Source organism: Streptomyces sp. NPDC051172 (assembly GCF_040682555.1).
In the GTDB taxonomy this organism is placed as follows: domain Bacteria; phylum Actinomycetota; class Actinomycetes; order Streptomycetales; family Streptomycetaceae; genus Streptomyces.
In genome coordinates this window covers 1-51,060 of record NZ_JBFBBE010000070.1, presented here as the reverse complement: position 1 = coordinate 51,060, position 51,060 = coordinate 1, and the positions used below count along the sequence as shown (strand labels likewise).

The following is a 51,060-nucleotide window of genomic DNA, read 5'->3' as shown; positions in this document are numbered from 1 at the left end:
GCGTACCGCCTCGGCATGCCCGAGCTTCCGGTCGAGACGTTCATCGAGGCCTGTGACGTCCTCGTCCAGCAGGACAAGGCATGGGTGCCCGCGCATCCGCCCTCCCAGCAGCGCGGGTTGGTGATCTGCTCGGCCACCGCCGGATCCGTCACAGACTCGCCGGCGAGCAGCACCACGGGGATGCGCTCGACCGGATCGAGAACATGGACGCTCGCGGCGAGCACGCCGAGCGACTTCACGGCGGCGCTCACAGGACGGTCGCGGTGATGTGGCAGTCCGGCGAGTACAGGACCGGCATCGCCGCGGCGGCACCCTTGGTCCAAATCTGCACCGGATCATCCTCGACATCACGGGTGATGACGATGCCCGGGGCGTCCTCCCGCTCGATCTGCGGGTTCGTCCCGCGGGACAGAGCCAGGGACTCGGTGGTCGTGCCGTACTGGGTCTGGCCCCACTTCGCCCGGTCCGGCGGCAGCATGATCCACCGGTCCTCCGGCAGCACCCGCTTGGACACGTCGTCCTGCCACACCTGAGCCTTGTAGAACGTGACCGGCGGCAGACCGTAGTTGCCGCGCACCGAGTTGATCTGCTGCGGGTTCAGCGTCGCAGTTGGTGTCTGCCCGCCTGCCGGGGTGCCGTAGTAGGCCGCCCTGTAAGCGCCGTTCGACGCCAGGTGCGACCACGCCTTGCGGGACGTGAGCACCATCTCCGGTGCCGGTGCGCCGATGGAGTCGAGATAGTCGATCCACCGCAGCTCGTCCGCGATTGGGTCCGCCGCAGGGTCAGACCACGGCTTCGGTGCCGTCGGCATGTTGGCCTGCGGGACGCCGTAGTCGGCCTCGACCGTCAGGCCGTTCTCCCCGGTGAGGGTGAACTTGCCGTCCAACAGAACGTCGCCAGCAGCGAGTTCGAGCCGGGAGCGGATCGCTTCGACGTGCCGCTCCACGTCGTCGTACAGCAGCTCCACCAGGCGGTCCTCGTCCGCGCCACGCGAGGCGTCCAGGAGGAGCTGCTCCATCTCGCCGACGAGGAGCTTCTGGCCGAGCGCCGGCAGGGTGCCTTCGGTCTGCGTGGACTCGGCCTGACGCTTCGCGAACGGCACGCTCGTGTCGTACGCCCGGTACGAGGCGGCGTTCACGCGGCGCTTGCTCTGCCGGATGCGCCACTTCACGTCCTGCACCTTGGTCTCGGCGAACACCGTCTGGGTGAGCAGGAAGTCGCTCGGGTTCGGGATGGTGCGTGCGTAGACCGTGAGGTCGGCGACGGACACGTTCTTCAGGAGATCGGCGACGCTCACGCGCTCACCGCCCCGAGGAAGCGGATCAGCGCCCCAGCCGGGCTCGGAGCGATCTTGGCCGGGTCAAGCCCGCCCGGGATCTTCGCTGTGTTCACGGTGCCGTGCCAGAACAGTGCGGCCGGGACCTTGGTGACGCCGGGAGTGAACGGCGCCTCGGCGTACACGAGGCCGGCGAACACTTCGCGGCCGTCCTTCGCCGCGGGATCGTAAGCGGCGAAGAGCCCGGAGGCGGTGATGCGTCCGACGGGGACGCCTGAGCGGATGAAGCCGTGCGGCTGGGTGGCGGTCGGCTCGACGTAGTGGGTGTTCTTGGTGAGCTTCGTCAGGTCGAGGGTGATGGTTTCCGTGGAGTCGGTGCCGTGCCGGGACGCGAGCCAGTCCCGATTGGCGGTGACGGTCACGGAGGTGGTGTACGGCTGGATACTCAAGCCGCTATCTCCTGGTGATGCGGTGCGGTCGCGCACTCACCGGATGGTGGAGCCGTCCACGAGGAGGAAGCGGGGCGTGGTCCCCGAGCAGGGTGGTGCAGACCCTGCGAGTTAGTCGGAGGTGGAGATCAGGCCGCGTCGTCGGGCCATCTCCAGGCCTGCCGCACCCGGGGTACGGTCGACACCTCCGGGGCGGGGCGGCGGCACGGACGCCGGAGCACCGCCGGGAGCGGCTGGGCCCGAACCCGTAGAGACGAGGAACAGCTCAGGCCGGCGCTCCTTCAGCTCCTGGACGGCGTCCTCGAGCGCAGAATCGTCCGCATCGCCTGGGACGCGAAGGAGTGCCACGGCATCGTTGAGATCGCGGCCAGTCGCTCCCGCGCTCACGAGTACGGAGCGCCGGGAGGCTTCCCGCTCCTTCGCGGCCGCCGCGGTTTCACGGGCGATGGCAGCCTGCTCCCGTTCGGCGAGGGCCTGCTCACGGCGCTGTGCCTCGGTCAGCTGCTCCTGCTCAGCGTGGCGAGCGTGGGTGATGAACTCTTCGAGTGCTGACGTGCTCGAGAACCCGAGCTTGTCGACGAGAGTGCGGATCGCGGCACGGCCACCCTGGTCCTTTTCCCGCGCCATCAGGGTGTTGAGCTGCTTCTGGCTGAGGCTGAGGGTCGCCTCGTCATTCGAGGGGTCCTCAGAGGACGCACCCAGGATGGGGAAGATCGGGCGGCCGTCGCGGCGGAAGCCAACCGCGATGTTCGGGTCAGGCAGGGTGCGGGTCATCAAGAAGTGCTGCTCCCAGACGGCCCCGCGCCAAGTGCGAGTCTACTGAGGGGAACAGCAGACTCGAGGCTGCACGTGGGTGCGCACAGCAGGAACGGATTCCGACCCCTGTGTCTTTGGCTGACCAAGGACACAGGGGTCGAGATCTGCCGATCCCGCGCTGCTACAAGTCCCGCACAATGACCGACGACCCGAGTTGTTGGACGCGCTCTGTGAGCCTGTCGACGGCGTGAGCGTTGACAACCACTTGGATTTGGCCCTGAAGGAACGAGACGTCATTGCCGTCGACCAGTTGGTACAGCTCCCTGAACAGCTGACTCAGAGCGTCGGCGTTACCCGTGTTGTTCAGCATGCTCTGCGTGATGGAGAAACCAAGTTGCTTCTCCTGGGGCGGAGCAGGTGTATCTGCGTTGGAATCATCCTGGTCTGGTTCCGCTTCGCCGCTGGGGCCAGGGGCGAGTTCTGGCTGCTGCTCGCTGTCTGGCTCGTGGGGCGGTGCGTCATCGACAGCGGGGGGCAGAGGTTTTCCGAGCCTAAGTCGTTGACTCGAGAGGTTGATTTCCGCGACTCCGGTGACAGCAACTTCCTGGTCTTCGCTGTCGACGATGCGGAGGAGACCATGCCGGACAGCATCGAAGAGCGCCTGCCGCAGGTCGTCCTGCCCGCCATGAAGGAGCGGAAGCCTTGGGGTGTTCCAGAATGAGTCCCGAAGCTCATCGAGCGGACGCCCATAGTCACTCTCGCGAAGGTTGTGAATTAGAGCCCTCGCCGTGAACGTTCCTTGGTCGAAGGCTTTCCCTTTCTCAACGAGAGCTTTCCAAACGGTAGTACCAAGAAGCGCGGTTTCAGTCTTGGCGTCAAACGTCACTTCGTCGACTGAGCGGGTGGCCTCGTCGTCGGGTTGCGCCAGGAACAAGACGTGTTGGAAGGCCCGCTTGACGTGAGCTTCAAGGCTGCGTTTTGCATCATTGCGTTCGGCTGTCGCCTTGGACTTCATGTCCGGGTCGGTCTGCGTCTCCGGGTAGCTGAGGACTCTCTCCGCTGCCAGGTAATGAGTCGCGACTCGACGCGCTGCATGGCGCTGTTGCGTGTTGGCGATGACAAAGACTACGGATGACGCCCACCTCGTCGGGAGTTTGTCATCGCCAAGGCCGACCGCTGCCTGTACAGCGTCGCGGGTCGCGCGATCGGCACCGTTGCGTAGCGTGAACTGGGCAGGGTCGAGCACCACAAGACGTGAGACTCGCGCGTCATCAATTCCGGCGCCGGCGAGTACGTCTCGGGGCGACTGACCGTCTGTGGATGCCCGCACGAACTGCTTGCGATCGAACGGACCCGTGTCGGCAAGGTCTTCGGCGAAGTCGGCGATCGCTGCGTCGCGCTCGGCATCCGTGATCGTGTCCCGCATCGCACGCTGCAGCATGAGCAGGGTTTGCTCAGTCGACAGGAAGTAGCGGGTTGCCTGGCCCTTTTGGCCGGGAGTTACTTCGATACTGACCAGGCCTGTCTCGGGGTCGGTCAGTTCCTTGATGACCGTGTCAGCGTCCGCGAAAATGTAGGCAGGGTCACCAACTGCCGTTGCTGCCTTGACTTCAGCGTCAGTGGCGCCGCGGCGGCCCTGGCTGCGCCCGGAGACGATGGATGCCATGAAGATGGCGGTGGCCGCACGCTCAGCGGCGCGCGGGTTGGAGTGATGCCACAGGGCGCGGTCGTCGGAGCCACGCGCTATGTCCATCAGCCGGGCTGTACCGCTCGTGTCCTGAAGGCCGACGATGTCATTCTGTGCCAGGGAGCGGTAGTTGTTCTGGGATTTCGGGTCGCTGATAAGGCCGGACCCGATGATGGCTTCACGCACCTGATTACTTGAGAGCGGGAGGTCGCCCGGAGCGATAAGGTGCGGCGCCCACCCGCCGGACTTCCCACGCTGCTGGAGTTCGTAGACGGTGGCAGCGAACACCTTTATGGTCGAGCGCACCTTCTGAAATCCTGCACGATTCGCCCACTCATGCTCCGCCATGTGCATTAGCTGCGGGTGGAAGGGGTAGGTGCGCGTTACTTCATCGGCGAACTTGCTTGTCCACGGTTCTCGGATCGCGTCGAAGACCTTGGTCTTCCACTGTCCGTTCTCCATGGCTTCCTTGAAGTCGCGGATGGTGGCGTCAACTACTTCTTGTTTTGGAGGCTTGAGGAAGATTCGACGCCGCAGAATCGCTGCGAAGTCCTCATTCTCGTGCACGCCAAGGGGCTTCCCGTTGCGGTCGAGGAGCCGTTCGAGGTCGACGCGCCGGCGCGTGCCTTCGGCGCTCAGTGAGATCGAGTCCTTTTCGGAAGCGATCATGACGGCCAGCATCGCGGTGTGTGGTGTCTTCGTTACGGCGTCCAGAAGAGCCCGCATGAACGCTTGGTCCTGGGCGATCAGCGTCTCGTCACCGACTCCGTCGAGCCCGTTGCCGAAGTAGTTCATGATCTCGTCGACAATGATCAGGACTGGCCTGCCGAGCGACGTGATGGCTTCGGAGATTTTGGACAGATTGCTGAAATGTTCGCGATATGCGTCGTAGCGTGAATAGTCGCCTTCGAAGAGGCGCCACAGGAATCGCTCGTAGAGACTCTTCGCGGGGCCGTCGTGTTCTTGGACGGTCACACCAGGAGTCATGTTGTCGCAGGGAAGTACGACAACGTGCGGGTTGTCCAGGTCCTTGGGGAGTGCCCGGCCGAGGATGGTCTCAGCCTGCTTGAAGATGGCCTTGCCAATGTCAGTCTTGGCCAGACTGCTTGGAGCCGAGCCGAGGTGGTAGGCGCCGATACACGCATGGGACTTACCGCCACCCATGCCTTGGTCGAGCCTGAGGAGAGCGTAGGGGACCTTGGCGTAGTCGCTTCCGCCACCAAGCCGAATCGCGATCTGAGCCAAGAGATCGGTCAACGATCCTGTGGGGTGCGTGATCTCGCCGTAGTACGACGCGTCGGCGTACAGCGGACGCTGATCCCCTGTCCCGTAAACCGCGTGGTACAGAGACATCTGTACGTCAGCGATGGAGCCCGAGGCGTTCAGGATCTCAGGGCGGATCCGAAGCGCCTTCCACCACGGCGTCACACCGCTCTTGGTCACTCCAACTCCTTGCGTTCTGATCGATATTGGTCGGGTTGCCGCTTCACACGACGGTTACCACAGGGTGGGGTTGAGATCGCTCTTGGCGGTCTCACGTGCGGTGCGGATCTGCGCGCTCGCGATGTTCCGTGCAGCTACATCTACACCGCGGCGAGCACGTTGGAGACCGTTCCAGGCTGCAACGTCGGCATCTCCCTCCGGCAGCCGGTTCGCCAGGTAGCTGATAGCTGACCACAGGTATTGGTCATCGTTGTCCCGTGCGGCGTCGACGAGGACTTCTGCGACTGCATCAACCCCGTCTGGCCACGCCTTGGCCATGGCCAAGGCCACGTCGATGACCGATGAGTCCGACGTGATAGTGCTCTTGAACTCCTTGGCCGCGAGGAACCGGCACCCCTTCTCACCTTGGTGCAAAAGATTCTTTACATCGCTCATGTCCAGGTCGCCAGCGAGAACCTGCCACCGTAGTTCGGACTTCGGAGCCAACTGCCTGCCGTAGAGACGTACCCACCACAATGCGAAGCGTGTGCGGACATCGAAGGAGTCGAGCGGAAGGGAGACGACCTTGATGTCCGCGGCTTCCTGTACCGCCTTTCGCGCAACGATCAAGAACCGTTCCAGTCCTACGACGTTGCCTGTGACATCAAGGATCTGGGAGTAGAGCCCGGTGACCTCCATGGCAGGACCTGCCGAGGCCATGAGCATGTCGGTATGTGCAAGTCCGGAGCGATCCCAGAGCTCCACACGGTTTTTCACCTCCGCCTTGACTTGCGCCTCAACCGCAGCAAGACGGCCTTCGCTGCGGCCTGGAGGCGCCGGCCGACAAGCCATGGTCAAGGTTGTGACGATGTTCGCGGCCGTAGCCGAAGCTCCTCCGGACTCCGTCTTGGCCGGCCACGATCCAGTCAGGATCAGACCAGCTGCGGAGATCGCGCTGAGCAGACGGTGCCAGACCTCAAGATCACCGTGCCCGAAGACGATCGTGACAACGCCGTCTTCAGCCACGACCCTGCGCGCTTCGGCGAAGGCGCGGGCAATGCTGCTGTCGTAGTGCTCTCGCGTGCGGTGGTCGCCTGCGGGCCCACCGCCCCTCTTGACGATGATCTCTTCAGTCTTGTCCTGGACCCCGCCTGGGTGCGTGGTCATGGACAGCATGGGATCGGCTGTCTGCATGGCGCGTTTGGCCCAAACGAAGAAGACATCGCTGGAGTCGCTGTAGTCGATCATGTCGTCGTATGGGGGGTCTGTGACGACTGCATCCATCCAATTAGGCCGGAATGGAAGCGTAGTTGCACTTCCGCGCTGAATAGATGCGGGGAGCGCCGTAGCCCGCTGCCGGACGTTGCGGAGAGTGGTGACGGTTTGCTTCGAAAGGGACTCCCACGAGCCCGGCCCTGAAGAGAGTCCGCTCTCGAACCAGTCGTAGGAGAAGGACACAGCCGACTGATTGACGAAGATGTCGCCGACCTGGGCTCCGCCAGCCTTCTGGAGACGCGCCCCTCGGGTGGATCGGCGGATCTTCCGCATCATCGCAGCCGTGGCATAGCCAGCCAGGGCCCGCGCATAATCGGTGGAGACGCCGACTGTCAGGCATTCCTCGGTCGCTTCGTTGATGGCTCGGGCCAGCCGCACAAGGCCAAGCGTCTGGCGTGCCTCGAAAAGGTCACCGTAGGCACGGTCTCCGTAATTCACGGACTGGATAGTCCGAGTGTTTCCAGGGGCGATGAGTTCGTCAGGGCGTGCCGGCATCAAGCCGAACGGAGGTTCCTGGTTGAGAGCTTCTGCGGCCTGCTGGGCTGCAGCAACTTCCTTGTCGCTCGGCTGTCGGAAGACCTTGGTGCCGTCTTCCACGTCAATGTCCGCAGCGACGAGAAGCATGTCTTCGCGGTGACCTTCTGCACTCAGCCTGGTGTGTACCGCCTTGGAGTGCACGTGCTCGCAGAAGGGACAAACGGCGACACGTCCATCAGCCGAGTACTTGCTCTTCCCCGCTTGAACACGCGTGGGAGTGCCTGTCGGGGGTCCATCGTGAACGATGGCTTCACAGACGCCGGTCTTCGGATCCGCGTGGATACGAAAGCTCTGGCCCGGGTCGTCCTTCTTGGGGCGCGGTCTCCGCAGTTCGAGCTCGCCGACCAGAGGGAATCGCCGCCCGCACTCCTGGCAAGGAAGGGTTGATGCCCACAGGTATCCCCAGGGGTATCGCCCGCCACGAGTTGGATAGAACTCATCCATGTATGCGCGGAATCGGCGCCCTACCTCGTGAAGGAACTTCTCCACGTCGGCGACGATTCGGTCTGCGTCCTCCTCGAAAGGGAGAGGGTCGCGGAGAGGCTCGCCCTTGCGCCTGACACGGGGTACGGGCTTGAAGGGGAGCGCAGGCTCCTTGCTCCAGTCACGGAACGGCAGATCGGCTAGGAGCGAGCCACCGAGGGCGGCGAAGGGCGAGTAGTCGATGCCGAATGCCTTGGCCTGCAGGCGTCCAGCCTCCAGAGGGATCATGGCACGTCCGGAGAACGGGTCCAGGACACGAGGGCTCCTGCCGTACTCCTTCTCCAGGATCTCGTGGATCTCCTTGGCCTTTTCGGCGTTGCCTTTCAGCGCGTCGCGGACGAGGCCTTGCAGATGGCGCTGCTCTGCTTCACTCTCCGGCCAGGGGAGCAAACTCGTCAGTACAGCGGCCTTGGCCTGAGCGACTGGGCGCTTCGCGAACCACACCCACAGACTCGACTCCGTGTTTCCGCTGCCCCAGCTCTCGGAGCACGCGTCGCTTACCTCCGCGCAGGGAAACCAGCGTTCGATCATGCGGGTCATGCGGGACTCTCCTGTGTGCGGTCACGGGCAGTTCGCAGCGAGGAGCCGGGAATACGGAAGACTGCATCTCCGCGAATGTCACCGGCGAACACGTCAATGGGGTCCCGGAAGCTCCCGAAGAGGGTCCCCCGGCCGTCGTTGCACTGATCCACGACGTACAGCCAGAAGTCTCGTCGGTGCTGCATCGCCATGAGCACCTCGTTTCCGGTCAGCCGGATACCCCGCGATGCAGCGGAGTCCCAGACCCCCTTGACCTCGACGAGCCGCTGTTCCCGGCCCCTCCTTGCCTGGAGATCGTAGCCCCGGTTCTCCGTGTGGATGTCTGCTACGACCCAGCCGTCTTCTTGGAGGAGGCGTTGGACATGGCGCATCGCGATGCGCTCGGAGTCCTTCTCCTCAGTGGAACTGTCGACCGCTCCCGCGTAGACCCGCATTCGTGCCACGCAAGCGGGATCAGTGATCTCAACCTTGCTGAGGCGTTCGAGCTCCGTTAGCCGACCTTGGGTCTGGTCACGCAGACGGTTCCGCAGAGCCAGACGTTCATCCCGGTTTGGGACCTGGTGGGTGAGATCGACAGGAAGGTTCTCCAGGTCACGACGAGCGGCGGCGAACCATTCGTTACGGACCTCTTGGTACTTAGTGCGGGTGCTTGTGGCGAGCTCATTGGCCCGTTCCTCGGCAAGCTGTTCGCGGGCCGGGTGCGGAACCCCGCCGGACTTTGCTGTGGGGACCAGATTGGCGAGCGTTTCCCAGCGGACAGGATATGCGTCGCCTGTTTCGTCGACGCGGATGAGCCCAGCCCACGCTGTGCGACGCCTTCCACCGACCTCAGTGAGTGTGGCTTCGTAGGCGTACAACTCGTAGCCCGTGATACTCGTGGGGTCTTCCGCCGCACCCCCGCGGTACAGATCAGGGGCGAGAGCTTCAGAGACATGCTCGATGAGGTCACCGAAGGCGATGCTGCCCGGGCCGAGCGCCAAGACGCGAGAGATGTCGGCGGTCCCAGCGTTGTCCTTAAGGGCCTGGCTGCTCGTGGCGACCAGGGCCCGCTTCTCCCCGCCGAGCCCAGCCGGAAGGGTGGCGTTTGACGAGACCAGGAGGATGCCATCGCCGGCAGCTGTGTTCTGGACGCGAAGGAGTTCAGCCGAGTCGAGCCGCTTGAGGAAGGCCTCGACGATCGCAGGGTTGATGCGCTCGAGGAGGTCGTTCTGCAGGAGCGTGAGCGCGGCCATTGCCTCGACCTTGCTGGCGAGCTCTGCCTCTTGCGCTCGGGCTTGCCGTGCACGCCGCCGCAGGTCCGCGATATTGATACGCCGAGCCGCCTCCTCCGCTGCGTACCGGCGTTCCACGTCGTCGCCGTACATAGCCTGGAGCCATTCCTCGTAGCGGATGCCGGACAGCTCGGCTACGAGGGAGAGGCTGTCGAACATCTGGCCGTCGAGTTCGTTGGCGGCCGTCACGAACAGGTCAAGGAGTCGGTGGAGGGTGGCGCCTTCCCGGGTATCGACGGCGATCAGGTTGAACAGCTCGACGTCTCGGGTCTGGCCCACCCGGTGGATGCGGCCCATACGCTGTTCGAGCCGCACGAGAGACCAGGGGATGTCGTAGTTGATCAGGACGTGCGCTACCTGCAGGTCGATGCCCTCGTTGCCTGCGTCGGTGGAGACGATGATCTGGAACTCGCCGCGCATGAAGGCTGCCCGTACGGCGTCGCGCTCAGAGTTCGGCTGACGGCCGGAGTACATGCGAGCGGTGTAGCCCTCGTCGGCTAGCCGTTCGGCGATCCACTCAGCCGTGTCAGCGAACTCTGTAAAGATCACTGCCTGTTCGCCATTTCCCGGGCGGATTCCCTCTGGCGCCAGGCACTTGTCGACGAGGATGCGCCACTTCGAAGGGGTGGCCATCCGGTCCTGGAGGATCTGGTCTACCTGCTCGACGAGATCCGAAATTGCCTTGCGCTCGGCGCGGACCGCCGTGGAGTCCGCGTTGACGACTTGGGCTTCCTCACGTCCGGCCTCATCTTCCCCGTACGGGTCTGCCTGCACGGAGGCTTCCGCAGCGGCCAGGCGACCCATGTGCTCATGCCGTCGCTTCAAGGTCTCGCGCAGGGCGAAGAGGGAAGAGGCTGTGCGCTTGCCGTAGACCATGCGGGCCAGAGGCTGGGCATTCTGGAGCATGTAGCGGTCAACCAGATCAAGTGCCTGGTTGTAGATGGAGTGCTCCTGCCGGCTCAACGGAACTCTGTGGTTCGTGGCTCGACGGCGCTTGAACAGATGGCTTTGCCCGTCGTAGTCGACGAGGTCTTCCTTCATGCGGCGCAGGAAATGGATCGGGCCAGGAGTGAGCTTCGGCAGGTCCTGCGTCTGGTCGGCGCCCGGGTCGGGGTAGATGTCGGGGTCCACGATGTGCAGGAGGTGCCGGAATAGCCACTCGGACCCGCGGTGGGGCGTGGCAGTCATGAGCAGGGTGCGGGGTGCTCGGGACAGAAGCCGACCGACACGGTGGTAGGTCTGGGCCGTGGGGGTCAGCCGATGAGCCTCGTCGAAGACGACGATGTCCCAGCCCGCACGGTCTGGGCGGATGGCCTCCTGGACGGCTCCGTTGACTGCCGCCAGCTCCAGGGACACGATCCACATGTCGTGGGTGACATCGAGGGCGTGCTCGCGCACTGTTTCGGCAGTGATCCGGCGTAGACCGCCGTCGAAGAATCGGTCGAAGTCGGCCTGCCACTTCGATACCAGGTTGGCAGGCGCAACAATCAGCGCCTTCCGAACCAGTCCGTACCGCTGCATCTCGCGTAGGTACAGCCCAGCCATGATCGTCTTACCGGTACCCGGCTCATCAGCGAGCATGAACCGTAGCCACGGCTGGGGGAGCATGGCGCCGTACACGGCGTTGGCTTGGTGCGCATATGGATTCAGCGGCGACGAGGCGAGGAGTGTGCTCTTCGCGTTGGTTGCGGCCGCGGACATCCACTGTGTCCACATGCCGGCCAGGACTCGGGATGAGGGGGCGCTGCCGTCTTGGGTGAGGAGCTGGACCTGGGAGGCTTCGTCCGCGGTGAGGTCGACGCGGTGGAGTTCTTGATCGTCGGTCTCTACGTAGAGGCGCCATCCACCTCCGGATGTCTCCTGGGCGCCGTCGATGGTCACCCAGCCCTCGACGGTCTTCGGCAGGCTTACGCGCTGCCCCTGCTCGAACACCATCACCCCGAACTCGCTACTCTCTGTTCCGCGTCATATCCATCCAGTACAGCCGCCATGGCTAGCAGCCCCCTACCTTACCGGGGAGGCCGCAGAACAGGGCAGAACAGGGTGAGGCGGGGGTGCGTGGGGGCGAAGCGGTCTGCATTCGCCAAGAGCGAGGGTTCGGTCCATTCGCATACGTCATCTCGTATGTCCGGCAAGATGGAGTCCGACGGTCCCTTGAGCTGGTCGATTAGGAGAGAACTCGTGGACGACGTTCTGCGGCGCAACCCGCTCTTCGCGGCGCTCGATGGCGACCAGGCGGCGGAGCTGCGCGCCTCTATGAGTGAGGTGATCCTCGCGCGCGGCGACGCGCTGTTCCACGAGGGTGACCCGGGTGACCGCCTGTACGTGGTCACCGAGGGCAAGGTGAAGCTGCACCGCACCTCCCCGGACGGCCGCGAGAACATGCTGGCCGTGCTCGGCCCCGGCGAGCTGATCGGTGAGCTCTCGCTCTTCGACCCGGGGCCGCGTACGGCCACCGCCACCGCGCTGACCGAGGTCAAGCTGCTCGGCCTCAGCCACGGCGACCTCCAGCCCTGGCTGAAGGTCCGCCCCGAGGTCGCCACCGCGCTGCTGCGCGCCGTCGCCCGCCGTCTGCGCAAGACCAACGACCAGATGTCCGACCTGGTCTTCTCCGACGTGCCGGGCCGTGTAGCCCGTGCCCTCCTCGACCTGTCGCGCCGCTTCGGTGTGCAGTCGGAGGAGGGCATCCACGTGGTGCACGACCTCACGCAGGAGGAGCTGGCCCAGCTGGTCGGCGCCTCGCGCGAGACGGTCAACAAGGCCTTGGCCGACTTCGCCGGCCGCGGCTGGCTGCGCCTGGAGGCCCGCGCGGTGATCCTGCTGGACGTGGAGCGGCTCGCCAAGCGGTCGCGCTGAGGTCTTGCGCCCACACGTCAAGACCGAACGAGGCGAGGTGCTGGCGCGTAAGGTCGACGCGATTCCACCTACAAGATCAACAGTCCAGTTCGCCCCCTTATCCTGATCTTCAGGAGCTATAGGGGGGACATGCGTAAGTATCCGCACCGCACGAAGCTGATCACCGCCCTCACTGGAGGGTTTGTGCTGACCGCCGCCACGGTCTTCCTCGTCACCGCGAAGAGCGACGGAGATGGCTGGGATCACACGCTCACATACTCGGAGCGGGCGGTGATCCCCGTTGACGGCGGCCGAATCGAGATCGCCTACGAGTCGGTAGATAAAGCGTCATCGAATATCCCCAACTACGGCGAACGGACCTACACGCCGCACATTTCGGTGACGGCATACAACGATTCCACCGAAGAGAAGACGTACACGATCAGATTCGACGTGTCGCGGGCGGGCGCCCCTGTGAGCACCAGCAGTAATGCCGTAACCCTGTCCGGGGTACGGCCCGGCAGCAGGAGTCGCGGCCAGTACGAAATCACCCAGAGGGAACGCAGCGGGGAGCCCGGGGCGTCGGAGCAGGAGACATACGTCGACAGTCCGACGGGCAAGGACTTCGCTCTGGAGATACGAGAAGTGAAGTCAGAGAAGCACTACGCGGAATCCGGATCTACTCGCTGACATCGTCCGCCTCCGCCTCGGCTGCAGTCGAGGCGCTGCGCTTCGCATTCGCGTCGGGCTGTCGCCCGGCTCTGATCTGCTGGACTTCCTGACGGGCGTCCTCGATGGGGTACCCGGCGTCTTGCAGCATGCGGATGCCCGTCTCGAGCGAGAGCACGCCCGCGGTGACGCCGCGCACCACCTCTTCCAAGATGGCCGTCCGGTCGGTGGGGGTGTGCGGGCCGAACACGATCTGGGCAGACAGCGGGGCCCCGGCAGCCCAGCCCTCGGCGCGGCCGGCCTGGTGAATCCGCTGCACCATCTTCAACAGCAACGTGTACTTGTGGGCCCGCGCGAGCCGCATGGAGTCGACCAGAGAGTCGAGAGGGCCGAGAGACAGCTGGAGGGCGTATCCGCTCGGTACGTCGGAAGGGTCGACGGTTCCCAAGCTGACGGCCGGGAGTCGGGCGTTGACGGCGGCCCTGTCGCGGACTTCCTCAACACGAGCACGAAGTTCGGCGAGTTGGTGAGAGGTGTCGAGGACATCCATGCGGCCGCCGTCGGCGAGCGCGAAGATCGTCCCAGGTTGGACCGCAAGCGGCTTGGGCCTGCCGGTTACACGGTCGACCTCGGGGCGCGCACCGGCCAGGCCGATGATGGGTGCGCCCGTGGTGGCGGAAGCACGAGCGGAGTCGGTGTCTGACTCCGCGAGTTCGTCGAGGGCTTGCATGACCTTCGCGAGCGTCGGCTGCCCGAAATGCTCACCGTCGGACACCGTGTTGCTGATGTGGACGATCGGGATGAAGTCCAGCCGTAGATCCAGCCGGTGTAGAACCTCCCCGTCCCCACGGGTGCGGAAGCGGGCCTTGTCCAGCGGCAATTCGTCCAGGGATTGGCCGTGCCGCAGATCGTCCAAGGACCATTCAGCGTCGGTCAGATAGCAGGTAACGGCCGACGTCCGGCCGGGTGCCCAGGGGTAGGTCCGCTCGATCCTGCCGGAGTCAGGGTTGTAGCGATCGCCGCGCTCTACGACGAGCCCGCCCGCCCCATCGCCGACCGGCTGCCGTATGCCCTGCCCGTCCGCTGCTTCGTGACTGCGTGTGGATGGCGTGATGGGGCCGAGCTCGTACGTGATCCGCCGCAGCCGCGCCTTCATTCCCCTCTTGGAGTCTTCAGCGAGCTCCCAAGCCAGGTGCACACGCTGCGGATAGTCGCCAGGGTCAGCATCGTCCTCGATCACGGGAAAGTAGAAGCCAGGGTCGTACGTCTTGAGGCGTACTCGCTGCTTGTCCGGATCCCAGGCCAACAGATACAGACCGTCTCCGAGGAGCACGGCCTTGCGCTCGGCGGCCTGCATACGCAGCGGGAGCAGCTCGGCCTCCGCCCACGCTCGCAGGCGCTGCTGTACCTCCGCGGCCGCCACAGCCTCGGGCGCCGGGGTGTCATCGGTGGCGTGCTCGGCGCCGGGCACGATGATCTGCTGCGACTTGCCCAGCAAGTGTGCGAGCGCGGTGTCGACGAACGTCGACGCGTCACCGAACTCTCGCCGCTCGGAGGCTGCTTCGTTGCCCGTGAGAGTGGCAAGCTCACCGGCCTGGTTGTTGTCGTAGGCCGCCATGAGCTTGTACGCGGCGAGACGCCGAACTGCCTCGCCGGGCAGCCACGTCGCGTGAAGCTCAGGAGCCAGATATCGGTGAGGCCGTCCGTCGTGCGTGGCGGACATGATCGGCTTGTAGTTGAGCCACGACCAGGCGTCGGTCAGGAAGGTGCGCAAGCCCACGGGTTGAGGTCCGTAACGTCGGCCCCGCGCCTTCTTCACCCTAGGTGATCGAGAATGGGCATGCTCCTCGTGTCAGCGCGGCTGGCGTCAAGGCGAGCTGGTTGCGCGTAGGGTGCGGGATCTATGGAACTTCTCCAGGCTCACGGCGGGTGCCGGGTCTGTGGCCGGGAGCCCGCGGATCATCACCTTGACGGCGAAGGCCCGTTGTGCGACGGCTGTGTGGATGAGCGCATCGCGGCGGCGACGGGCATGCCGAGGCTGCCGGACGCACCACCATCAGTGGTGATTTTTGGTGCGGACGGGCGGCGGCATGTCCTGCGGTATCGGATCTGGCGCGCGCCGACCGGGATCTCCGTGCGGCTGCGCGAGGACGGCGTGCCCGTCGGCGAGGGGTTCGAGTTCGCGGTGCTCGGCGAACACGATGCCGACGTGGTGCGCTTGGCTGCCCGGGTCCGCGCCGACGCGGAGGCGGAGATCGGCCGCTGCTATCTGGAGTCGGATCCGGGCACGGCAGGCTGGCGATTGGCCGGCGATGAGGCCGCGGGTCGGCTGGAGGGGGATCCTGCGGGTGGCCCGGTGCAGGTGGTGGTCGACGGCAGAGTGCTGACTTGGGACGAGCTGGGCGAGGCACTGGCCTCGTTCGAGGGCTGGCGGTTCCGGTTGACCATCGAGTCGTCCATGGTCGATGTGCGCTCGGAAGTGACCAAGGCCAGGTTCGGCATTACGGACCCGTCCGTCTGACCGTCACCGGGGCAGTGCTTGCCGCGGGGCGTCTGGTCGGACTCGAGTAACTGGAACATCTGCCGGGCGACGGCCTGCTTGAGGCAGCGTGTGATTTCGCGGTTGGTCTTGCCTTCACTGGTGCGCCGGTCCGCGTGTGCCTTGGTCGGGGCGTGGTGTTGCAGCCGGGAGAGCACGATGGTGTGCAGTAAGCGGTTGCGCTGGCGGTCGCCGCAGCGGGGTGCTCGCGTGAACTCCCCGATGCGACCTTCCTGTGCTCACCGCCGTCCGGACAGGCGATTGTCGCCGTACGGCGTCAGAGTGCTACCGGACTGGCTGGGGGCGGCGAGTTGCGTGAGGGCGTGGACGGCGGCGTCCATGCGGTCCGGCGAGTCCATGCCGGCGACCCACGTCACCATCTGCTGCTCCAGCGCAGGCCACTCGCCGACATGGTGCACGCGGCCTTGCTCGTAGAGCTGGGCGATCGGCTCTGCTCGAAGTCGCTTGCCCTGCTTTGCAGTCACCGGCAGTACCGCGGGCATGAGCATGCCCTCCGTACGCTGTTCACGCTGCAGTCCCTGCCATGCCTGGTGGAGGATCTGCGTACTCATGTCGCCGCCGAAGTTGGACTCGACCACGATGGCGTCGGCCCGCAACTCGATGGCCAGCAAGCATGCTTCGCGGCCCCATGCATCCGCGCCGCGATTGCCCGAGCGGTCGTCCAGGACGTAAAGGTGTCCGTCGCGATCAGACGCTGCTGCGACGATGCCCGTCTCGTCACCGACAGCGGACTCTCCGCCAGCCGGGTCGACAGCGATGACGATGCGGGCCAGGTCGATGCCGCGCAGCTTTGCTGCGCTGGTCCGGTTCTCGGTGATCCACGGCCACTGCCACACGCCGCCGTCCTGCGGGCGCGGTTGCTGCATGTACAGCGACCACCACACCCGCTCGCCGACCGAGCGGCGGATCTCGGCGAGTGCGTCGGTGTCATACCGCTCAGGCCACAGCGGTGCACCGATCGCACGGCTGAGGGCGTCGTCCTTGGAGAGGGCGAGAGCCGGGAGGTCAATGACCGTCCACCGGTCGCCCTCATCGGCCAGGACACGGCCGGCGAGGTCGTCTTCGTCCCAGCGCGTTTGAATCAGGATCACCGAGCCGCCCGGCTCGATGCGGGTCAGGAGGACGGCCTGCCACCACTCCCACAGGCGCTTGCGCATCGTGGGCGAGGACGCCTCCTGAGCGTCCTTGATCGGGTCGTCCACCACGGCCAGGTGGGCGCCCTTGCCGGTGAGGCCGCCGCCGACACCGGCCATGACCGCGCCGCCCTCGGTGCCGGCCAGGTCGAAACGGTTCGCTGCGCTGGAGCCGGGGCGCAGGCTGACGCCGAGCTGCGGGCCGTACGTGAGGATCGCGTCGCGGATCCACCGACCGTGGTCGTCAGCGAGGTCGGAGGAGTAGGAGGCGATCATCACCCGGTGCTCCGGGCGCCGCCGCAGATACCAGAGCGGCGCCCACCTCGCGGCCCTGCGGCTCTTGCCGTGCCGGGGCGGCATGGTCAGCAACAGCCGAGTCGGCTTCCCAGCCGCGACCTGCTCAAAGGCAGCGTCGATCAGCCCCAGGTGGGGGGCCTGCATCTCCCGGCCGTCGGTGAGCACCGAGGCCATCGCGCCCGGCGAACGGTCCATCGCCAGCTCGCGCTCGATCCGCACAAGCCGAGCCCGCAGTTCAGGGGTTGAGGCTGCGGCTATCTCACGGCGTCGCTGTGCGGGAAGCGACCGGTAGAGCTGGAGGACCGCGGCCTCGTCAGCCCTTGCCATCCTCGCCCGTGTCGCCCCCGGCAAGGGCGATCAGCCGCTCCAGCTCGTCCAGGCCTGCGGTCTCCACCTGGACCGCGGCTCCGTCCGGGCCGGACAGTTCGGTGCGGGCAGGTCGGTCCAGGCCGAGGAGGCGGCTGCTGCGTTCGATGATCCGTACCGCACGGTCCACGGCCTGGTAGTCGCCGTTGCGGATCGCGGCGCGGTAGACGCCGAAGAAGAGTCGCTCGAGTCGCTCCACCATGAGCTGACGCAGCTCATCGGTGTTGGTGTCCAGGGCGGTGGTGCGCTCGACGAGGGCCTTGGAGACGTCCTTGCAGGCGAGCTCGATCAGCCGTTTGTCCGTGGGAGGTTCCAGCCCGCGTTTGTACTTGTCGATGCCGTACCCCTGCGGGTACGCGACACCGTCAGAGTTGATGGCTGGGTCGGCGGCCAGCTTGCGGCCGATGGTCAGCCAGTCGACGCCAGCGAGCTTGAGGTCGATCGCGTCGGCGCGGCGCTGGGTGATGGCAGCCCGGGTGGCGCGGTTGGGGCGGCCCATGACACAACTCCCTGGGCCCCGCGCCTACTGTCCATGATCCCTGACTCAACCGCGAACCGTGCTGACCTGCAGGGTTCCCACCGAGGCCGATAGACCCTTGGGTGGGCATACGCCCAGCGAATCGTCGGGTGCGCCGCAGGCTGATGGGGTCAACGGGCGAGACTGAGGACGGGGCGCCGCATGCGGATCGGGTGTACTTCCGGAACGGCGAACAGAACCGTTGGGGCGCATGTGCCGACATGCGGCAATGGCGGGAGTAGACGCCGCTGTCAGTGGCCGCTGATAGACGTAGTGGATGCCTCATGCCGCACCGATATCCCCCGAACCGGCATGCCACGGATGGAAGTTGCCGACTGGGTTGGACCCGAAATTGCCGTCGCTGGGGAAGCTGATCGCATGGCAGCGCGGCCGGTGCGCGTTATGCGGGCGATGTCCCACCGCGTGCGTAGTGGACCATGACCACGTTACGGGGCTCGTGCGCGGCCTGCTGTGCTCCACCTGCAACACGCTGGAGGGCATGAAGGGCCCCGTGGAGGAGCCGTTCGCCTCCTACCGAAGTCGGCCACCCATGGCGATCATGTGTTTGACGCTTCCCTACCGCTCAGGCGATCGTGAGTATTCCTATCGATGCGATCGACACCTCGGCTACGTGAGCATTCCTTCCGCGTGGTGCCCCGGGATCAGTGACCTCATCCTGCTCGACGATCCATCGGATCCAGCATCCATGGCGCACGCAATGGAAGAATACGAGCGCCGGAGTCCAGGAATGGGTGACATCGGCCGAAGTGAACTCGTCGCGTTCGAATGCGTGGGTCGTCTCCGTCAGGATGGCACCTGTCACGACCAGGTGATGCATTTGGTAGGTGATCCTCCGACGGGGACCGCAGTGTTTGCACCTACTCGCGCTGCGCGGGCGCAGAGTATGACCGGCACTCTGGCTGCCGGTCGGGTATTGGATATGCGCAACGGGCCGCGTGGAATTCCGCCCCGCGGGTCAGCTCCTTTGTGGAGGCGGGTCGATCGTTGAAATGGTTCGATACCTGCTCTGGTACTCGATCGCTCGCGGGTGCTCACCAGTTCGCCGGTGAGCACCCATGAACGCGGCTGGCCTCGCGCAACCGATCAGGCGAACATCAGTTGCTCCGGGCCGCCGTTCTCGTCTCCATCACCTTCAGGCAGGGGTGGTGCGTCGGGGATGTCCCGGTTGCGGCGCAGCCACCACGCGAACTGCCAGTTCCTGCAGGTCCGGTACAGCCGGGAGGTCCTCCCGCTGGCATCGAGAGGAATGGAGTGCTCGCCCCATCCGAGGATGGGGCGAGCGTTGGCCAATCGGACTCCGAGGCCTGGCACGAGGGCGTTCCCCTCCCAGGTCTCGCCGGGGGCGTGCTCGAACGCCAAGTGCGCGTTGCGGGACCAGTCCCAGGGGATCGGTAGCGCGCACAGGTACCAGGCGATTGGCGGGTTCGCTGCGGGTAGGTGAAGTGTCTGCCGACGTTGATGGGTGTTTATGTGTGGTCGGTCGGCTTCCCCGAACGTCTTTAGGCAGTGCTGTGTCAGGTCGAGTTCACGGATGCCGGCCAGCCACATGATGCGGTAGCTGGCTCTGGCTTCGATATCTATGCGAACTCTGCCTGAGTCCGCCTTCGAATGCATTTCTCTACCCCTCCAACTTGGAATTTCTCTCCTCGGTCAATTCTATCAAAATATCCAGAATTCCGCCGTGCTTGCTGTGTCGAAATTCGTTGGGGTAGGGCATATTGAATTCTTCCAAAAATGCCTGACGGTATTCCTCGATCGGTAGGACTCGGGGACGCTTGCAGACAGCCTTGACCGTGGCCCTGGTGGCGTCACTGATCTGTACGTCCTCGAAGTACCGCGACAGCAGGCCGAGGAGGGACTCGGGCGTGTGGTAGCGGATCCGCTGCCACTTGCCGCGTACGAACCGCATGTCGACGTTCTCGCTGTCGAGGAAGGACAGCCGGGTGGAGTCGCGGCTGATGGAGTGCTCGGAGTTCTCGTATGCCAGCTCCCGCTCCAAGTTGCGTGTGCCGATGCACACTTGCCCGTCCGCTGTGCAGAGCGCGTTGACGGTGGTGAGCACCCAGTGCTGGTAGTCGAGGGATGTGGTGGCGTTGATGACCGAGTCGAGGACCACTACCTCGTACAGGCCGTTCTGCCTCAACTCGCGTTCGATGGTGCGGATCTGGCCGACGATCGTGCGGATATCGACGGCGTACTTGCCCTTCAGCGTGCGATAGGGCTCGTAGTCGTGGATCTTGTAGCCCTTGCCGCGCAGGTGCCGGGCGTAGTCGCCGTGCCCGGCACCGAAGTCCACCACCCGGTGGGAGGTGGTCAGCCACGGCAGGACGAGGCGCTCCCACACTTCGGACTTGTAGCGGACCTTGTCTGCCTTGGCCTTCGAGGAGTGCTCTCGCAGCCGGTTGGGCTGCACGATGTGCTGGTTCCACACCGGAGCCTGTTCATCGAGGCCGGTCCAGTCGTAGACGCCGTACGCGCCGGTGAGGTCCTCAACGAGCTGGCCGGCATCGAAGGAGGCGCAGGTCCAGGCGAGGATGTCGAAGCGTTGGGCCTTGGCGACGGCCGCGTACTCGGCGTTCAGCACGATGCGGCCCTGGTCGTCGATGACTACCGACCCCCATGGGCCGTGGGCGGCGGTCATGAACCCGATCGCCTGCTGGAAGGGCAGGTTCTTCGACTGCTCAACGTCGATGGTCTGCCACGGAATCCAGCACCACTGGCCGATCGGCCCCGGCTCCGCGTACACCACGGACGATTCGGTCTCGACCCGGTTGTGCAGGAGGTTGAACTTGATCTCGTCCTGGAGCCGCACTTTCTGCGGCAGGATCATCGCCGGCGTCGTCGTCTCGCCGATCGCCTTCAAGCCCTTGGTCCTCTGGTGGCCCGCGACCAGCGTTCCGTCGGCATTCAGGATCACGGGCTTCACGACGCCGTGGCGGCGTAGCGAGCCTTGAAGGCGGACGAACGAATCCTCGGACAGGCGCCTCGGGTTGTAGTCCGCGGGCCGCAGCTTGGACAGCGGGTAGGCGGGGTCGAAGCGAACGTCGAGCGGGTTCATGCGACCGCTCCCTCTTCGGCACGGTGCTCCTCGTTGAGGACGTGCCAGCCGAACCCGAGGTCTGAGTCGTGGTCGCCGACGAACTGCTTGTACAGCGCGTCGAGCAACTCGACTTCGGCCTGTGTGATCCGTACACGGGTGGACGACCACTGCATGTACCCCCACTGCAGGTAGTCCACCGTCGCCGCGGCCCCGGTGTCGGCCCCATCCGTGGGCAGCTCGATGGGGGCCGGGAGTGCCGTCTCGTCCAGGAGCTGGTCGAGCTGCTCTTGGTCGTAGCCGGTGCCCTGGAGGTCGGGGAGCTCGGTGAGGATGTCCGCGAGGAGCACCGTGTCGTACCCGGCGAGATCGCTGGTGCGGTTGTCGACGATGACGATCTTCGCTGCGGCGGCGTCGTCTACATCGAGCCAGGTCACCGCGATGGTGTCCCAGCCGAGCTGCTTGGCTGCCTTGAAGGTGTGGTTGCCGGCGAGGATCTCGTTCGTGCGTCCCGTGTGGGTGCCGCGGTTGACGACGATAGCCCGGTACTGGCCGTTGGCGGACAGCGACTCGGCGATGGAGTCGATATCGCCAGTACGCGGGTTGCGGTGGTACGGGGCCAGTTCATCGACCGGGACGGCCAATTCCGCGAGCGAGGCCGGAATGCGAGACGCGGTGGACATGAGGCTCCAGCCCCACGCCCAACGTCGAGCCTAGGTGAGTGAAGCGAGACCCTTGACGCCACTGCCTCATCCAGTGGAAGGCGCAGACGGGCTCTCCTGCTGTGGGGCTGCCGACACGGGTATGCGGATACTTCTTCGCGCGGGGAACGAATGGCCCATTTTTCAGAGTGCCTCTGTCAGTGGCGGCTGCTACACCTCCGGCATGACCACGCGTGGTGGTCTCACGCCCCTGATCAGCTTCGCAACCACCCGGAGGCATACAGGCCTGTCCGATCGAGCAGTCTCAAGGCGCCACGAGAGCATTCCGATTCCGCCAATTCCACAGATGCAAGTAGCGAATCCGCTGATCGTCCAGCAACTCCCTGCACGCCATGCCACCGTGCGCATGCGTACAGCCCCACACGATTAAGGAGCACGATGCCCGCCCCCACGCCTGAGCAAAGCGTTGCGGTCGACACCTTCCGACGCGGCGACCACTTGGTCCTTCAAGCCGGTGCCGGGACAGGAAAGACGACAACACTCTCCATGCTCGGGGAAAGCACCAAGAGGCGCGGGAAGTACATCGCCTTCAACAAAGCCATCGCAACGGAAGCGGCCACCAAGTTCCCGAGCAACGTGCAGTGCAGGACCGCGCATTCCCTGGCCTACGCCGCCGTGGGCCGCAAGTACTCTGCGCGTCTCGGCGCGCCCCGAGTCCCCGGCTGGAAGACCGGGGCATCTCTGGGGATCGGCCTCAACATGCGCATCAGGATCGGCGAGCGCAACGTGACTAACAAGGCGCTCTCCTACACGGTGCTGCGAACCGTCACACGGTTCTGCCAGTCAGCAGACTCGACTATCCAGCGGTACCACGTCCCGCGCCTGCGCGGCATCGAGGTCGAAGACCTGCATGCCCAACTCGTCGACGTAGTACTGCCGTACGCCAACAAGGCCTGGCAGGACCTCCAAAACCCCGACCACGGCAGCGTCCGCTTTGATCACGACCACTACCTGAAGATCTGGGCGCTCACCAAACCTCGCATCGAAGCGGACTTCCTGCTCCTCGACGAGGCGCAGGACACCAACCCAGTCGTGGAGAAGGTCTTCAACGCTCAGCGCCGCCACAGCCAGCTGGTCATGGTCGGCGACTCCGCACAGGCCATCTACGGGTGGCGCGGTGCCCGTGACGTGATGAGCCATTTCGACGGTACGCAGCTGGTGCTGTCGCAGTCCTTCCGCTTCGGCCCGGCTCTGGCCGATGAGGCCAACCGCTGGCTCAGCATCGTCGACTCCCCGATCCGCCTGGCCGGAAGCAATTCAATTCCCACAAAACTGGAGCGAGTTGAACATCCGAACGCCATCCTCTGCCGCTCCAATGTCGGCGCGATGCTCGAGGTCATGCACCAGCTCGACCTAGGCCGGCGCGTCGCTCTAGTCGGCGGAGGGGAATCCCTGCGCGCCCTGGCCAAGGCTGCACGGGACCTCAAAGCTGGCAAGCGAAGCACTCACCCCGAACTGATCTTGTTCGACACCTGGGGTGAACTCCAGGAGTACGCGGAGTACGACCCATCGGGCCGAGACTTGCTCCCGCTGGTCGACCTTGTCGATGAGCACGGCGTTGACGTCATCCTCGCCGCGGTTGACCGTCTCGCATTCGAGCAGGGCGCCGACATCGTCGTCTCCACCGCCCACAAGGCCAAAGGCCGCGAATGGGCCTCTGTACGGATCGGCGACGACTTCAGCGAGCCGGTCGATCCGGAAGAGACCGACGCGGACGGTAACCCGTTGCCCGGCGACATCGACGATGGTGAGGCCCGTCTCGCGTATGTTGCTGTCACGCGCGCTCGCCACCAGCTGGATCTCGGTGGCCTGTCGTGGATCAACGAGCACCCAGATGGAACCCCCAACGGGGAAATCCCCTCCCAGCCGCTCTCGGCGGACAACCCGTGGGACCGGCTCGGTCCCTTGTAGCCGAGCGAAGTTGTCAGTGGCCGCTGCCACAGTGGGTGGGAGATAAGGGAAAGGGGGAATCGCTCGGTGCCCATGACGGCGATCCATCCCGAGCTCGGACGAATCGACGCGACGGTCGCGGACTTGGGCTGCGATTCGGCATGGGCCGCAATCCACCGCGTGCGTCCTCGTGTCCCGCTGGCCTGCCCCGAGTGTCGCCACGGTGTGCGCGCCAAGGTGTCACACCTGGGGCTTCGGTTCTTCGCCCACGATCCAGGTGCTCCTACCTGCGGTCTTGCCGGTGAGTCGATGGAGCATCGTCTGCTCAAGCTGGAGCTGGCGACGGCCGCACGGGGCGCGGGCTGGCACGCGGCCCTGGAAGTGCCAGCCGCCGATGGCAGATGGCGGGCCGACGTCATGGCAACCTCGCCTGATGGCACGCTGCGCCTGGCCTGGGAGGCGCAGCTTTCATCGATCACCGAGGACGAGGTTCGGCAGCGCACGGACCGTTATGCCCGGGATGGCGTGCGAGTGTGCTGGGTGGTGACTCAGCCTCGGCGCTGGCGGGGCCGCGTACCGTCGGTCTTGGCGAAGCCGCCAATCGAGGGCCAGCGCACCGCCTGGGAGGTGGTCGAAGGCCTGGTTCGCTTCGCTACAGAGCCGTGCCACCATCGCGTCCCGTGCTTCGGAGGGCACAGCCATTGGCAGAACGTAAAAGCGCCGTTACGCGACCTCGTGGCCTGGGTTCTGGACCGCCAAGTCGTCCCGCATCACTTCGTCTCCCCGGAGCTCTTGTCCGAGCACCAGTGGGAGCAGGTCTGGACGGCGCCACAGTACGTTTCCCTTGCCGCGGACTTCGCCAAGGCCAAGCGGCGGGCACGAAGGAAGAGAGCAGCCGCCGGCACGGTCCGCGTCACGAGCCTGGATGGCCTGGGCCCAGATGCCATCGCCCGCGAGGTCGCCCTACGGATGACCGGCGTCCTGCCTCCTCAGCGTGGCCGACGTGTACGCACGGGAGCTCAGCTGCGTACATCAGCAGAACCACAGTCCCCGGGGGCTGGTGACTCCGCCGGCCTCCCGCGAGTCCACGCCGAGGCGGAGAGCTGGGTGTTGGAGGAGACCGGTGAGCAAGCGACCGTACGGGCCGACCAGCATCTGGCTGGTGGAACGCCCGTCTACCTTGGCGATTCCGTATACGGGGTGATCCGGCCGGACCCTGATCAAATGGACTGGCACCGGTGGCCAGGCCGCAAGAACTGGGTGCTGTTCGTTACGAGCCGGGATGAGCTCAAGTGCATCGCTGCTGCCGCCCCGAACGGTGTCCGCATCATCGAGTTGGAGTAGCGGCTCGACAAGACCATCGAGCTGAGGCGTGCGCCCGACCAATGGCCCCTCGCAGAGCCCGCCGCTGCTGCTCAGTTCCCACAATTCCCCCAACCCACACAGCCACCCATACGTACCCTGATCGGCGCTACTTCTTCAGGGATCTACTCGGATTCGATTGCCGCAGGTGTCGAAATCTCCTGGGCCAACCGCAGGCCGGGGCCGTGCCGCGACTGCTGGTGAGGCCCTGCAGACGGGGGATGCTGCAGGGCCTCACATACAAGAACGTAGAAGGCGGGCGAAGCGTTCCGTCTGCCCATGGAATCTCGTGCCTGTTGCGCTTTGCGGCATTTGTGACAGTTGCTGTGACCGAGTGCGTGGGGTTGGCATGTCACAGGGTGGGTGGCACGGTGACGGCTTTGCCTGTGTGATTACTCTGGCCCCAACAGCGTCGTCGCGGGAATTTGCGCCTGAGGCGCTACGCGCGAACGGCACGGTGTGGGGAGGGGCGCGCATGCGCTTCACGGTGGTGGAACGGGGCGGACGGGAACCCAGAGATCCCCGTTCGCAGGCGGTGCTGATCAGGGAACGGTGGGACGACCAGGGGTTCGTCACCATGTTCCATCTCGCGGTCTACGACAGGCACGGTGAGCGGCACGACATCGGCGAAGTCAAGATCGGCAAGTTCGGGATGGAGCCGAACTCCGCTGTCCAGGTCCCCGACACCTTCGAGTACCTCGACGACACGTTCTTCTCGCTCGGGCAGGACGACAGCTACTACATGCGGCTGCGGGAGCTCGGGCAAGGCAGCCAGATCCGGCAAGTGGTGCTCTCCGCGCTGCGCGACATGGCGTTCGACGAGGAGATCTACCGTCGGGCCAAACCGGAAGCGGTAACGCAGCGGTCCTTGATGCGATTCCTGAAGGGCGCCGCCGTCGAGCGGCAGTTCCGCCGCATCGCCCAGGGCAGCGGCGAACGCGTGCGAGGGTTCCAAGTAGCGTACGAGCCCCCCGTTCCAGCAGGGAGCGGACAGAAACCCGTTCGACTGTCGTTCGCGGTCAGGCCGGAATCGCTGCCGCCGACGAACATTCACGTGTTGATCGGCCGCAACAGCGTCGGCAAGTCGTTCCTCCTCAACAGGCTCACCCGCTGCATCGTCCACCAGGACGCCACCAGCCAAGAGGTGGGGCGCATCATCGGGGACGAGGGCCGGGACACCTTCGCGAACCTGGTCAGCGTCACCTTCAGCGCCTTCGACGAGTTCCCCCTCATCGACCACGCAGACGTAGCGATCGAACGCTACGCCTACGTCGGGTTGAAGATCCCCAGCAGTACGGGCAGCAAGACGCCGCGGATCAAGACTCCGAAGCGACTGACCGACGACTTCGCCGAGAGTGTGGAGGCGTGCCTCACTGGCGTCCGCGCCGAACGGTGGACGAAGGCGCTGCGGACCCTCCAGTACGCCGGCAGCGGATTCATCGCGGAGGACTGGCTCGAGAGCTTCCTCAGAACCCAAAGCGCCGACAGCCGGCGGCGCAAGGCACGCCGCCTGTTCGCATCCCTCAGTTCCGGCCACAAGGCTGTTCTGCTGACCCTGACCAGGCTCGTCGAGCACGTCACAGAGCGCACCCTCGTCGTCATCGACGAACCCGAATCGCACCTGCACCCGCCACTGCTGGCTGCATTCATCCGCGCACTGTCCGATCTGCTCAGCGAACGCAACGGACTCGCCGTGGTTGCTACACACTCACCTGTTGTGCTCCAGGAAGTCCCAGCGTCCTGCGTGTGGAAGATCCACCGGTACGGGAGCGACCTCGTCGCCGAACGCCCCGTCATCGAAACGTTCGGGGAGAACGTCGGCATCCTGACCCACGAAGTCTTCAGCCTGGAAGTCACCGACTCGGGCTACCACCGCTATCTGAGGGATGTCGTCCGGAAGAACCTCTCCTACGAGGCGGTACTCGACCGCTTCGGCGGCCAACTCGGCGGTGAAGCCAAAGCCATCGTGATGGCGCTCATCTCCGTACGAGACACGCAAGGGGGCCTGGGGCCGGATCCGGAGGACCGCACCTGATGCGCCCTCTGTCCGTACCGAACCTGTCCACCCGAACCGTCTACCGCACGTGCATCGGTATGGCCCTGCCCCGGCACAGGACCCGGCTCGAAGCCCTGGAGCAGGCTGTTGTCGACGCGGCGGATGAGTTCGAGGCCGCGGCCGAGGCTGCCAAGCTGCACGAGCTGCAGGAGCTCGCGAAGAAGCCGACTAACGCGGCTGACCGCACGCAGCTCACCACCACGTACACGAGCCGCATGGTGCCGGAGGACTCAGCGGGAAACGAGTTCTACACCCTGCTGAAGAGGGTCCGGCACAAGATCTGTCCCCTGTGCGGGATCCGAGATGTCGCAACCCTCGACCATCAGCTGCCGAAGAAGAAGTTCCCGCTGCTCTCGGTGGTGCCGACCAACCTGGTGCCGGCATGTGGGCACTGCAATCGCCTCAAAGGCGAGGACGTGCCGAAGTCGGCCGCAGAACAGACCCTGCACCCCTACTACGACGACGTGACCGACCAGCAGTGGCTCTTTGCCCGTCTCAACGAGAGCGAGAGCCGCCCGCCCGAGATCACGTACTCCATATCTCCCCCAGAGGATGCGGACAGCGTCCTCGCGGCCCGTATCGTCCACCACTTTCAAACGTTCCAACTGGCAGAGCTGTACGGGGCCAACGGAGGCCGGGAGATGAGCAACATCCGAGGCTTCCTGCGCATCCTTGATGCTGCCGGGAGAGCCACGTACCTGGCGAAGATGGAGCACAGCGTCGCCATGGACAAGGACGCCGGCGGCCTCAACCACTGGCGGAAGGCGCTCTACCAGGCGCTGGCCGGAAACTCCTGGTACGTCAACGGCGGATTTGCTCAATTCTGACTCCCCCGCGTACTGCTACCCAAGGCGTGCTCGACGGGCGCGCGTACTGGGTGAACAGTGTGCGAGGTGGGCAAGCTGTCCAACGGGGTGCCAGGCAGAAGGCACACGACAAGATCCAAGAGCCAAGAGGGAGCCACCGTGGACTTTGTCGGAGGGGTGATCCGGCTGACCCCGCTGGACGACCGCCGTCATCTGATCGACCGCGGCCCGCTGGTGCTGGCCGACATGAAGATCGCGGTGGAGACCGAACCCGATTCGCGTCAGCAGGTCGCCGAACGGTGGGCTATCGACCAAGCGGACGACCATCCCGACGAGTGGCTGCACGTCGACGTAGAGGTTACTGACCTGGGGAAGGACGCTCCGAGCCCGTCCGTCCTGAGTGACCTGGTGGTGGCCGCCACGCGTACGTCCAATGCGGCGATCGAGGTGTGGGGCCCTGCCGCGGCCGATAAGACGTGGCCCTACCTCGTGATGCCGTGGGTGGACTTCGAGGCCATGGGGGCCTGCGCGTCGCACCGCGGCGGGCGCGTGAGCTTCGGAGGGTTCCTGTTCGACCGCGACTGGGGGTGGCACTTCGATCCGCCCACCGAATCGAACGGGCTCCAAGTGCCGTTTACGCCTCTCCTTGAGGTCGCACAGGGCGAGACGTGGGCTGTGGGCTACACCGACATTGCTCCGCCGGCGGCCACACCGCGCAGCGAATGGTCCTCGATCGTTGAGCAGTCGGAGTGGAAGGGCTACATCCCGGGGCGACCGCCCGTCACCAGCTCCTGACTCAGGGCTGCTCAGGCACGGGTGGGGTCGTACAGAGAGCACGATGTGCCGTGATGCCGATTGGCCATGCTGCCGCCGTCAACGGCGGGGATCCGCTCACCGCACTCGTTGCAGTACGTGGGGTGTTCCAGCTCGGTGGTTATGAGTCTCGTTCGTTGGCGCTGATGTGGCAGGCGTAGACGTTGGCGGTACCGTCGTCGGCGAGGCGGGCGGTGGCATCGAATGCGCCGGCCGGGCGGAAGGCGCTGTGTCGGCCGGTGCGGATGCGGTATGCGAGGTTGGTGGCCCGGTTCAGGTTGCCGAGGGTTTCGATGTGCGCCCACTGGTCCGGGTGTTCGCGGAGGGCCTGGGCGGTGTCGTGTGCCTCCTGGCTGCGGGTTGGGGCAGGCAGGGGTTCGAAGCGGGCGTGCATTCAGCGGTCTCCGGCGGTCGGCAGGGCGGCTTCGGCGAGTTCCCGGATGCGGGCTGCTGTGCGCCACTGGTCGTCGGTGAGGTGTTCGCACAGCTCGTTGGCCAGGCGGGCGACTTCGGCGAGGACCAGTTCGGCGCCGGTTCCTGGCGTGGGGGTGCTCTGCTCGCGGTCCGGGCCGTGGGACGTGGGGGATGCCGTCGTGTGGTTGGTTGCGCGAGCAGAGTGATTCATGGCGAATGTTCCCTTGGCGGTCAGCGGTTGTTGCAGCGGCAGGTGTTGGTGATGGGGTTGAACCAACTGTCGCAGGAGTTGCACCACGTGGCTCCGGGCATCGGAGGGATCTCGGAGTGCTGCTTGGTGCGGTCGTGCACGGGGTCTGTTTCCTTTGTCAGAAGTTGTCGGGGAGTTGAGCGCGGGGGCCGTCGGGGGCGAGGACGTTCACGATGTGGTCGAGGTCTTTGGGCCGCCACAGTGCGGCTTCGAGGCCGCACGCGGCGAGGTGCTTGAGCCAGTCGCGTTGCGCCGGGCGTATGCGTCCGGTGTCGGACTTGAACTCGGCGAAGATGATGCGTTTGGCCCTGGGGTGTCCGTAGACCTCGTCGGGCCATCCTGCGTCGCTGCGCTGCGAGTTGTGGGTGTGGTAGGTGAGGGTCCAGCCGCGGAGGGCTGCGATCTTGCGGACGTGCCGGCGGAACTGTTCCTCGGTCACGCGGCCCGCCTGCGACGCGGGGCGTCGGCCTCCAGGAGGGCGGCGAGGTGCGCGGCGGCGTCCGGGTCCGGTCGCGGCTGGTGCCGCAGGGCGGGCGTGGCCGGGAGTGCGGGGCGGCGGTGGCGTTCCTTGAGGAGTTCGGGCAGCGGGCGCTTCGTCTCCTCCCACAGGATCTCCTGCAGGGAGCGGCCGTATCGCTCGAGGACGAGGGCCTCGTCGAGGGCGTCGTTGTGGCTCGTGTGCTGGATGTCGTGGTGGTTGTTCAGGGCAGGCATGTTCGTTGCTCCATGGGTTGGCCGGGACCCGCAGGGGGGTGCGGGTCCCGGCCGGAGGGGTGGCTCGTATCTGACGAGCCGTTCCGGGCGGGCGGGGCGCGGGGGGTCGCTGCCCGTCCGGAGGCTGGGTGGATGGTCGGGCCGTGCCAGGGCCTGACATCACTCAGAACCTAACACGAAGATATGCACTGACCTATTTCTGGGTCAGTCGACGATGGCGAGTTCGTCTGGCTCGTACGGGAGGGGCTTGGGTGCGCCGGGCCACTGCACCATCACGAGCCTCTGGCCGCTGATGGGGTCGGTGGCGTGCCCGCGTACTTCGCCGAAGGGGCGGAGCATGCCCTTGGGGGTCGGTCGGGCGAGCGTCACGCCGGCGTGCTTCTCGAAGCCGTCCATGTAGGTCTCCTGGCTGTTCAGGTAAGGGAGTTGCGGGCGATGAGCGTGAGGGCGTGGCCCCACTGTTCGGTGACGGGCTCGTTGAACGTGAAGCCCGAGTCGGGGGCTTCGAGTTCGGCGACCCGCCAGTCTGTGCAGGTGCCGGCGGGCGGGTGCTCGAAGTGCTGGATGGTGCCGTCGTGCAGGGTGATGGCGAGGCGGATCGTGCCGCTGGGGCTGATGGTCGCGTTGGTCTTGCTGCTTGCGACCAGGGCTTCCGCGGTGAGTGAGTCTCCGAGAATCACCGAGTTTCCTTCTTGGGTAGTGGCCTATTTTTGGTCAGGTGAGGGCTGCGAAGCCTTCGCAGATGGGGCAGGTGTCGCCCGTATTGGGGTTGGTGCCGTCGCTGCACGCGGGGCAGGGTAGGTGTCGGCCGGTGCCGTGGCAGGTGTCGCATTCGCGGGTGTGCTCGTACGGCCCGTGCAGGTAGGTGACGGTGCCGCCGCCTTCGCATTCGTCGCATTCCGGGGCGTGGGCGCCGGTGACGGTGATGGCGTCGACGATGGTCGGGGTAGCGAACACCTGCTCCTCCTTTGCTGGTTGGTCGGCGTGGGCTACCCCCTCACCTCTTGAATTAATTCTACTATCCATGGTGGGGGTGTCCACTCCCCGTCAGTGACCTCCGCCACTCCCCGTTACAGCGTTATGCGGCGAACAAGCCTTCCTGCACAGGCTCTGCCTGCGGCCCGGGATCGGCGCCGAGATGCTCTATGTGCTCGGTGAGCGTCCAGTCGAGCCATCGCCACTGGGGGAGAAGCGGCCGCGGCGAAGGGCCGCTTCCGCACACCAGGGAGGTGACGCCTGCTGCTCGGGCCGCGTTCACGACGGGCGTGCGCTCCAGGATCAGCAGGTGTGGTCTGACGCGGTGGACGGTGGTGTCGTCCAGCCACACCTCGCAGTACCGCCTGTCCAGATGCGTGAGCATCGCCAGGCGGTGAATGTCGCCCCAGGCCGGGTGCAGACCACCAGGTTTGACCCACAGCCAGGTCCCCGGCCGGATGTCTCCAGGCCCGCTCGGCGTGTGCGCGTACGGAGGGCGCTGGCGGCGCCTGCGTTTCGGCGGGGCCGGTCTGGGTGGCGGGTAGTGCGGGTGCGCCTGGTGGTACTGGTGCAATTCTTCGGCGAGCGCGGCTGTCCGGTCGGCGTGACTGTAGCAGCGGGGGCCGGGATGCCATCGGCGCGGCTTGCTCTTCTCCCAGTACGTCGGTGAACCGCACTGGCATCGGCCCTCAGTGAGTTAGGGCTCGGCTGTCTCGCACGGCCAGGCGCCGGTACAGGTTCGGCATGTCCACGGTGTGGAGGCCGAGTTCGGCAGATGCGCGTCCGGCAGGAAGAACGGCCGCGGCGGGGTGTAATTCGCCACGATGTCAGTCCCCTGTGTGCGCGGCCAGGGCGGTGGCCGCGTTCTGGATCTACCCGGCGGTCCAGGAGGATCCGCTGAACTCCAGGCGGGTGAGGACCTCTCCGCCCTCGGCCAAGGTGACGTTGCACGTGCCCCTGTTCAGCTGGAGCTTCAGGTGCCGGCCACGGCTGTGGTCCTGCGGGAGGCGAAGCTGCGACCAGCCCAGTGCCGTCGAATCATCGGCGGCGCGCTCCGGGGTGTGGTGGCCGACCGAGTTGAGCAGCGCCTCGTCGTGGCGGCATCGGCTGTAGCAGGTCAGCAGGGCTGCCCGCGTACCGTTCATAAAGAAGGCGTGACGCGTGGAGGTCTGGCGTGCCTTGGTGCGGACCTCGACGTGCGGCGCCGCCGCGTGCACGGTGCGATGGAGCCAGAACCCGTCACCGAGTTCGTCCCGGTGCCGGCGGCCGAGCTCCCAGCCCTTGACGTGCAGGATGCGCCGCCAGGTCCATTCCTGTCCGCTGCTGCGGTACTGCGGGTCTTCTGGCTGGTCGGTCATCCACAGTGTGGTGACCGGCGTGGCGTTGAACGACGCGTCCGGGCTGACAGTCGTCTCGATGCGGACCAGGACGCGCGGGCTGTTGAAGGTGATCTGCTCGGTGGAGGCGTTCAGCTCGGTCAGCACCGGGCAGTTCTCGCAGTCCGGCTTGCGCTGAACGCAGGGTCCGAAGCCGCCCCACCGGGCGCGGCGGGTGTCGTAGCTCTCGAAGAGCGTCGGGTATGAGGTGGGTATCAGGGCGCACTGTGCACCGCCCGTCCAGATGTGGGCGTTCAGGGTCAGGCGGTTGAATCCCTTGCCGTCGGCGGGTCGTGTCGGTGCTGGCGCAGGCAGGTAGATCGGCATAAAGGCTCTTACTGTCAGGGGGAGTTGAGGTCAGGAGGCGTTCCGCTCGTCTGGTGTGGCGTTGCCCTTGCCGGAGTGGAAGGCGAGGAGGGCGACGAGCGTGCGGTCGGTCCGGCGGCCAGGGTGTTCTGCATAGAGCCGTCCCACGATGAACTCCTGCTCCAGGTGGCGTTCGAGATGGAGGAGCCAGCCTGCGACCGTGGTGATGGTGCTGTGTGCGGGCGTATGGGGGTTGGGTTCTGTCGCGCCGTGCCAGGTCAGGATCACGGCTGGAATGTCGTCCAGCAGTGTGGGTTGGGCTCGCCAGCCCGGGCGGTCCTTGTCCGGCGAATGGGACCTTATGTGGCGGCGGTGTAGGGCGCTTCGGACATCGCTGAGCAGCGCCTCGGTGCTCGTGCTCACAGACTTACTCCTTGCCGGGGTGCGGGTGTCAGAACAGTTCTTCTTGACCGTCGACGTCGCCCGGTTGCTCGCGGCCGGACCGACGCGGGCCGGGATCAGGGACGGTGTCGCCGAAGAGGGCGGCGGTGCCGAACCGGTCGGGTACGGCAGCGATCCGAGCAGGGCCCGCCGGTACGGGAAGTTCGTTGGGGGCCGCTGCGTCGAAGTCGGCTCGGCCCATGACGGTCCAGTCCCTGCGGGTGGTCACTTGCTCTCCTTGTGAGGCTGGGCGGTCCCGGAGGCTTCGAGGACGGCGTCCGCCCAGTCCCGTACGAGCGCGGTCCCGGCCCGGCCTGCCGCCTCACCAGGGGTGTGGCCGTCCTCGAGGGCCTTCAAGTAGCGGGCCGCGGTGACCTCCAGAGCGTTGGACGACGTGAAGGTCCGCATGAGGCGATCGATGTTCGTGCCGTGCATGTGGTTGAGGGCCCTCGCGGCGAAGGCGACGATCATGCCGACGTCGTTGCCGAGCTGCTCGGCCTGGGCGGGGCTGAGGGGCGCGCTGTAGCGCATGACGAACCTGGCTCCTGTGCAGTGACGGGGTTTCGGGAAAGAAGCGGCGCGGAGTTGTGGCCGCGCCGGCCGGGGTGCGGACGCGGTTGCCCGCACCCCCGGAGGTGAGCCGGTCAGGCCGCGACCGGGTCCCGCTCGTCGGCGGCGTCCGCCTGCTCGGTGCTGTGGTCGGCCTCGGCCTCCGGGTTGACCGTGACGAGCTGGCGGGCCTCGGCGTGCGCCTTGGCCTGCTTGAGCTGGAAGCGGGCCTTCGTCAGCGACTCGGCGACCCGGTCGAGCTGCTCCAGGCGTGCCCCGACCTGCGTCTCAAGAGTCTCGGCGAGCTTCAACGGCTCGGTCTTGCCGATCTCGTCGAGCAGCGCCCGTACCTGCTCGATCTTGTCGAGCGTGCTGCGGGTCTTCTTCTGCGCTGCCGCGCGCTCGGTGCGCTGCTCCTCGGTCATCTCCTCGACGACCATGAGGACGGCCTGGTCCTGCTGCTGCTTCATCGCGTAGGCGAAGTGCACGATCTCGTTGTCCGAGGCGAACTCGCCGCGTACGAACTTGCTGAGGACGGAGCCCTGGTTAGCGAGGTTGAGGGCGGCGATCTGTACGGCTGCCTGCGTGCCGATCTTCCCGTCCTGTACGAGCTCCTGGACCTCTATGCGCAGGTCCAGCAGGGCGAGGCGCAGCTTCACGTAGGTGGTGGTCTTCGCGAAGTCGGCGGCCACCGTCTCGATGGTGGCGCCTTCCTCCTCGTCGAGGATCCGCTGGTAGCCGTGGGCCTCCTCGAACGGGGTCATGTCCTCGCGGGTGATGTTCTCTGACATAGACCGCTTGAACCGCTGGAGTTCGCTCTTCTCCGAGGTGATGTTGGCGCGGATCTTGGTGCGGCCGAGGATCTGATGGGCGCGGAAGCGGCGCTCGCCGGAGACGATCTCGTAGCCGCCCTTCTCGTTGTCGGGGCGGACCTCGATGGCCTGCATGAGGCCGTAGGTGTCGATCGAGGTGGCCAGCTCGTTCAGCGCGTCCTGGTCGAAGTACTCGCGCGGCTGGCGCGGGTTGCGGTGGACCTGGCTCATCTTGAGGACGCGCTGCATTTCGGGCTCCAAGTGGTGCTGGTGAGGTTTCTTTCTCCCTCACCTTTTGAGTTAATTCTACTATGTATGGAGGAGGTGTCCACTCCCGGAATCCCACGCCAACGTGACCTCGACCACGCCCTCAAGCGGGCTCTGACATGCGGAAACGCTGACGGGCGCCGAGGAGATCTCGGCGCCCGTCAGCGTCACCTACAACTGCTCGTCCGCATGCTTGCGCCAGGCCCGCACCTGCGGCGGCGCCCCCGAGACGGGAACGGCGAAGCACTCCTTGCGGATCGGGCACACCCTGCACACCCGCGCCGCCGCCCGCTCGCCGCCCGGCCCCTCAAGCTCCGTCCGACCGTGCTCAGTGCACAGGGCCGCCGACCATGCCACGGGCCGGGCCAGCACATCGCGCCGGTCTGCGAGTCCGGCCAGCGCGGCCATGCGGTCCGCATCGCGGCCGCGGCCCGACCCCGCCCGGGCGGGCTGCGCGGCCAGCGCCAGAATGCGGTCAACGTCGATCACCCCTGCCCCCTTGTCCCGGCAGTGCGTAGACCGGCTGCCCCTTTCCGGCCTTGTGCGCAGCGCCGCCGTCCCGCGTTACAGCCTCGCCTCCGTCTTCCCCCGCAGCCCCAGGCGGGCTGCCTCGATACGGTCACCTGTTAGTGCCCCATTCCCGCGCCACCGTCGACCGGGATCACCGCACCGGTGATGTAGGAGCCCTCATCGATGAGGAACCGCACGGTGCGCGCGATCTCCTCGGGCTGCCCGAGACGGCTGAGCGGGATCTGCCCAAGCAGTGCCTTGATGCGGTCCTCCGGCAGAGCGGCGGCCATGTCCGTGGCGGTCAGCCCCGGCGCGACGACGTTCGCGGTGATGCTGCGCGAGCCGTACTCGCGGGCGATGGACCGGGCCAGTCCGATCAGCCCGGCTTTGGAGGCGGCGTAGTTGGTCTGTCCGGCCTCCCCGTGCATCGCGGTCGCCGACGAAATGAAGACCATCCGGCCGCCCTTGGCGCGCAGCATGCTCGGCAGTGCGCGCTTGGCGACTCGGTAGGCGGCGGTCAGGTTCGCATCGAGGACGGCGGTGAAGTCGTCCTCGCTCATGCGGGCGAGCAGCCCGTCACGGGTGATCCCCGCATTGGAGACGAGGGAGGTGACCGGGCCGTGCTCGGCCTCGGACTGCTTGAACGCCAGGTCGACCTGCTCAGGGTCGGTCACGTCACATCGCACGGCAAGGAAGCGACCCCCGGTGTGCTCCTGGCCTGGCAGGTAGGAATGGGCGGGGGGCTCGCCGGAGCGGTAGGTGACGGTCACATTGTGGCCGGCCTCGGCAAGCTCGGTAGCTATGGCGTAGCCGATGCCTCGGTTACCGCCGGTGATGAAGACGCTCATGCCTGACACCTCTGGGATCGTCGTCGATGCAATGTCCGCCCACGGCTCGTCGCCCGGTGGGGCAGAGATCGGAGGCGAGAAGGCCGTCGAGGAAGGTGACCCCGGCGGCGGTGCCACACATTGCCCGGATTCCAGTCCGTTAGGCCGGTTCTAGGCGTGCCGGTACCCGCACAACCGGCACTGCGAGTGCGGGTTATCGCCCACCCGAGGTGTCGGAATGTCTGGAATGACACTGGACATGCCCGTCTTGTACGACAGGACCCTCAAGTCGGACACACGTATAAGCTGCGTTAGGGTTCCCTAATACTTTTCCTGTTCTTTACTTCAGGGGAGCTCTTCACCTTCATGTCGCGGAACCTGCCTCCGATCACCCGCATGCTCAAGTCCTGGCGCGAATCACGCGACCCGCACGCCGTACCCGGATTCACCGCCCGCTACGGCGCGCGCCGCCGCACAGGCCTCACCCAACGTGACCTGGCCGAACTCACAGGCGTGACCGAGGGCTGGTACGGAAAGCTGGAGCGCGGCGTCCTCGATCACGTCGGCGACGAGTTCCTGGAGAGGATCGTGCGCGTCCTCGGCCTGGACAGCGCGCAACGCGCCCACCTGTGGCTGGAGGCCAACGGCTGCGAACCGCCACCGCTCCCGCACTCGGACGCCAGCTCCATCGACCCCGTCGGCGCGGCTATCGTCCACAGCCAGATATATCCCGCGTACACCTACACCCCCAGCTGGGACGTACGCGTCTTCAACGAGGCCGCGGCCCGCGACTACCCGTGGATGATGCACGGCATCAACGTCATGATCTGGGCGCTCACCTTCCCCGAGGCGCGCCTGCAGCTCATCGACTGGGAGGAGGCCTGGGCCAAGCCCATGGCCTCACAACTGCGCCTCGCGCACAAAGCGAACCCGGACGACGCACGCCTCAGCCAGGTCTGCGACCACATCAGGCAGGCCGATCCGGTCGCCCGCCGAATCCTCGACGACGACGTCACCACCGTCACCCATCCCGACGGCGACCGCCGCCGCGTCTATCTGCCGCACCAGCACGAGGAGACCGAGGTTGAGTTCGTGGCCCTGGAGAGGCTGGGCGACAACACCCGGCTCATGATCGTTGCACCCGGCGACCTCGCTCAGCAGGCCATGCCCTCCATCCCGGGCATGTAGTGACTGGGGGGCGTTCGCGATCGCCGACCGGGGTGCGGCTGGCTCCGCCCCGGTCGCTAACGAGTTCGCGATATTGGTTCAGCTGACGGGCTGGCGCCAGTCGAGCAGGACCCGCTTCTCCGGGGCCTGGCTGCCTTCGGCGCGGCCGACCCGAACATGCTCGATCTCCAGCAGTACCAGGCCCCGCTTCGACGCGAACGGGGCCGCACGCCACCAGGCCACCAGGTCGTGCACGTCACCGATCGGCAGGTCGGTCATCTGCTCCAGGTACTTCAACCGCACCTTGGACGTCCGCAGGTCTTCCTTGCTGGCCTGCTGCGCGGCGACGAACGCGGCCTTCACCATCAGCCCGCGCCCGTACAGGTCGCCGATGCCGGCGAACCGCTCGTTGGCCCCACCAATGTGCTCCTTCAAGCGGGCGATCTCCGCCTCGATGTCACGCTCCAACTGCTCAAGCCGCTCACGCGCCCCCGGCTTCAGCAGTTCAGCCAGCACGTGCTCGGCCACGAAGTCTTCGAGCTTCTCGGCGTTGATGCGTGTTCTCCCGCAGCCGTCGCACTTATACGACGGCGGGGCCTCGGCGTGGGCGCGGCTGCCGATCATGCCCTGCGTGCACTCGTCGCACACCGCGCACCCGCCGGTGACCAGGTACTCGTGGGCGTCACGCGGCGTGCCGCGCTTCTCGCTGCGCTCCACGAACAGATCCTGCAGACGCATGTAGACGTCCGGCTCCAGAACCCGCTCGTCCCAGCCCTCGATCGGCTCGCCGTTCTCATCCAGGCCCGCAAGCCGCGGATTGACCAACAGCCGGTGCAGAACTTCGCGTCGGAACTCGTTGCCACGCGGGGTCAGCATGCCCTTGCTTGTCAGCCACCGCGTCGCCTTGGCTTCCGAATCGCCACCGAACAGCAGCGTGACGGCCTCCCGCAGCAACGGCGCCTCCTTCGGATGCACCACCCCTGCGCGCATGTAGCCCGACAACCGTCCCACGCAGCTGACTCCGATCAATGATTCGCACCTGCGACCCCTTGCGTCGGCGACGCGTTAGGAGTCCCTTAGACCTGACATAGGCCAATGTATATCTGGGTGGAGGGCTATGCCTGCGTAAGATCCCGTGAACCGGCCAGCCTTAACGCGATATTTGCAGGCCAGGTGGGCGTCACCTGCTGGCAGGTGTGACGCGGCTCATGGCAACCCGTACGGGGCAATCTGCATCTTCATCAGTTACATCCACGCCGGAGCGAGGTAGAAGAGGGCCCGGACGTGCCCAAACGACGCAACGTCCGGGCCGCATAGGTGGCTACACATCCAGGGTGATCCCCAGTGCCTTCCACAAGCTAGCCGTCGACACTTTCTGCGTCTGACCCAGCGGAATCGTCTGCGCCGGGAACGAGCCGTCCCTGATCAACTCGTACGCCTTGTCCGAACCGATCCCCAACGCGCGAGCCGCCGTCACCACACTTACCGCAGCCGGCAGGGACCTCACTTCTTCGACCGACATCCCGCCGCGACGCCCCTCGGAACGAGTACGCTGCACGGTCATCACAGATGAGGACAAAGGTGGTCACATCCCTCTTCCCCGCGCCACCTGGCAGGAAGCATACGGCGCCCAAGGAAGCGCATCCTTCGCTACAGCATGATCAGGGCACGTAAGGAATAACCCGGCACAATCAGGGGGAACCGCGTGTTCAACGGCAGTACCTACAAGCGATGCGCCTGCAAGGAACCCGTACTCGACGCATCCGGACAGCCCGTGCCTGACAGCAACGGCCAGCCCAAGCTCCGCCAGGTCGGCTCCTCCTGCCCCCAGCTCAAAAAGCGCGACCACGGCTCCTGGTACTACTACGTCAAGCTCCCCGACGGCCCCCGCGGCGAACGTCGACGTCCCCGCAAGGGCGGTTTCCTCAAGCAGAAGGACGCCGAGAAGGCAGCGCAGAAGATCTGGGACGCAGCCCAAGACGGCGTCGACGTCGAATCCAAGGAGACCGTCAGCGAGTACCTGCACCGCTGGCTCAAGAAGCGGGTCGATCTCAAGCGCAGCACCCGTGACGACTACGAGGCCATCCTCACCGGCGTCTTCATCCCCGCCCTCGGCCACGTACGGATGCTCGAACTCCGCGACCGCCACATCCAAGAAGTCTTCCAAGAGATATGGGACCTCAACGAGGTCAAGAGTGCCAATCGCATCGCCGCCCAGCAGGCCAAGACGATCTGCGACATGGCCTACAAGGCATGGAAGACCGCCCCGCAGCCCAGGCCGCCTGAGCTGCGCCAGGCCTGGCACCAGGCCCGCGAGGCTCTCAAGGAAGCACGCACGAAACCCCGCCAGGACACCGGCCCCGGCCGGCAGCTGAAGGTTCTCAACACCCTCTCCAAGGCGTTGGATGACGCGGTCGCCGAAAAGCTCATCACCGCAAACTGGGCCAAGCTCGTCACGATCCCCAAGTACGACAAACCCGACCCGCTCGTATGGACCGACGAGCGCGTAGCCCGCTGGCGTGAGACAGGCGAAAAGCCCGGCCCCGTCATGGTGTGGACCCCGCAGCAGACAGGCGAGTTCCTCGACGCCGCCGTCGCACACCCTCTCTACGTGATGTGGCACCTCATGGTCTTCCGCGCACCCCGCCGCGGCGAGGCAACAGGCCTGCCCTGGACCGAAGTCGATATGACCAAGGGCACCGCCAACATCGTCGAAACCCTCGTCACCAACTCTGCCTACGAGGTCTGGGAAGACACCCCCAAGAGCCGCGCAAGCCGACGCTCGGTCACCTTCGACCACGCCACCTTCGCCCTCCTCACTGCTTGGCGCGACGTCCAAAAAGCCCAGCGCAAACAATGGGAAGCCAAACACCGCGCCGAACCCGACACGTACGGCCCCTATGTGAACAGCGGCTGCGTCTTCACCCAGGCCGATGGCAGCCCCTGGCACCCCGACAACGTCTCCCAGGCCTTCGAACGCTTCATCAAGCGCCTCGGCCTGCCGCCCATCCGCCTGCACGACCTGCGCCACTGCGCGGCATCCCTCAGCCTCGCGGCTGGCCTGTCCATGAAGGCCATCCAAGCTCTTCTCGGGCACGCCTCCTACTCGCTCACCGCCGACACCTACACCTCCCTCATGCCGCAGTTCGAGCAGGAAGCCGCCAACGCACCCGTCAGCCTCGTGCCACGGCAGAACTCGCCAGAGAAGCCCACCGACCCCGACGGCGACAAAGAGACGGAATCGACACCTGCGAACGTGCCTCAGAGAACGCCTCAACTCACCCTCGTGCACGGCGAAACCACCAACGAGGCAGCAGCCTGACCCAGCAAGGCCCCGAAGTTCCCTTCGGGGCCTTGTCCGCGCTCACGGAAGGAGTGGTCAGCAGGCGGACCAATCAGCGCGTCAGGCTGTACCGCAACAGACGAGACCGGGCGTCCTCCTCCGACAAGCCAAGAGCCCTGCTGATCGACTCCCAGGACAGTTCGTCAGCCTCGGCGTATTGGGCTGCACGACGGCTGACGCCCTTGGCGGTGCGCTCCAGTGCTGCGACCGCCTTCAACGCAGCCAACGGCGCATCATCGGTAAGCGCGTACAACTGCTCCTCCACACGCCCCAACAGCTCCTCCAGCTCCGACGGCAACGGAATCGTCTGTGCCTCAACGCCTCGAATGTGCTGCAGCCACTCCTCGTACGGCTCCGTCAGCGGAAACTCCTCTGTGAAGGCGTCGACTTCGTCCCACTCGATCGCGTACTGACCCTCACCGCGCCAGCCACACGAGCACGCACCCCGCGCCGTAGTCGCCCGAGGACGGTTCAGGATGCCGCTGTACGCCCACCACTCCTGCGTCCTATGGAAGTCGGCGCCGCTACCGGCATCGAGCGTCGCTGGCTCCGGCTCACTGCCGTCAGGCAAGACCGCGCCCACCCAGCCCTCGTGAGACGCCCCGAACGCCTCGGTCTTCCACGACATGGCATCTCCGCTCTGTGAGTGCTTGCCCAACCCCACGATGCCCTGGCCTGTCCGCCGATGAGCGGTAAATCCGCAGACTGGCCGCGCGTCCTGCCCTTCGTTCAGACATCCGGCGCGGCCAGGCATCCAAGCGAGGTCAGCCGCTCGGCCAACTCGGCTCTTGACCCGCTAGCCCCGTCCAACGGCCCGCCTGGCGCAGTGTCCCCACCCTGTCCCCACCGCAACGGAACAGCCCCCTGGAAGACCATTCCCAGAGGGCTGTTGCGTGCGTTTGTGCTGGTGAGAGACCTGCGACAGAAGTGGATCAAAGGTCAGTCTCACGCTTTAGGAGAGCGGTGCTCTATCCCCTGAGCTACGAAGGCGAGGCCGTGGCCGTGAAGGCCACAGGCGTCAGCGTACCGGATCTGTTCGGGCGGGGTGTGGGGTCAGGTCGGCGGTACTCGGGTGAAGCGGCCTGCCGCGTGGAGGTCCTGCTCGATGCGGGTCGCCGTGGCGCGGAGGTGGGGCAGGATGTCGCGTTCGCACTCCTCGGGCGTGTGGCGGGCGACGTGCATGGCCACGTTCAGGGCGGCGACCGCTCGGCCCGTGCGGTCGCGGACCGGGACAGCGATCGAGCGGAGGCCCTCCTCGAGTTCCTCGTCGACCAGGGCGTGGCCCTGGGACCGGATCTCGGTGAGGAGGCGGGTGAGGGCCTCCGGGTCGGTCAGGGTGTGCGGAGTGAGGGGGAGGAGAGGGGAGGGGAGGGGGCGGTCGGACGGGGGGAGGTCCGACAGCAGTACGCGGCCCATTGATGTCGCGTAGGCCGGCAGCCGGGTGCCCACCGTGATGTTCACGCTCATGATGCGGCTCGTGGCGACGCGGGCCGTGTACTGGATGTCGTGGCCCGACAGTACGGCCAGCGACGTCGACTCGTGGACCCTCCCGGCGAGTTCGGCCATGTGCGGGGCCGCGATCTCGGGCAGGGACGTGCGGGAGAGGGGCGGGAAGCCGAGGGACAGGACGCGGGGGGTCAGGGTGAAGGTGCGGTCCTGTGTGCCGACCAGACCGAGGTGTTCGTAGGTGATCAGTGCTCGGCGGGCCGTCGCGCGGGCCAGGCCCGTTGCCTTTGCCACCTCCGTCAGGGTCAGGGCGGCGCGGCCCTCGCCGAAGGCCGTCAGGACCGTCAGGCCGCGGGCCAGGGACTCCACGAACTCCCGGCCCAGTTCCTGCTTCGACGCGCCGGTCCAGGTCGCGAGGCCGGAGGGCGCGGCGGACGGCTGGGGCGGCGGTACCTCGCGCAGGTCGTCCTCCATCACCCGTACCGCCGCCCGCAGCCGGGCGAGCAGGGTGTCGCGCAGGTCCGCGGCGGTGTGCCGACTGGTGTGGCTCACGACGTTCGCCGCGCAGGCGATACGGCCGGTGCGCGGGTCCCGTACGGGGACGGACACCGCGACCAGGCCCGGTTCGATCAGCTGGTCGTCCAAGGCCCAGCCGTTCGCGGCTGATTCGGCCACCCGTCGTTCGAAGTCATCGTCCGAGGACGGGCGTTGGGGTGGTGGTACGGCCGGGAAGAGCGTCCCCTCCCGGTCCGCTGCCCTGCGCTGCCGCCAGGCCCGCCAGTCGTTCTGCGTCCACTCCGTCGCGAACAGGGCGCCCGGCGCGGTGCGTTCGGCCGGCAGCAGGTCGCCGATGCGGAAGCTCAGGGACATCGCGCGGCGGCGGGTGGCCTGGTGGATGAAGCGGATGCCGTCGCGGTCGGCGACCGCCAGGGAGACGGATTCGTCCAGTTCGTCGGCGAGGGCGTCGGCGCGTGTGTCCAGCAGGGCGGGCAGCCGCAGGGCGGAGAGGTAGGCGTTGCCCAGTTCCATCAGGCGGGGGGTCAGGATCACGTCCCGGCCGTCGAGGCGGACGTATCCCATGCGGGAGAGGGTGGCGGTGATCCGGTCGACCGTGGAGCGGGCGAGGCCCGTGGCCCGTTCCAGGGCGCTCGGGCTCAGCGTCCCGCCGGCCTCGGTCAGCCGCCTCAGCACGGCGACCCCGCGGATGAGCGGCGCGACCGCCTCGGCCGGTACGTCAGGGGAGCCGTCGGCCGGTACGGCGGACGACGCGGCCCGCACGTCGGGAGAAGCGGTGTCGGCGTCCATCGTGGGCTTCGCGGGCATCGGGTCTCCGGTACGGCGGTCGGGGCATGCCTACCGTAATGCGGAGAACCCCGGTGCATTGCGGCTCGCTCACCGCCGGGTCACCAGCACCTGGTAGCTGCGCGAGCTTCCGGAGCCCGCCGTCCCCGCCACCGTGATCCGGATCCCGCGCTTCGGGTCCTTGAAGACCTCGCCGGGGGTGAAGGGGGCGTCCGACAGTTCCGCATGGACGTTGGGGCTGCGGGTGCAGCCGCCGCTGTCGCGCCGGGAGTCGTAGACCTTCACCGGTCCCATGCCGGTGTCGACGGCCGCGTCGACCTTGTAGATCAGTACGCCCGGGCGGCACACGGCCTCGTCGTTGCCCGCGCGGACGCGTACCTCCACGGCGTACCCGGTGCGGCTGCTGAGCGGGACGAAGACCAGCTTCGGGCCGCCCGCGCGCTCCAGCGGGGTCAGGGTGTGCTCGGTGGTGCCGTGCCGTGAGGCGCAGCTGACCTGGGACGGGTCCAGCCAGCCGAGCTTCCACTTGTGCCAGCCGAGCAGGTCGTTGTTGGCCCCCCAGTCCTCGCTCATGATGTCCCAGTGGCCGACCGCGCCGCCGCCCGCCTGGGTGTAGAGGTCGGGCAGGCCGAAGACGTGGCCGTTCTCGTGCGGCAGCACCCGGTAGCCGGTCCTGGCGTAGGAGCCGGAGCCGTCGTCCTGGCGGGAGTAGACGAAGGAGGCGTTGGCGACGAGGACGCCGTCGGCGACCGGTGCCTCCGAGTTGCCGGCGAAGGTCACCGACAGGACCGTGTCCAGGGCGGACGGGCCGGCGTTCGGCGTCACCAGCACGTTCAGGAAGTCGTAGTCCTGGAAGTTCACCTCGGGGTCGGCGGCGCTCACGATGTCCTGGACGAGCTCGCGGTAGCCGGAGTCGAAGGGGGCGCCGCGTTCTATGCCGTACGCCTTGAACGGCTTCGGCATGCGCAGCCAGTGCGGGATGGGGGTCTCCGGGCGGTAGTCCAGGCGGCCGTAGGAGGAGGTGCGGAACCACTGGCGGGTCTTCGGGAAGAACTCGTGGAAGCGGTCGAGGGCGTTGCCGGGGCCGGGTGCGTCGGAGAAGTCGATCATCAGGGTCAGGGCGTGGACGGTGCCCGTGGAGCGGGAGTAGCCGGCGCCGGTCGGGACGCCCTCCGACAGCTGGATGGCGTGACCGCCTTTGATCAGGCAGGGGCTGAGTACGGCGTTGCGGGCCGACGCGATCGGGCCCGCACCGGCGGTCGTGGAGGGCGCCGTCAGGTGTCCGGTGCCGGCCGAGGTGCTGACCGCGAAGGTCAGGGCTGTCACGGACGCGAGGGCGGCCGCGCGGCGTGGACGTATCCCACGGCAGAGCTGCATGCACGCGTCCTTCGTCCATGGCAGCCGGCGGCATCGGACTGCGCCCTTTCGATCACCCTGATTCGGGGGCTGCGCGGGCGCGCGCTGGAGGAGCCCGAACGTGGGGTTTCGCCGAGAGGGTGCTGTGACTCAGGTCACATCAAATCTCTTCGTCAACCTGAAATAACCGGGGAGCGTCTCCCCGTTTAGTCAGGTGTCCGAGCGAAACGGGGAGTGCTTCCCCGGATCGCATCAGCACCACCAACGAGGAGCACGCCGTGACCGCCACGACGACCGCGGAGCCCGCGCAGCGCAAGGTGACGCGGCCGCGCGCCGACGCCCTGCGCAACCGGGAGCGGATCGTCGCCGCCGCCCGGGAGATGTTCACCGAGTTCGGCCCCGAGGTGCCGCTCGACGAGATCGCCCGCCGGGCCGGCGTGGGCAACGCCACGGTGTACCGCAACTTCCCCGACCGCGACGCACTCGTCCGCGAGGTCGTCTGCTCCGTCATGAACCGGACGTCGGAGGCGGCCGAGCTCGCGCTCGCCGAGACCGGGGACGCCTTCGAGGCACTGGAGCGCTTTGTGCACACCACCGCCGACGAGCGGATCAGCGCACTGTGCCCGATGATCCAGACCACCTTCGACCAGAACCACCCCGACCTGGAGGCGGCCCGCAAGCGGGTCGAGGAGTTCGTCGAGGAGCTGATGGACCGCGCCAAGCGGGCCGGACAGCTCCGCCCGGACGTGGGCGTCGGCGACCTGATGATCGTTGTGGCGCAGCTCAGCCGGCCCCCGGCCGGCACCGACTGCGTCGTCAGCGACCGCTTCGTACACCGCCATCTGCAGCTGTTCCTGGACGGACTGCGGGCCCCGGCCCACTCCGTCCTGCCGGGTGCAGCCGTGACCGTTGAGGATCTGCGCCGGCCCTGCACCGATTAGTTCAGGACTCCAAGCGAGTCGACACTCTCGAAACTCACCGGCCGTCCCGGTAGACGAGCCGTCCCCGTTACGACACCTTTTTCCGTCACGAAGTCCCGAAGTGGGTACCCCCATGTCTGCAACAGCCTCAAAGGCTCCAGGCGCCGTCGAGAACACCGGCGACGCCAATCGCTGGAAAGCGCTCGTCTTCATAGCGCTCGCCCAGCTGATGGTCGTGCTCGACGCGACCATCGTGAACATCGCCCTGCCGTCCGCCCAGACCGACCTGGGCATCTCGGACGGCAACCGGCAGTGGGTCGTCACGGCCTACGCCCTCGCCTTCGGCGGTCTGCTCCTGTTCGGCGGCCGGATCGCCGACCTGTGGGGCCGCAAGCGCGCCTTCGTCGTCGGCCTCGTCGGCTTCGCCGCCGCCTCCGCGCTGGGCGGAGCCGCCACCACCGGCGCCATGATGTTCGGCGCCCGTGCCCTGCAGGGCGTCTTCGGCGCGCTGCTCGCGCCCGCCGCGCTCTCCCTGCTCGCCGTGATGTTCACCGACGCCAAGGAGCGCGCCAAGGCGTTCGGCATCTACGGTGCGATCGCCGGTGGTGGTGGCGCCGTCGGCTTCATCCTCGGCGGCGTGCTCACCGAGTACATGGACTGGCGCTGGACGTTCTTCGTGAACATCCCGTTCGCCATCGTGGCCGCGCTGGGTGCGTACTTCGTCATCCGTGAGCCGGAGGGCGGCCGCAACCGCAACCCGCTCGACATCCCGGGCGTGCTGCTCTCCACCCTCGGCCTGGTCTCGCTCGTCTACGGCTTCACCCGCGCCGAGGCCGACGGCTGGGGCGACACCACCACCGTCTCCCTGTTCGTCGCGTCGGCCGTCCTGCTGATCGCGTTCGTCGTCACCGAGGCCAAGGTCAAGGCCCCGCTGCTGCCCCTGCGCGTGGTCACCGACCGCAACCGCGGCGGCATCTACCTCTCGCTCGGTATCGCGATCATCGCGATGTTCGGCACCTTCCTCTTCCTGACCTACTACCTGCAGGTCATCAAGGGCTTCTCGCCGATCAAGACCGGTTTCGCCTTCCTGCCGATGATCGCGGGCATGATGGTCGGCTCCACCCAGATCGGCGCCCGGCTGATGACCCGGGTCCCGGCCCGGGTGCTGATGGGCCCCGGCTTCCTGGTCGCGGCCGGCGGCATGTTCTTCCTGACCCAGCTGGAGATCGGCTCGTCGTACGCCTCGCTGGTCCTGCCGGCGATGCTGCTGCTCGGCCTCGGCATGGGTACGGCGTTCATGCCCGCGATGTCCCTGGCCACCCTGGGCGTCGAGCCCCGGGACGCCGGTGTGGCCTCCGCGATGGTCAACACCTCGCAGCAGGTGGGCGGCGCGATCGGTACGGCCCTGCTGAACACGATCGCCGCCTCCGCGACGACGGCGTACATCAAGGACCACATCGCGACCGCGACCTCCAAGTCGCAGGCGCAGCTGGTCCAGATGCAGGGCGCGGTGCACGGCTACACCAACGCGATCTGGTTCGCCGTGGGCATGCTGGTGTTGGCCTCCGCGATCGTCGTGACCCTCGTCAACGCCGGCGGCCCCGGCTCGACCACCGTGTCGGGCTCGGCGGAGGGCGTCGAGGACGAGCTGGCCGTCCCGGTGGTCGCCCACTGACGGCGACCGTCCGGCGGTACCCCTTCGGAACCACCCGTACGCGAGAGGAAGGGGACGCCTCTCGCGTACGGCCCCGGGATCTGCCCTGGTTTCGCTGAGTGAGCGGCTCAGCGGAGCCAGGGCAGGTCCGCGCCCGCATCGGTGGGCTGGAGGCCCTCGGCGACGATCTCCATGATCTCGCCGAGGGCCTCCTGCTGCTGCGGGGTGAGCCGCTCGAACACCGCCTGCCGTACGGCCGTCACATGGCCCGGCGCGGTCCGCCCCAGCACCTCGGCGCCCGCGTCCGTCAGTACCGCGAACTGCCCCCGCTTGTCGGAGGGGCAGTCCTCGCGCCGCACCCAGCCGTTCTTCTCCAGGCGCGCGATCGCGTGCGAGAGGCGGGACCGGGTGATCTTCGACTTCATCGCCAGCTCGGTCATCCGCAGCCGCCGCTGCGGGGCCTCGGCGAGGCCGACCAGCAGCCCGTAGTAGATGTGCGGCATGCCCGCGTCCCGCTGCAGCTGGCGGTCGAGATGGTCCTCGAGAAGCATGGTGGCGTGCAGGTAGGAGCGCCAGATGCGCTGCTCGTCGTCGGTGAGCCAGCGGATCTGCCCGGCGGGTTTCGCTGCCGCGGGTACTTCCTCGGCGGATGTGGGTGCCGTATTCATGTATCCATCGTACGAGAGCTCTCCTTGAAACTTAAACAAATGCGGCGTATGCTCTGAAGCAGAGAGTTTGAGAGTTCAAGCATTGGAGTCGCCGCCATGTCCGCCGCCACTCAGGAGCGCATGCCCGCCCTCTATCTCAGCCACGGCGCGCCGCCGCTCGCGGACGACCCGGTCTGGCCCGGCGAACTCGCCGCCTGGTCCGCCGACCTGCCGCGCCCCAAGGCGATCCTCATGGTCTCCGCCCACTGGGAGGAGGCCCCGCTCGCGCTGGGCGCGGTGGAGACGATCCCGCTCGTCTACGACTTCTGGGGTTTCCCCGAGCACTACTACCAGGTGAAGTACGCGGCCCCGGGCGCCCCCGAACTCGCCGAGTCCGTGCGGAAGTTGCTCCGCGCCCCGGGTGTACCCGTGCAGGACATCCCGGACCGCGGCCTCGACCACGGTGCCTACGTCCCGCTCGTCGAGATGTTCCCCGCCGCCGACATCCCGGTGCTGCAGATCTCGATGCCGACCCTCGACCCGGTCAAGCTGATGGAGATCGGCCGCAAGCTCGCGCCGCTGCGCGACGAGGGCGTGCTGATCGTCGGCTCAGGCTTCTTCACCCACAACCTGGCCGCGCTGCGGCACACGGGCGGGGGAGTGCCGAGCTGGTCCTCGGAGTTCGACGACTGGGGCCGCAGGGCGCTGGAGGCCCGGGACTGGGACGGCCTGCTGGACTTCCTCCACAAGGCCCCGGCCGGTCGCTACGCCCACCCGCGCACCGAACACTTCGCCCCGCTGTTCGTGACCATGGGCGCGGCGGACGTCACCGGCGAGCTGGACGCGCAGAAGTCCGTGATCGACGGCTTCTGGATGGGCATGGCGAAGCGGTCGGTGCAGTTCGGCTGAGGGTTCGAGGCCTCTGCGGGCCTACAGCTCCTTCTCGTACCAGGCGACGTCCCAGTACCTGCCGAACTTCCGGCCCACCTCCCGGTAGGTGCCGACGTGACGGAACCCGAAGCGTTCATGCAGCCGCGTGGACGCTTCGTTGGGCTGTGCGATGCCCGCGTAGGCGCGGTGCAGGTCCTCGTCCGCCAGGGCCTCGAAGAGCGCCTTGTACAGCAGTGTGCCGATGCCGCGGCGGCCCGCGTGCGGGGCCACGTACACGGTGACCTCGACCGACGTCTCGTAGGCCGGCTTGCTGCGATAAGGGCTGGATGTGGCGTAGCCCAGAATTTCCTGTGTGTCCGCATCCGTGGCAACCATCAGCCGGTGCGGCCCGTCTACAGGGTGGGAGAGCAGCCAAGGAAGACGCTCTTCCGGAGTGAAGACGGCGGTATCGAATGTGATGGGCGTCTCACGTACGTAGTGGTTGTAGATGTCGGTGAGAGCGTTGAGGTCCTCCTCGGCTCCTGGCCTGACCTGCACCTCTGTACGTTCTGACACCCTCAGGCCTCCCTCTGTGGCCGGACAGGGTACTGCATGATCAGAAAAATTGGGGGGCGGGTTGGGAATTCTGTCCGGATTCCAGTCGTTGTTTCCATCAGATGCAGGGCACCCGACCAAAGTGCTCAGCGGCACTCGAAGGCGAGTGCCCGGCGTCTGAGAGACCACCCGCCAGCCCACCATCGCAAGGGAGCACGCATGGCAACCCGTGCCGTCGCCCGTCGTAAGTCCGCCACCGGCGAGACGGCCGACGCGGCAAGCAGTGTTCGCGCCCACGCCGGCGAGATCGCCGACCGTGACCTGGTCGGCATGTACCTCGACGAGATCGCGCGCACACCGCTGCTCGACGCCGCCAAGGAGGTCGAGCTGTCCCAGATCATCGAGGCGGGTGTGTTCGCGCGACAGGTTCTCGAAGGGTACGAGGAGTCCAAGGCCGAGGCCACCCGCGAGGAGCTCGAGGCCCTCGTGGCCGACGCCGAGCGCGCCAAGGACGTCTTCATCCGCTCCAACCTCCGCCTGGTCGTGGCCGTGGCGCGCCGTTACCCCCGTAGCGGTCTGCCTCTGCTCGACCTGATCCAGGAGGGCAACGCGGGTCTGGTGCGCGCGGTCGAGAAGTTCGACTACCGCAAGGGCTTCAAGTTCTCGACGTACGCGACCTGGTGGATCCGTCAGGCGATCACCCGCTCGATAGCGGACCAGTCGCGCACCATCCGCCTGCCCGTCCACCTGGTGGAGGAGCTGGGCCGGATCCGCCGTGTGCAGCGGGAGTTCAACCGCGAGCACGGCCGCGAACCGGAGCCCGCGGAGATCGCCGCCGAGCTCGGCTCGAACCCGGACCGTGTGATCGACGTCCTGGACTGGGCCCGCGACCCGGTCTCGCTGAACATGGCGGTGGACGACGAGGGCGAGACCCAGTTCGGCGACCTGCTCGAGGACACCTCCGCGGTCTCCCCCGAACAGTCCGTCCTCACGCTGCTCCGCAGCGAGGAGCTCGACCACCTCATCGGCCGCCTCGACCCGCGCACGGCGTCCATCATCAAGATGCGCTACGGCATCGACGACGGCCGTGAGCGCACGCTGACGGAGGTCGGCAAGGAGCACGGTCTGACCCGTGAGCGGATCCGGCAGATCGAGAAGCACGCCCTGCTGGAGCTGAAGAAGCTGGCTCGCGACACGGGCTTCGAGGCGGCGGCCTGACGAGCGGTCACGGGGGCGTGTACGGCATGCGGTGAGAGCCGGGTGGTGTACGCGCCGGTGGCCGCGCGCGCCGGGTGGCGAAAGACCGCGCAAACATGGCCGTCCGACGCCGCTTCAACCGTCGGAACCAGGGAACAAGACTTCAGGGCACAGGAGTTCGGCGGCATCGTCCCGCACCCTGACCGACCGGACCACTGCAACCACCGGACCAAGTCCCGACGCACATCCCCCCCGGCGGCGGGACTTTCCTGAGCCGGGCTTCGGCGCCCCTCCCCCCGGGCGCCGGGGCCCGGCTCCTTTTCGGGGGCGCGCCGGGATCTCGCCGGGACACACATGACGGCGGGCCGCCCCAGACCTGAAC

At 66.6% G+C, this 51,060-nt stretch carries 50 protein-coding genes and 1 pseudogene; 15 read left to right on the top strand and 36 right to left on the bottom strand.

The window, feature by feature from the left end; translation table 11 throughout:
* The 7 genes from AB0N07_RS33100 to AB0N07_RS33070 all read right to left on the bottom strand — a co-directional run.
* On the bottom strand, positions 1–251 hold a 251-nt coding region (locus AB0N07_RS33100; RefSeq protein ID WP_365841427.1), incomplete at its 3' end, for a hypothetical protein.
* Positions 248–1,297: a major capsid protein gene (locus AB0N07_RS33095; RefSeq protein ID WP_289929103.1), complete on the bottom strand. Its 1,050-nt coding sequence runs from the start codon at positions 1,295–1,297 to the stop codon at positions 248–250. The genes AB0N07_RS33095 and AB0N07_RS33100, both read right to left, overlap by 4 nt.
* Entirely contained in the window at positions 1,294–1,725 is a 432-nt protein-coding gene (locus tag AB0N07_RS33090) for a head decoration protein (protein WP_365841420.1), read from the bottom strand. Before AB0N07_RS33090 ends, AB0N07_RS33095 begins: the two co-directional genes overlap by 4 nt.
* 111 nt (positions 1,726–1,836) lie before the next feature.
* Entirely contained in the window at positions 1,837–2,499 is a 663-nt protein-coding gene (locus AB0N07_RS33085; RefSeq protein WP_365841418.1) for a hypothetical protein, read from the bottom strand.
* Positions 2,500–2,662: 163 nt separating this feature from the next.
* Positions 2,663–5,611 carry a DUF499 domain-containing protein gene (locus AB0N07_RS33080; protein ID WP_365841416.1) on the bottom strand — a complete coding sequence of 983 codons (2,949 nt, stop codon included), beginning with the start codon at positions 5,609–5,611 and terminating at the stop codon, positions 2,663–2,665.
* Positions 5,612–5,665: 54 nt separating this feature from the next.
* Complete coding sequence (locus AB0N07_RS33075; RefSeq protein WP_365841413.1) at positions 5,666–8,425, bottom strand: DUF1156 domain-containing protein; 2,760 nt, start codon at positions 8,423–8,425, stop codon at positions 5,666–5,668.
* The gene (locus tag AB0N07_RS33070) at positions 8,422–11,631 is read right to left on the bottom strand and encodes a helicase-related protein (RefSeq protein ID WP_365841423.1); all 3,210 of its coding nucleotides are present in this window, start codon (positions 11,629–11,631) and stop codon (positions 8,422–8,424) included. The genes AB0N07_RS33075 and AB0N07_RS33070 overlap by 4 nt, the downstream gene beginning before the upstream one ends.
* A 246-nt stretch (positions 11,632–11,877) precedes the next feature.
* Between AB0N07_RS33070 and AB0N07_RS33065 the strand changes: the two genes are divergently transcribed.
* Positions 11,878–12,552 (top strand): Crp/Fnr family transcriptional regulator, encoded by a 675-nt coding sequence (locus AB0N07_RS33065; RefSeq protein WP_365841411.1) that lies wholly within the window; start codon positions 11,878–11,880, stop codon positions 12,550–12,552.
* A gap of 129 nt (positions 12,553–12,681) precedes the next feature.
* On the top strand, positions 12,682–13,221 hold the full coding sequence (locus AB0N07_RS33060; protein WP_365841409.1) for a hypothetical protein: 540 nt from the start codon (positions 12,682–12,684) through the stop codon (positions 13,219–13,221).
* Here AB0N07_RS33060 and AB0N07_RS33055 read toward each other — a convergent pair.
* Positions 13,211–14,818 carry a hypothetical protein gene (locus AB0N07_RS33055; protein ID WP_365841407.1) on the bottom strand — a complete coding sequence of 536 codons (1,608 nt, stop codon included), beginning with the start codon at positions 14,816–14,818 and terminating at the stop codon, positions 13,211–13,213. The two genes, AB0N07_RS33060 and AB0N07_RS33055, sit on opposite strands and share 11 nt — an antisense overlap.
* A gap of 285 nt (positions 14,819–15,103) precedes the next feature.
* On the opposite strand from AB0N07_RS33055, the gene AB0N07_RS33050 reads away from it, so the two are divergent.
* Positions 15,104–15,721, top strand: coding sequence for a hypothetical protein (locus AB0N07_RS33050; RefSeq protein WP_365841405.1), 618 nt, complete (start codon positions 15,104–15,106; stop codon positions 15,719–15,721).
* Between the two features lie 257 nt (positions 15,722–15,978).
* On the opposite strand, the gene AB0N07_RS33045 is transcribed toward AB0N07_RS33050, so the two are convergent.
* Positions 15,979–17,517: a terminase family protein gene (locus tag AB0N07_RS33045; RefSeq protein WP_365841403.1), complete on the bottom strand. Its 1,539-nt coding sequence runs from the start codon at positions 17,515–17,517 to the stop codon at positions 15,979–15,981.
* The gene (locus AB0N07_RS33040; RefSeq protein WP_365841401.1) at positions 17,504–18,055 is read right to left on the bottom strand and encodes a hypothetical protein; all 552 of its coding nucleotides are present in this window, start codon (positions 18,053–18,055) and stop codon (positions 17,504–17,506) included. The genes AB0N07_RS33045 and AB0N07_RS33040 overlap by 14 nt, the downstream gene beginning before the upstream one ends.
* Positions 18,056–18,350: 295 nt before the next feature.
* On the opposite strand from AB0N07_RS33040, the pseudogene AB0N07_RS33035 reads away from it, so the two are divergent.
* Positions 18,351–18,563, top strand: a pseudogene (locus tag AB0N07_RS33035) (endonuclease domain-containing protein); the annotation flags it as partial.
* Between the two features lie 93 nt (positions 18,564–18,656).
* Here AB0N07_RS33035 and AB0N07_RS33030 read toward each other — a convergent pair.
* The 4 genes from AB0N07_RS33030 to AB0N07_RS33015 form a co-directional block, all read right to left on the bottom strand.
* The gene (locus AB0N07_RS33030; protein WP_365841425.1) at positions 18,657–18,911 is read right to left on the bottom strand and encodes a hypothetical protein; all 255 of its coding nucleotides are present in this window, start codon (positions 18,909–18,911) and stop codon (positions 18,657–18,659) included.
* 266 nt (positions 18,912–19,177) lie between these two features.
* On the bottom strand, positions 19,178–19,708 hold the full coding sequence (locus tag AB0N07_RS33025; RefSeq protein WP_365841399.1) for a hypothetical protein: 531 nt from the start codon (positions 19,706–19,708) through the stop codon (positions 19,178–19,180).
* A 4-nt stretch (positions 19,709–19,712) separates the two neighbouring features.
* Complete coding sequence (locus AB0N07_RS33020; RefSeq protein ID WP_365841397.1) at positions 19,713–21,152, bottom strand: ParB N-terminal domain-containing protein; 1,440 nt, start codon at positions 21,150–21,152, stop codon at positions 19,713–19,715.
* Entirely contained in the window at positions 21,149–21,814 is a 666-nt protein-coding gene (locus AB0N07_RS33015; protein WP_365841395.1) for a ParB/RepB/Spo0J family partition protein, read from the bottom strand. The genes AB0N07_RS33020 and AB0N07_RS33015 overlap by 4 nt, the downstream gene beginning before the upstream one ends.
* A gap of 417 nt (positions 21,815–22,231) precedes the next feature.
* Between AB0N07_RS33015 and AB0N07_RS33010 the strand changes: the two genes are divergently transcribed.
* From AB0N07_RS33010 to AB0N07_RS32990, 5 genes are all read left to right on the top strand, one after another.
* The gene (locus tag AB0N07_RS33010; protein WP_365841394.1) at positions 22,232–23,764 is read left to right on the top strand and encodes a UvrD-helicase domain-containing protein; all 1,533 of its coding nucleotides are present in this window, start codon (positions 22,232–22,234) and stop codon (positions 23,762–23,764) included.
* A 72-nt stretch (positions 23,765–23,836) separates the two neighbouring features.
* The gene (locus AB0N07_RS33005; RefSeq protein ID WP_365841392.1) at positions 23,837–25,087 is read left to right on the top strand and encodes a competence protein CoiA family protein; all 1,251 of its coding nucleotides are present in this window, start codon (positions 23,837–23,839) and stop codon (positions 25,085–25,087) included.
* Positions 25,088–25,394: 307 nt separating this feature from the next.
* Entirely contained in the window at positions 25,395–27,140 is a 1,746-nt protein-coding gene (locus AB0N07_RS33000) for an AAA family ATPase (protein WP_365841390.1), read from the top strand.
* Positions 27,140–27,988 carry an HNH endonuclease signature motif containing protein gene (locus tag AB0N07_RS32995; RefSeq protein WP_365841388.1) on the top strand — a complete coding sequence of 283 codons (849 nt, stop codon included), beginning with the start codon at positions 27,140–27,142 and terminating at the stop codon, positions 27,986–27,988. The genes AB0N07_RS33000 and AB0N07_RS32995 overlap by 1 nt, the downstream gene beginning before the upstream one ends.
* A 156-nt stretch (positions 27,989–28,144) precedes the next feature.
* Positions 28,145–28,762 carry a hypothetical protein gene (locus AB0N07_RS32990; RefSeq protein WP_365841386.1) on the top strand — a complete coding sequence of 206 codons (618 nt, stop codon included), beginning with the start codon at positions 28,145–28,147 and terminating at the stop codon, positions 28,760–28,762.
* 139 nt (positions 28,763–28,901) lie between these two features.
* On the opposite strand, the gene AB0N07_RS32985 is transcribed toward AB0N07_RS32990, so the two are convergent.
* The 15 genes from AB0N07_RS32985 to fabG all read right to left on the bottom strand — a co-directional run bounded on the left by AB0N07_RS32985 (position 28,902) and on the right by fabG (position 36,242).
* Entirely contained in the window at positions 28,902–29,174 is a 273-nt protein-coding gene (locus tag AB0N07_RS32985; protein WP_365841384.1) for a hypothetical protein, read from the bottom strand.
* The gene (locus AB0N07_RS32980) at positions 29,175–29,405 is read right to left on the bottom strand and encodes a hypothetical protein (RefSeq protein WP_365841382.1); all 231 of its coding nucleotides are present in this window, start codon (positions 29,403–29,405) and stop codon (positions 29,175–29,177) included. It lies immediately after the preceding gene.
* Between the two features lie 157 nt (positions 29,406–29,562).
* Complete coding sequence (locus tag AB0N07_RS32975) at positions 29,563–29,883, bottom strand: VRR-NUC domain-containing protein (protein ID WP_365841380.1); 321 nt, start codon at positions 29,881–29,883, stop codon at positions 29,563–29,565.
* Entirely contained in the window at positions 29,880–30,158 is a 279-nt protein-coding gene (locus AB0N07_RS32970) for a hypothetical protein (protein WP_365841378.1), read from the bottom strand. The genes AB0N07_RS32975 and AB0N07_RS32970 overlap by 4 nt, the downstream gene beginning before the upstream one ends.
* Positions 30,159–30,362: 204 nt before the next feature.
* Positions 30,363–30,554, bottom strand: coding sequence for a hypothetical protein (locus AB0N07_RS32965; RefSeq protein WP_365841376.1), 192 nt, complete (start codon positions 30,552–30,554; stop codon positions 30,363–30,365).
* Positions 30,555–30,571: 17 nt separating this feature from the next.
* Positions 30,572–30,838, bottom strand: coding sequence for a hypothetical protein (locus AB0N07_RS32960; RefSeq protein ID WP_365841374.1), 267 nt, complete (start codon positions 30,836–30,838; stop codon positions 30,572–30,574).
* Positions 30,839–30,872: 34 nt separating this feature from the next.
* The gene (locus AB0N07_RS32955) at positions 30,873–31,115 is read right to left on the bottom strand and encodes a hypothetical protein (protein WP_365841372.1); all 243 of its coding nucleotides are present in this window, start codon (positions 31,113–31,115) and stop codon (positions 30,873–30,875) included.
* Positions 31,116–31,236: 121 nt separating this feature from the next.
* Entirely contained in the window at positions 31,237–31,518 is a 282-nt protein-coding gene (locus AB0N07_RS32950; protein WP_365841370.1) for a hypothetical protein, read from the bottom strand.
* A 487-nt stretch (positions 31,519–32,005) separates the two neighbouring features.
* Positions 32,006–32,836, bottom strand: a complete 831-nt coding sequence (locus tag AB0N07_RS32945; RefSeq protein ID WP_365841368.1) for a hypothetical protein — start codon at positions 32,834–32,836, stop codon at positions 32,006–32,008.
* Between the two features lie 30 nt (positions 32,837–32,866).
* On the bottom strand, positions 32,867–33,238 hold the full coding sequence (locus AB0N07_RS32940; RefSeq protein WP_365841366.1) for a hypothetical protein: 372 nt from the start codon (positions 33,236–33,238) through the stop codon (positions 32,867–32,869).
* A gap of 28 nt (positions 33,239–33,266) precedes the next feature.
* Positions 33,267–33,485, bottom strand: a complete 219-nt coding sequence (locus tag AB0N07_RS32935; RefSeq protein WP_365841364.1) for a hypothetical protein — start codon at positions 33,483–33,485, stop codon at positions 33,267–33,269.
* Complete coding sequence (locus AB0N07_RS32930; protein ID WP_362758230.1) at positions 33,482–33,787, bottom strand: hypothetical protein; 306 nt, start codon at positions 33,785–33,787, stop codon at positions 33,482–33,484. The genes AB0N07_RS32935 and AB0N07_RS32930 overlap by 4 nt, the downstream gene beginning before the upstream one ends.
* Positions 33,788–33,900: 113 nt before the next feature.
* Positions 33,901–34,866, bottom strand: a complete 966-nt coding sequence (locus tag AB0N07_RS32925; RefSeq protein WP_365841361.1) for a ParB/RepB/Spo0J family partition protein — start codon at positions 34,864–34,866, stop codon at positions 33,901–33,903.
* Between the two features lie 189 nt (positions 34,867–35,055).
* Entirely contained in the window at positions 35,056–35,373 is a 318-nt protein-coding gene (locus AB0N07_RS32920; protein ID WP_365841359.1) for a hypothetical protein, read from the bottom strand.
* A 137-nt stretch (positions 35,374–35,510) separates the two neighbouring features.
* On the bottom strand, positions 35,511–36,242 hold the full coding sequence (gene fabG, locus AB0N07_RS32915; protein ID WP_365841357.1) for a 3-oxoacyl-ACP reductase FabG: 732 nt from the start codon (positions 36,240–36,242) through the stop codon (positions 35,511–35,513).
* 345 nt (positions 36,243–36,587) lie between these two features.
* Here fabG and AB0N07_RS32910 point away from each other — a divergent pair, with 345 nt between their 5' ends.
* Positions 36,588–37,409, top strand: a complete 822-nt coding sequence (locus AB0N07_RS32910; protein ID WP_365841354.1) for a helix-turn-helix domain-containing protein — start codon at positions 36,588–36,590, stop codon at positions 37,407–37,409.
* 78 nt (positions 37,410–37,487) lie between these two features.
* Here the strand turns inward: AB0N07_RS32910 and AB0N07_RS32905 are convergent, their stop codons facing one another.
* Positions 37,488–38,399 carry a recombinase family protein gene (locus AB0N07_RS32905; RefSeq protein ID WP_365841352.1) on the bottom strand — a complete coding sequence of 304 codons (912 nt, stop codon included), beginning with the start codon at positions 38,397–38,399 and terminating at the stop codon, positions 37,488–37,490.
* 310 nt (positions 38,400–38,709) lie between these two features.
* The gene (locus AB0N07_RS32900; protein ID WP_365841350.1) at positions 38,710–38,952 is read right to left on the bottom strand and encodes a DNA-binding protein; all 243 of its coding nucleotides are present in this window, start codon (positions 38,950–38,952) and stop codon (positions 38,710–38,712) included.
* A gap of 210 nt (positions 38,953–39,162) precedes the next feature.
* Here AB0N07_RS32900 and AB0N07_RS32895 point away from each other — a divergent pair, with 210 nt between their 5' ends.
* Entirely contained in the window at positions 39,163–40,710 is a 1,548-nt protein-coding gene (locus tag AB0N07_RS32895; protein ID WP_365841348.1) for a tyrosine-type recombinase/integrase, read from the top strand.
* Positions 40,711–40,783: 73 nt separating this feature from the next.
* Here the strand turns inward: AB0N07_RS32895 and AB0N07_RS32890 are convergent, their stop codons facing one another.
* The 3 genes from AB0N07_RS32890 to AB0N07_RS32880 all read right to left on the bottom strand — a co-directional run bounded on the left by AB0N07_RS32890 (position 40,784) and on the right by AB0N07_RS32880 (position 44,856).
* Positions 40,784–41,359 (bottom strand): hypothetical protein, encoded by a 576-nt coding sequence (locus AB0N07_RS32890; RefSeq protein ID WP_365841346.1) that lies wholly within the window; start codon positions 41,357–41,359, stop codon positions 40,784–40,786.
* A 425-nt stretch (positions 41,360–41,784) separates the two neighbouring features.
* On the bottom strand, positions 41,785–43,500 hold the full coding sequence (locus tag AB0N07_RS32885) for an IclR family transcriptional regulator C-terminal domain-containing protein (RefSeq protein ID WP_365841344.1): 1,716 nt from the start codon (positions 43,498–43,500) through the stop codon (positions 41,785–41,787).
* 69 nt (positions 43,501–43,569) lie between these two features.
* Positions 43,570–44,856 (bottom strand): M6 family metalloprotease domain-containing protein, encoded by a 1,287-nt coding sequence (locus AB0N07_RS32880; protein ID WP_365841342.1) that lies wholly within the window; start codon positions 44,854–44,856, stop codon positions 43,570–43,572.
* A 257-nt stretch (positions 44,857–45,113) separates the two neighbouring features.
* Here AB0N07_RS32880 and AB0N07_RS32875 point away from each other — a divergent pair, with 257 nt between their 5' ends.
* Both AB0N07_RS32875 and AB0N07_RS32870 read left to right on the top strand, forming a co-directional pair.
* Entirely contained in the window at positions 45,114–45,776 is a 663-nt protein-coding gene (locus tag AB0N07_RS32875) for a TetR/AcrR family transcriptional regulator (RefSeq protein WP_365841340.1), read from the top strand.
* Positions 45,777–45,888: 112 nt separating this feature from the next.
* Entirely contained in the window at positions 45,889–47,430 is a 1,542-nt protein-coding gene (locus AB0N07_RS32870) for an MFS transporter (RefSeq protein ID WP_365841338.1), read from the top strand.
* A 107-nt stretch (positions 47,431–47,537) separates the two neighbouring features.
* Here the strand turns inward: AB0N07_RS32870 and AB0N07_RS32865 are convergent, their stop codons facing one another.
* The gene (locus AB0N07_RS32865; protein ID WP_365841336.1) at positions 47,538–48,077 is read right to left on the bottom strand and encodes a MarR family transcriptional regulator; all 540 of its coding nucleotides are present in this window, start codon (positions 48,075–48,077) and stop codon (positions 47,538–47,540) included.
* A gap of 96 nt (positions 48,078–48,173) precedes the next feature.
* On the opposite strand from AB0N07_RS32865, the gene AB0N07_RS32860 reads away from it, so the two are divergent.
* Complete coding sequence (locus AB0N07_RS32860; protein WP_365841334.1) at positions 48,174–48,965, top strand: class III extradiol ring-cleavage dioxygenase; 792 nt, start codon at positions 48,174–48,176, stop codon at positions 48,963–48,965.
* A 21-nt stretch (positions 48,966–48,986) separates the two neighbouring features.
* Here the strand turns inward: AB0N07_RS32860 and AB0N07_RS32855 are convergent, their stop codons facing one another.
* Positions 48,987–49,502: an N-acetyltransferase family protein gene (locus AB0N07_RS32855; RefSeq protein ID WP_365841332.1), complete on the bottom strand. Its 516-nt coding sequence runs from the start codon at positions 49,500–49,502 to the stop codon at positions 48,987–48,989.
* Positions 49,503–49,700: 198 nt separating this feature from the next.
* Between AB0N07_RS32855 and AB0N07_RS32850 the strand changes: the two genes are divergently transcribed.
* Complete coding sequence (locus AB0N07_RS32850) at positions 49,701–50,699, top strand: sigma-70 family RNA polymerase sigma factor (protein WP_365841330.1); 999 nt, start codon at positions 49,701–49,703, stop codon at positions 50,697–50,699.
* The last annotated feature ends 361 nt before the right edge of the window (positions 50,700–51,060 follow it).

Bases quoted from the DNA above. Each gene is read 5' to 3' on its own strand.
- AB0N07_RS33085 (WP_365841418.1), bottom strand. From the start codon at position 2,499: ATGACCCGCACCCTGCCTGACCCGAACATCGCGGTTGGCTTCCGCCGC.
- AB0N07_RS33075 (WP_365841413.1), bottom strand. From the start codon at position 8,425: ATGACCCGCATGATCGAACGCTGGTTTCCCTGCGCGGAGGTAAGCGAC.
- AB0N07_RS33070 (WP_365841423.1), bottom strand. From the start codon at position 11,631: ATGGTGTTCGAGCAGGGGCAGCGCGTAAGCCTGCCGAAGACCGTCGAG.
- AB0N07_RS33060 (WP_365841409.1), top strand. From the start codon at position 12,682: ATGCGTAAGTATCCGCACCGCACGAAGCTGATCACCGCCCTCACTGGA.
- AB0N07_RS33055 (WP_365841407.1), bottom strand. From the start codon at position 14,818: ATGGCGGCCTACGACAACAACCAGGCCGGTGAGCTTGCCACTCTCACG.
- AB0N07_RS33050 (WP_365841405.1), top strand. From the start codon at position 15,104: ATGGAACTTCTCCAGGCTCACGGCGGGTGCCGGGTCTGTGGCCGGGAG.
- AB0N07_RS33045 (WP_365841403.1), bottom strand. From the start codon at position 17,517: ATGGCAAGGGCTGACGAGGCCGCGGTCCTCCAGCTCTACCGGTCGCTT.
- AB0N07_RS33040 (WP_365841401.1), bottom strand. From the start codon at position 18,055: ATGGGCCGCCCCAACCGCGCCACCCGGGCTGCCATCACCCAGCGCCGC.
- AB0N07_RS33030 (WP_365841425.1), bottom strand. From the start codon at position 18,911: ATGCATCACCTGGTCGTGACAGGTGCCATCCTGACGGAGACGACCCAC.
- AB0N07_RS33025 (WP_365841399.1), bottom strand. From the start codon at position 19,708: ATGCATTCGAAGGCGGACTCAGGCAGAGTTCGCATAGATATCGAAGCC.
- AB0N07_RS33020 (WP_365841397.1), bottom strand. From the start codon at position 21,152: ATGAACCCGCTCGACGTTCGCTTCGACCCCGCCTACCCGCTGTCCAAG.
- AB0N07_RS33015 (WP_365841395.1), bottom strand. From the start codon at position 21,814: ATGTCCACCGCGTCTCGCATTCCGGCCTCGCTCGCGGAATTGGCCGTC.
- AB0N07_RS33010 (WP_365841394.1), top strand. From the start codon at position 22,232: ATGCCCGCCCCCACGCCTGAGCAAAGCGTTGCGGTCGACACCTTCCGA.
- AB0N07_RS33005 (WP_365841392.1), top strand. From the start codon at position 23,837: ATGACGGCGATCCATCCCGAGCTCGGACGAATCGACGCGACGGTCGCG.
- AB0N07_RS32995 (WP_365841388.1), top strand. From the start codon at position 27,140: ATGCGCCCTCTGTCCGTACCGAACCTGTCCACCCGAACCGTCTACCGC.
- AB0N07_RS32985 (WP_365841384.1), bottom strand. From the start codon at position 29,174: ATGCACGCCCGCTTCGAACCCCTGCCTGCCCCAACCCGCAGCCAGGAG.
- AB0N07_RS32980 (WP_365841382.1), bottom strand. From the start codon at position 29,405: ATGAATCACTCTGCTCGCGCAACCAACCACACGACGGCATCCCCCACG.
- AB0N07_RS32970 (WP_365841378.1), bottom strand. From the start codon at position 30,158: ATGCCTGCCCTGAACAACCACCACGACATCCAGCACACGAGCCACAAC.
- AB0N07_RS32965 (WP_365841376.1), bottom strand. From the start codon at position 30,554: ATGGACGGCTTCGAGAAGCACGCCGGCGTGACGCTCGCCCGACCGACC.
- AB0N07_RS32950 (WP_365841370.1), bottom strand. From the start codon at position 31,518: ATGCTCACGCATCTGGACAGGCGGTACTGCGAGGTGTGGCTGGACGAC.
- AB0N07_RS32945 (WP_365841368.1), bottom strand. From the start codon at position 32,836: ATGCCGATCTACCTGCCTGCGCCAGCACCGACACGACCCGCCGACGGC.
- AB0N07_RS32930 (WP_362758230.1), bottom strand. From the start codon at position 33,787: ATGCGCTACAGCGCGCCCCTCAGCCCCGCCCAGGCCGAGCAGCTCGGC.
- AB0N07_RS32925 (WP_365841361.1), bottom strand. From the start codon at position 34,866: ATGCAGCGCGTCCTCAAGATGAGCCAGGTCCACCGCAACCCGCGCCAG.
- fabG (WP_365841357.1), bottom strand. From the start codon at position 36,242: ATGAGCGTCTTCATCACCGGCGGTAACCGAGGCATCGGCTACGCCATA.
- AB0N07_RS32910 (WP_365841354.1), top strand. From the start codon at position 36,588: ATGTCGCGGAACCTGCCTCCGATCACCCGCATGCTCAAGTCCTGGCGC.
- AB0N07_RS32900 (WP_365841350.1), bottom strand. From the start codon at position 38,952: ATGACCGTGCAGCGTACTCGTTCCGAGGGGCGTCGCGGCGGGATGTCG.
- AB0N07_RS32890 (WP_365841346.1), bottom strand. From the start codon at position 41,359: ATGTCGTGGAAGACCGAGGCGTTCGGGGCGTCTCACGAGGGCTGGGTG.
- AB0N07_RS32885 (WP_365841344.1), bottom strand. From the start codon at position 43,500: ATGCCCGCGAAGCCCACGATGGACGCCGACACCGCTTCTCCCGACGTG.
- AB0N07_RS32880 (WP_365841342.1), bottom strand. From the start codon at position 44,856: ATGCAGCTCTGCCGTGGGATACGTCCACGCCGCGCGGCCGCCCTCGCG.
- AB0N07_RS32870 (WP_365841338.1), top strand. From the start codon at position 45,889: ATGTCTGCAACAGCCTCAAAGGCTCCAGGCGCCGTCGAGAACACCGGC.
- AB0N07_RS32865 (WP_365841336.1), bottom strand. From the start codon at position 48,077: ATGAATACGGCACCCACATCCGCCGAGGAAGTACCCGCGGCAGCGAAA.
- AB0N07_RS32860 (WP_365841334.1), top strand. From the start codon at position 48,174: ATGTCCGCCGCCACTCAGGAGCGCATGCCCGCCCTCTATCTCAGCCAC.
- AB0N07_RS32850 (WP_365841330.1), top strand. From the start codon at position 49,701: ATGGCAACCCGTGCCGTCGCCCGTCGTAAGTCCGCCACCGGCGAGACG.